The sequence below is a fragment of the Spirillospora sp. NPDC052242 genome (genome assembly GCF_040679555.1).
Lineage (GTDB): Bacteria > Actinomycetota > Actinomycetes > Streptosporangiales > Streptosporangiaceae > Spirillospora.
In genome coordinates, this window is the sequence record NZ_JBFAUZ010000046.1 from 1 (window position 1) to 57,671 (window position 57,671).

Sequence of the window (57,671 nt, forward strand, 5' to 3'; positions counted from 1 at the left end):
CGCGCAGGGTCGGCAGATCCCGTTGAAGGCACCAGGCCAGTCAGGCGTTGGGCCAGACCCCAGCGGGAGGCGCTCACCTACATCATCACTGTCAGACGTCGATGCGCTCGGCGTCCAACTGGGAGGCGCCCGCGGTGATGAACGCCCGCCGGGGCGCGACGTCGCTGCCCATCAGCAGGTCGAACGTCTGCGCGGCCTCCTCGGCGTTCTCGACGCGGATGCGGCGCAGGATGCGGTGCCGCGGGTCCATCGTCGTCTCCGCGAGCTGGTCGGCGTCCATCTCGCCGAGGCCCTTGTACCGCTGGACGGGCTCCTTCCAGCGGCGGCCCTTGCGCTCGAACTCGACGAGCTTCTGCCGCAGCTCCGCGTCGCTGTAGCAGTAGACGTACTTGTCCTGGCCCTTGCGCGGCTTGACCAGCTCGATGCGGTGCAGCGGCGGGACGGCCGCGTAGACGCGGCCCTCCTCCAGCATCGGCCGCATGTACCGGTAGAGCAGCGTCAGCAGCAGCGTCCGGATGTGGGAGCCGTCGACGTCGGCGTCCGCCATCAGGATGATCCGCCCGTACCGGGACGCGTCGATGTCGAACGTGCGGCCCGAGCCGGCGCCGATCACCTGGATGATCGCGGCGCACTCGGCGTTCTTCAGCATGTCGGCGACGGACGCCTTCTGCACGTTCAGGATCTTGCCGCGGATCGGCAGCAGCGCCTGGAACTCGGAGTTGCGGGCGAGCTTGGCGGTGCCGAGCGCGGAGTCGCCCTCGACGATGAACAGCTCGCTGCGGTCGTCCGTGGTGCGGCAGTCGACGAGCTTGGCCGGGAGCGCCGAGTTCTCCAGGGCGTTCTTGCGGCGCTGGTTGTCGCGCTGCGTGCGGGCGGCGATGCGGGTCTTGGCCGCGCCGACGATCTTCTCGAGGACGGCGCGGAGCGCCTGCTTCTGCGCGCGCGGCGGGTTCTCGAAGATCGCCCGCAGCTCGGTGTCGACGACCTTGGAGACGATGCGGGTCGCGGCGGAGGTGCCGAGGATCTCCTTGGTCTGCCCCTCGAACTGCGGCTCGGGCAGCCGGACCGTGACGACGGCCGTCAACCCCTCCTGGACGTCGTCGCGGATGACGTCTTCGTCGCCGTTCTTCAGCAGCCGGGCGGCCCGCAGCTGGTCGTTGATGACCTTGACCACGGCCTTCTCGAAGCCCCGGACGTGGGTGCCGCCCTTGGGGGTGGCGATCACGTTGACGAACGAGCGGGTGATGTTGTCGTAGCCGCTCCCCCAGCGCAGCGCGATGTCGACCTCCAGGTCGCGCTCCACGTCGGTCGGGGTGAGGTGGCCCTGGTCGTCCAGGACGGGGACGGTCTCGGTGAAGTGGCCGCGGCCCTGCAGGCGCAGGACGTCGATGAGCGGGGCGTCCTTCGACAGGTAGGTGCAGAACTCGCCGATGCCCCCGTCGAACCGGAACGTCTCCTCGACGACCTCGTCGCCGCGTTCGTCGCGGACGTCGATCGTCAGGCCGGGGATGAGGAACGCCGTCTGCCGCATCCGGTCCATGACCAGTTCGCGCTCGACGGTGGCGTCCTTCAGGAAGATCTGCAGATCTGGCCAGAACCGGACACGGGTGCCGGTGACCTTCTCGGCGACCTTGCGGATCTGCCGCATCCCGGACTTCTTCTTGAACCGCGCGTTCGGCCGTCCGTCGTCGGCGAACTCGCCGGGCAGCCCGCGGCGGAAGCTGATCGCGTGGGTGTGGCCGTAGCGGTCGACCTCGACGTCGAGCCGGGCGGACAGGGCGTTGACGACGGACGCGCCCACGCCGTGCAGGCCGCCGGACGCGGTGTAGGACACGCCGCCGAACTTGCCGCCGGCGTGCAGGCGGGTCATGACCAGCTCGACGCCCGGCAGGCCCGTCTTGGGCTCCAGGTCGACGGGGATGCCGCGGCCGTCGTCGGCCACCTCGAAGGAGCCGTCGGCGCGCATCGTCACGCTGATGTGGGTGCAGTACCCGGCCAGTGCCTCGTCCACGCAGTTGTCGACGATCTCCCACAGACAGTGGGCGAGGCCGCGGCTGTCGGTCGACCCGATGTACATGCCGGGTCGCTTGCGCACGGCCTCCAGCCCCTCCAGCACCGAGAGGTGCCGGGCGGAGTAGCCGTGCGGATCTTCGGTCGTCACTTCGGCGGTCGCGGCGGTCAACGTGCGTGTGCTCCTCGGGGGTAGGACATTCGGCACGAGGGTACCCCCGGCAGCCGACAATACGGCGAATGGCTCGCCGTCATAGGGGGTGGGGCGGCCGGGGCGGGGGTTCTCGAACCGTGGGTGGACATCGGGAATGTCCACCTTTGGTCGGGTGTGCGGATCGGGTCGGCTGCCTAGTGTCCTCGGCATGGCGCACACGATCGAGGTCTCCGGCCTCCGCAAACGCTACGGGGACGTCCATGCCGTGGACGGGGTCACGTTCGATGTCGGCGAGGGCGAGTTCTTCGGGATTCTCGGACCGAACGGGGCCGGGAAGACGACGACGCTCGAGATCATCGAGGGGCTGCGGGAGGCCGACGAGGGCGAGGTCTCGGTCCTCGGGGCGCGGCCGTGGCCCCGCAATCCCCGGCTGCTGCCGCGCATCGGCGTCCAGTTGCAGGCGTCGGCGTTCTTCGAGCGGCTGACCGCGCGCGAGCAGCTCCGCACGTTCGGCTCGCTCTACGGCGTCCCGGCGCGCCGGGCGGACGCGATGCTGGAGACGGTCGGGCTGGACGACAAGGCGGACGTGCGCGTCGAGAAGCTGTCGGGCGGGCAGGCGCAGCGGCTGTCGATCGCGTGCGCGCTCGTCCACGATCCGGAGCTGCTGTTCCTGGACGAGCCGACGGCGGCGCTCGACCCGCAGTCGCGCCGCAACCTGTGGGACCTGCTGCGCGAGATCAACACCGGTGGCCGCACGATCGTGCTGACCACGCACTACATGGACGAGGCGGAGATCCTCTGCGACCGGGTGGCGATCATGGACGCGGGGCGGATGCTGCGCCTCGGCCCGCCGGCGGTCCTGGTGCGCGGCCTGGACGCCCCGGCGCGGATCAGCGTGCCGAGCGGGGTGCTCCCTGTCGAGGACGCCCGGCGGCTGCCCGGCGCGGACGAGGCGGGCGACGACGGCGTGTCCCTGACGATCTCGACGCGGGAACCGTCCGCGGTGGTCGCCGCGATGGCCGCGAAAGACGCGCTGGACGGCGTCCAAATTCGCGGCGCCACCCTCGAGGACGTCTTCCTCGACGTCACCGGACGGGAGTACCGGGCATGAGCACGTACGCGAGTTTCCGAAGCCTGTCGCGCGCCATGCTCCTCGGGTTCCTGCGGGACCGGGGCGCGCTGGCCTTCACCGTCCTGTTCCCGCTGATGTTCCTGGTGGTCTTCGCGGGGATCTTCGGCAGCCAGTCGACCTCGAAGGTCGAGGTGCTGCGGGTCGGCTCGGTGCCCATCGTGGAGCGCGCCCTGGCGGAGGCGCCGGACGAACTGGGCGAGGTGCTCGAGGTGACCGCGGCGCCCGACCGGGCGGAGGCCCTGCGGGACGTCGAGAAGGGCGACGTCTCCGCGGTGGTGGAGCAGCGCGGGACCGAGCTGATCGTCCACTACTCCGCCGCCGACCAGGTACGGGCGGGGACGGTGCGCAGCGTGATGAACCAGATCGTGCAGTCGTCGAACGTCGCGGCCACGGGGCGCCCGCCCGCGTACTCGATGTCGGCGCAGCAGGTCGAGGACGACTCCCTGGAGGCGATCCAGTTCTTCACGCCGAGCCTGCTCGGGTGGGCGCTGGCGTCCGCGGGGGTGTTCGGGGCGTCGCAGACGCTCGTGACGTGGCGCACGAAGGGCATCCTGCGGCGCCTGCAGCTCTCGCCCGCCCCGATCCCGACGGTGTTCGCGGCGCGCGTCGCCGTCAGCCTCGGGGTCGCACTCCTCCAGTTCGCCCTGTTCGTCCTGGTGGCGCAGCTCCCGATGTTCGGGTTGCGGCTGAGCGGGGCGTGGTGGATGGCCGTCCCGATGGTCCTGTCGGGAGTCCTGGCGTTCCTGTCGATCGGGATGATGGTCGGCGCGTGGGCGAAGACGCAGGAGACCGCGCAGGCCGTCACCCAGCTGATCGTCCTGCCGATGGCGTTCCTCGGGGGGTCGTTCTTCCCGCTCGACGCGTCCCCGCAGTGGATGCGGACCCTCTCGTACGTCTTCCCGTTGCGATATCTGAACGAGGGGATGCTGAACGTGATGGGACGCGGTCTCGGACCGATGTCCGCACTGCCGCAAATCGGCGTTCTGCTGGGCGTCGCGGTCGTCGGCGCACTGGTCGCCGTCCGGCTGTTCCGATGGGACGATGCCTAATGTGATGTCGGTCACTAATGGGCCCATTCTGCTGTGGGCGTACGAACAAGCAGGTTGGGAACGTCCGCGTCGGGTTAGATGTTGTCCTAAGTACCGACCCCGAGCATGAGGAAGGTGCCGTGACTGGAGCCCTTGCCCCGACCAAGCCGCTGACCGTCGCCGACCGATGCGACCGCTGCGGCGCTCAGGCCTACGTCCGTGCAGTCCTTGTAGGCGGCGGCGACCTTCTGTTCTGCGCCCACCACGGACGCAAGTACGGTGAGGCTCTCCGCGCCAATGGGGCCGACATTCAGGACGAGACCGACAGGCTGAACGAGACCCCGGCTGCGGCTCGCGAAGACGAGCGGTAGGCCTGTCCATAGAAACGACCCGAGGACGGCGGTCACCGGAGACGGTGGCCGCCGTTCACCTTTCCCATCCGAACGCACAGCGTAATTGACTGATCACGATATGCGATTACGGCCTGTCCGATGTCGCGGGGAAGCGCCGGGATTCACGCGGAAGCGACGTTCCTCACCCGATAGTGATAACCGCCCTTTTCCGTGAACCCCTCGCCCGCGTAGAGGGCGCGCGCCGCCGCGTTGCCCTCGACGACCACCAGGTAGGCCCGTCGGCAGCCCTGCTCCCGCCCCCACGCCAGGAGGGCCCGCAGCACGCGCCGGCCGAGCCCCCGCCTGCGCGCGTCCGGCGCCACCGCCATCGCGTAGACGCCGAGCCACTCCCCCTGCGGGACGGCCCGGCCCACGGCGGCGTCGAGCGACGCGTAACCCGCCGGGACCCCGGTGAGGATCTTCTCGGCGACCTCGGGCCGCGCGGCGCCGTGCCGCCCGTCCACCGACCACCACAGGTCGAGCCACGCGTCGGACGGGACGTCCGCGACCCGCACCCCGTCGCGTCCCGGCGGGACGTCGCCGAGATCGCGGACCATGGCCAGGGTGGGATCGACGAGCGTGTAGCCCCGCTCGTCCAGGTACGCGTCGAGCCGCGCGGGACGTGACTGGGAGCTGATGGAGAACACCGTGGGGAGACCGAAACCGGTGTAGAACTCTTCCGCGCGCGCTACGGCCCGGTCCACGTCGTCCGGTTCCGCCAGCGCGAGGACGGAGTTGGCGCGCTTGGTGACGCCGTCGGCGTGGCGCAGGCGCCAGCCGTCAATATGGTGGACGGTCGGGGCCGGCCAGGCCGCCGCGACCAGCTCGTCCATCGGGAACATCACACCACGCCTTTCAGGAGGAACGTGCATATTCTGCTGCCGCCGTCGGAGAAGAAGGCCACCGTGGGGGACGGTCCGCCGCTCGACCTCGGGACGCTCAGCTTCCCCGGCCTCAACCCCGTGCGGGAACGCGTCCTGGCGGCGCTCGGCGAGGCCTGCGGGCGCGACGACGCCGCCGACGTCCTCGGCCTGCCCGCCGGGCAGCGGGACGAGGCCCTCGCCCGCAACCGGGCGCTCCGTGAGGCCCCCACGCTGCCCGTCGCCCGCCTCTACACCGGCGTCCTGTACGACAACCTGGACCTGCCGAGCCTGGACGAGCGCGCCGCGGCCGACCGGATCATCGTGTTCTCCGGCCTGTGGGGCGCGCTCCGCCTCACCGACCGCATCCCGCCCTACCGGCTCGCGATGGCGGTGTCGCTCCCGCCGCAGGGCCGCCTCGCCTCCCTGTGGCGTCCCGTCATGCGGGACGCCCTGCGCCTGCGCGACGGCCTCGTCGTCGACATGCGCTCCGGGCCGTACGCGTCGGTGTGGAAGGCCCCGCGGCCCGCCGTGGCCGTGCGGGTGTTCCGGGAGCGGATCATCGGCGGGGTGCCCAAGCGGTCGGTCGTCAGCCACATGGCCAAGGCGACCCGCGGGGAGATCGCCCACGACCTCCTCGCCGCCGGCGCCGACCCGCGGACCCCGGAGGAACTGCTCAAGGCCGTCGCCGACCTCGGGCACACGGCCGAACTCAACGACGGCAACCTGGACGTCGTCCTGCACGCCTGAACCGGACGGGCCGCCGGTCCGGTTTCGGGCATGCGAAGTGGCCCCGCCGGGTGGGCGGGGCCTTCGCGGGCCGTCGTCAGTCCAGGTAGTCGCGCAGGACCTGGGAACGGGACGGGTGACGCAGCTTCGACATCGTCTTGGACTCGATCTGGCGGATGCGCTCGCGGGTGACGCCGTACACCTTGCCGATCTCGTCGAGGGTCTTCGGCTGGCCGTCGGTGAGGCCGAACCGCATCGAGACGACGCCGGCCTCGCGCTCGCTGAGGGTGTCCAGCACCGAGTGGAGCTGCTCCTGCAGGAGGGTGAAGCTGACCGCGTCGGCCGGGACGATCGCCTCGGAGTCCTCGATGAGGTCGCCGAACTCGCTGTCGCCGTCCTCGCCCAGCGGGGTGTGCAGGGAGATCGGCTCGCGGCCGTACTTCTGCACCTCGACGACCTTCTCCGGGGTCATGTCGAGTTCCTTGGCGAGCTCCTCGGGGGTGGGCTCGCGGCCCAGGTCCTGGAGCATCTGCCGCTGGACGCGGGCGAGCTTGTTGATGACCTCGACCATGTGCACCGGGATGCGGATGGTGCGGGCCTGGTCGGCCATCGCGCGGGTGATCGCCTGCCGGATCCACCAGGTGGCGTACGTGGAGAACTTGTAGCCCTTGGTGTAGTCGAACTTCTCGACGGCGCGGATGAGACCGAGGTTGCCCTCCTGGATCAGGTCCAGGAAGAGCATGCCGCGGCCGGTGTAGCGCTTGGCCAGCGACACCACGAGCCGGAGGTTGGCCTCCAGCAGGTGGTTCTTGGCGCGGCGCCCGTCCTCGGCGATCCACTCGTAGTCTTCGAGGTCCTCCTCGGAGAGGGCGGGGCCGTCGGCGGCGAGCCGCTCCTCGGCGAAGAGCCCGGCCTCGATGCGCTTGGCGAGCTCCACCTCCTGCTCGGCGTTCAGCAGGGGGACCTTGCCGATCTGCTTGAGGTAGTCCTTGACGGGGTCGGCGGTCGCGCCGGCGGCGGCGATCTGCTGCGCGGGCGCGTCCTCCTCGTCGTCGCTGAGGGTGAAGCCCTCCTCGTCGGACGCGGGCGCGGCGCCGGCCTTGGCGGCGGGGGCCTTCGCGGGCTCCTCCTCCTCGACCTCCGGCGCCTCCTCGGCGTCGGCCGCGTCGTCGACGAGCTCGACGTCGAGGTCGTCGCCGATGTCCTCGAGCTCGACGTCGACGTCGTCGTCCTCGAGTTCGGCGTCCTCGCCGGCCTTCTTCGTCGGGGCCTTGGCGGCGGCCTTCTTCGGCGCCGCGGCCTTCTTGGGCTTGGCGGCGGCGGCCTTCTTCGGCTTCGCCTGCTTGGCGGCGGGCTTGGCGGGCGCCGGACGGGCCGGACGCTCGGCCTCGGGCGCCTCGCCCTCGGCGTCGCCGACGACGGCGGTCACCGTGTCGGGCTGCTCCTTGGCCGCGGCGGCCGTCCGGGGCCGGCGCGTCGCGGGCGCCGCGCGCTTGCGCGAACGCTTGGGCGCCGCGGAGTCGGCAGCGCTCACCATGACGATCACACCCTCCTTGCTGACGCTTCGCAGGATGTCACGGCCCGCCGACACCGGAATGTTGGCTTCCTCGAACGTGCGGCGGATGTCGTCGGCGTCGAGGCGATTTCCCTGGGACCGTCCACGCTCGATCAGTTGCGCGATGACGTGATCGTGCAGATCTGACGCTTTCGAGGTCGAGCTAGCAGGCGACACAAATACCTCTCGAACGAACGTGTGGCTTGGATATACCCAAGTGCCCTGACGGGCCCGGCCTCACACGGGGTGGGACCTCACACTGGGCGGGACCTCCGTGCGGACCGCAGCGTACCCGCTCTCACTGGGTCAAGCATTCCGGTACTGCTGCGCTTTCCGCCTCTGATGTCCTACCCGGTAACTCCCCACCTTAGAGGGCGCGGGACGGTCCTTCGTACGTACGGCTCCGTCTTCGTGACGTCTTCGCGTCGTGTCCGGACGATCTCACGCGGGCTTGGGCGGGACGTGCAGGGCGAGCACGGTCACATCGTCTACCTGCTCGTATCCGGCAAGCATCCGATCGACCAGGAAGTCGACGAGTCTCTCGGGATCTCCTACCACTTCGGGTGGGGCGTCCTCGGCCACGGCGACCAGCTCCTCCAGACCTGCGTGCACCCCACGTCTACGGTTCTCCACAAGTCCATCGGAATAGAAGACGACAGTGTTGCCGGTTTCGATGGAAAAACTTGTCTGCTCTCGCGGGCTGGGCCAGCCGAGCGGCGTCCCGGCCTCGTCCTCGCTGACCTTCGCGGGCGCGTCCGGGGAGATCAGGAGGGGCGGCGGGTGCCCGGCGTTGCTGAACGCGCCGCGCCCGGTCTCGGGGTCGATGACGGCGTACGCGACGGTCGTGAACTGCTCCTCGTCCTCGGTGGCGCTGAACAGCCGGTCGAGCCCGGCGAGGACGGCGGCCGGGCGCGGGTCGTTGAGCGCGAGGGCGCGCAGCGCGTTGCGGACGCGGCCCATGCCGGCCGCGGCGAGGACGCCCTTGCCCATGACGTCGCCGACCGCGACGGCGAGCCGGTCGTCGGGCAGCCGGAACACGTCGTACCAGTCGCCGCCGACCTGGACGTGGCGGGTCGCGGGGTTGTAGCGGGCGGCGAGCACCATGCCGGGCAGCTGCGGCAGGTCGCTCGGCAGCAGGCTGCGCTGGAGCTCCTCCGCGGTCTTGTGCTCGCGCTCGAACAGCAGCGCCCGCTCCACGGCGAGCGCGCACTGGCCGGCGAGGGCCTCCAGGAAGACCCGCTCCTCCTCGGTGATCTCGCGGGGGCGGGTGAAGGAGAACCGCAGCGCGCCGATCGGGGCGCCCGCGGCGAGCAGCGGCAGCCCCACCCAGGCGCGCTCCTCGGTGTGCCGGGCGAACAGGCCCTTCTCGTCGCGGCCGAGCTGGAGGCGGAGGCTGTCGGGGTGCTCGGCCAGGAACGGCCGCCCCTCCCGCACCGCGATCGACATGACCGTCTGGTCGCTGACCTTGATCTCGGCGGCGTCGTGCCCGGCGTCGTCCTCGGTGCCCGGCTGGGACGGCGTGACGATGCTGAGCCGCAGCTTGTCGTCGTCCAGCAGCGCGACGGCGGAGTAGTCGGCGCCGATCGCCGACCGCCCCACCTCGGTGATCACCTGGACGACCTGGGAGACGGTGAGCGCCTCGGCGAGCATCGAGGTGGCCTGCTGGAGCCGCGCGGTGCGCAGCGCGGCGGCCGACAGCTGCTCGGTCAGCCGGCCGCGCATCTCCTCGGCCTCGCGCTGCCCGGTGACGTCGGTGTTGGCGCCGACCCACTCGATGACGGCGCCGCCCTCCCAGATCGGCACGGCGCGGACGTCGAAGTGCCGGTAGGCGCCGCTCTTGGTGCGGATGCGGTAGTTGGTCTCGAAGACGCGATTCTCCTCGACGGCGCCGGCCCAGATCGTCTCGATGCGGGGACGGTCCTCGGGGTGGACGACCGACAGCCAGCCGCCCTCGGCGTACTCGTCGGGCGCCTGGCCGGTGATCGCGCGCCACTCGGGCGCGTCGTCGAGCACCCGGCCGTCCGCGGCGGCCACCCACACGACCTGCTCCCCGGCCTCGACGAGGGAGCGGTAGCGCTGCTCCTTGCGGCGGACGATCTCCTCGGCGCGGCGGCGCTCGGTGACGTCCAGGACGGCGAGGACGACGCCGGGCGGCTCGCCGCCGGGACGTTCGCCGCCGGGGCCGCGCGCGGGCAGCCAGGTGCAGGCGAGGACCCGTTCGCCGACGGCCGCGGCGGGCGGCGCGTCCACGGCGCCGGCGGCCGCCTCCGCGGCGGGCGCGGGGCCGTCGGCCTCGGGCGCCGGGACGACGAGCTCGTCGTCCAGCGGGCGGCCCTCGGCGAGGACGGTGCGCAGCGCGGTCTCGAACGCGGCGGCCAGCGGCTCGGGCAGGCACTCGGCGGGGCGGCGCTGCTGCAGGTCGCGGACGGGCCGGCCGAGCAGCTCGGCGAGCCCGTCGCTGGCCCGGCGGCAGCGCAGGTCGGCGTCGAAGAAGGCGAGGCCGCCGGGGGCCTCCTTCAGCAGGGTCGCGTAGAGCGCGGCGTCGGACGCATCCATGGGCTGCTCCTCCACCCCTGAAACGCGGGGATGCGGGACGGACGTCTCAGTGCTCACGGACACCACCTCCGCCCCGAAGATCCCGTACCGCGCGGCAAGTTTTCATCACTATGAGTGAATGGGAGCAGGTTAGCGCTCCCGCCTCCATCACAACACCGGTCGGAGTCAGGTACTCATCATCCCGATGGTTCGCCGCCTACGGAACCCCCGGCGACATCGTCGTCCTCCGGCCATGGGCGACCTCCTCGGGATGGTGCGCCGTCCCGCGGCGCGCCGGCGGCGCACCATCGGATCGGCGAGTAGGAGATGTTACGGCGCGCGGGCGCCGAACGAGGGCATCTCGGGTCCTTCGGCGAGTCCGCGCGGGCCCGCGGCCGGGCGTCCCGCCGGGCGCCCTATCCGGACGCCTTCGCGGCCTTGGCCGCGGCCTTCATCTGCTGCTTGAACGCGCGGACCTCGGCCAGCGAGTCGGGTCCGGTGATGTCGGCGACGGAGCGGCGCGACCCTTCCTCCCCGTAGTCGCCCGCGGCCTCCCGCCAGCCGTCCGGGCGGACCCCGTACTGCTTGCCGAGGAGCGCCACGAAGATCTGCGCCTTCTGCTTGCCGTAGCCCGGGAGGGCGTTCAGACGCTTGAACAGTTCTTTACCGTCGGCGACGTCCTTCCACAGCCGCTCGGCGTCCCCGTCGTAGTGCTCCACGAGGTACCGGCACAGCTGCTGGACGCGTTTGGCCATCGACCCCGGGTACCGGTGGACGGCGGGCTTCTCCGACAGCAGCGCGGTGAACCGCTCGGGATCGCAGGCGGCGATCTCGTGGGCGTCCAGGTCGTCCGCGCCGAGGCGCTCCATGATGGTGTAGGGCCCGGAGAACGCCCATTCCATCGGCACCTGCTGGTCGAGGAGCATACCGATGAGCGCGGCGAGCGGGCTGCGCCCCAGCAGTTCGTCGGCCTCGGGCCGCTGCGCGAGATGAACCTTCGTGGCCATGCCCCTCAGCTTAGATCTGTCGGAACCCTTACGGCGGCCGCACGGGCCTGTTCGCGGCCCGGCCGTCCTGTCTTAATGGGGACGTGGACGCGGAGGAATCGGCAGAAGGCGCACCGGTCGGGCGGCGGATCGTGCTGGGCATGCTCGGGCTGGGCGCGGCGGGGGTGGCGGTGGGCGCCTCCCTGCAGGACCGGGTGAGCCGGGCCCTCGCGCCCGTCGGGACGATCCAGGACGTCCTGCCCGCGGCGGGCGGGTTCCGTTACTACTCGGTGACACCGAGCGTCGACCGGCGCACCGCGGCGTCGTACCGGCTGCGCGTCGGCGGGCTGGTGCAGCGGCCCCGGACGTTCCGCACGGCGGATCTCGCGCGGCTGCGCCGGACCGCCCTCACCCGCGACTTCCAGTGCGTGACGGGATGGCGGGTCGCGGACGTGCGGTGGGCGGGCGTCGCACTGCCCGACCTGCTGGACGCGGTCGGGGTGTCGCCGCGGGCGCGCGCGGTGCGGTTCACGTCGTTCGACGGCGTCTACACCGAGTCGCTGACGCTGGAGCAGGCGCGCCGCCGGGACGTCCTGGTCGCGACGGAGATGGAGGGGGAGCCGGTCACGCACGACCACGGCGGCCCCGTACGCCTTTACGTGGCGCCCATGTACGGCTACAAGTCCCTCAAGTGGCTGGACGGCATCGAGCTGACCGACGAGGTCGAGCCGGGTTACTGGGAGAAACGCGGGTACGACATCGACGCCTGGGTGGGGCGGTCGAACGGGCGCGACGATGTCCCGACCTGACCCGACCGCACGTGAGCCGCGTGAGCCGGGAGCGGACGAGTCGTCCGGGCGGTGGCTCGTGCGGTTCACCAGGGCGGAACGGTCCGTTCATCACGCGACCGGGCTGCTGATGCTGGTGTGCCTGATGACGGCCGCGCTGCTCTACTTCCCTTTCCTCACGACGCTCGTGGGGCGTCGGGAGATGGTCAAGACCGTCCACGTGTGGTGCGGGTTCGCTCTGCCCGTGCCGATCGTGCTGGGTCTGCTGTCGCGGGCCTTCCGGGCGGACGTCCGGCGGCTGAACAGGTTCGCCCCGCACGACTGGGAGTGGCTGCGGCGCCGCGACCGCCGGGACGCGCGCGGCGGGCGCGGGGTCCTGCCGGTGGGGAAGTTCAACGCGGGCCAGAAGCTCAACGCGTCGTTCACCCTCGGCGCGATCCTGATCATGCTCGCGACCGGGGAGATCCTCACGTTCCCGGGGCCTTGGCCGGACGCGTGGCGGACGGGCGCGACGTTCGTCCACGACTGGCTGTTCCTGATCGTCCTCGTGGTCACGGCCGGGCACCTGTGGATGGCGTTCGGGGACCGGGAGGCGCTCACCGGGATGCGCACCGGGCGCGTCGGCCTCGGCTGGGCGCGCCGGCACCACGCGGGCTGGGCGGACGCCGCCGCGCAGGCGCAGGCCGGACGGGCGGGCGCCGAGCACGGGACGGAACCCGGGCGAGCCGGTCCAGAATTTGCGAAACGACCACCCGGCATGCCTTGACTCTCCCCGCAAAAAGGCTGGAATGGGACATCGAGGCAAGGTGCGTGCGGGCGGTCCGCGCGCCGGCGATCGGCGCGGGACGGCCGGTGCGCGCCGCGCCTCGCCCGGCCGGCCGACCCCGCCCGCCGGAACCCCGTGCGCGGAGGTGTGCGCAGATGCCTGCACAGTTGCCTGCACCGGCCGGTCACCGGAGCGACGACGCGCTCGCCCGCCGGCTCTCCAACGAGTTCGTGAACGTCTCCCCGGACGCCGTGCACCGCTGCGTGGCGGACGTCCAGGCCCGCATGTCCCACCTCGGTCTCGAGCCCACGCCACCGCGCGTCGAGCGGATGGCGCGCGAGCACCTGACGGGCCTGCTCAAATCCGAGCCGCCTTCGGGACGCTGCCCGGGCGGCGTCGACGGCTGACCGGCGGCCGGACCGGCGGCCGGACCGGCGGCCGGACCGCGTGCGCGTTCCGGAGACCGGCCGCCCGGAATCTGACAAGCTAGGAGCGTGACTCCCCGCAGCCGCCACCGCTCCCCCGGGGAACCGGCGCAGCACGCGCCCTCCGGCGAGGTCGCGGAGATCTTCGACGGCATGCTCCACCACGCCCGCGAACTGCTGGCCGTCCGCAGCCCGCTGGACGCCGAGCTGATCGTCAGCGAGATCCTCGGATCGTGGTGGGGGCACCGCGTGCCCGGCGGCGACGTCGAGGAGGTCATCGGCGAGGCCCTGATCGGGCACGCCGAACGGGCCGCGACGCCCGCCGCGCTCGCCCTGCTGACCGGCGTCGCCTACCTCGGCACGCCCCGGCAGGCCGCGCTGGCCGAGCGCGCCGCGCTGGGGCTGATGCGCCGCGGCGTCGCCCGTCCCGGATGGGCCGACCGGGTCGGGACGGTGACGCCCGAGCAGTGCTTCGCGTCCCGCGACGTCTACGGCGACCAGGACTCGATCGTCTGCGTCTACTCCTACGGCGACGCCGAACGGCACGCGCTCGTCGTCCTGGTCGACCGGACGAAGGCCGAGACCGTCCCGGACCCGGGCGAGCCGCCGGGCGCGCGGCGGGGCCGCCCGCCCGCGAGCGGGATGGTCCGGGACGCGTGGGTGTCGTCGCAGGTCGACAAGCTGCTCGACCACTGCCGCACCGAGGGCCGCGACAACCCGCTGATGCGGTTCGAGCAGCTCGACCCCCGCGACACCAAGGCGCTGCTGCAGAGCGCCCTGGAGCTCACCAACGACGTCGAGGACCCGCCCGTCAACGACAACTTCGGGTCGTACCACGCGTTCGTCCGCGCGCGCGCCGGGATCCTCCCGCCCGGCGGGCGGCTCCCGCAGCCCCCGGTGTACGGGCGGGACCGGCGCGCCACGCTCGCCGCACGGTTCCTGGCGTCCGACGAGGCCGAGGAGCTCTCGGACCGCTCCGCCGCGAGCCGCTGCGTCGACCGGATCATCGAGTACGGCTGCGCGCACGACTTCGGGCGCCCGCTGCGGGTCAGCCCCGTCAAGTGCGAGATGTTCCTGCTCGACTGGCTGCCCCGCAAGGTGCTGCTGTCCCCGAGCGAGCAGGAGGCCGCCCCGCACGTCCTGGCCGCGTGGGTGCGGTGGGCCGGGCGGCGCACGGGCCTGCCCGAGGAGGGCGTCCGCGCGACCCTGGACGCCGTCTGGGACGCCACCGCGACGTTCGCCGACGCCTACCGCGACCCGTCCGCGTTCGGCCTCGACCGCGAGATCGTCGACCGGCTGCTGCCCGACGGCGACCTCGAGGCGCTCCCCCGCCGCGCGTTCGCGCTGCCGTTCCTGACCGGCACCCACCGCAGCTCGGGACGGCACGGCGCGATCGACCTGTCGGCCCTCGACCCGTCCGACCCGGGCGACCGCCGCGTGATCCTCGAGTTCGAGCATCCCAGCGCGGGCGACGAGCACCTCGACGCCCACGAGCGCGTCACCGCCCGGCTGTGGGACGGCGACCCGCCCGAACTGTGGGAGACCGCCCAGGCGCTCCTGGACGACGGCTGGCCGCGGCACGAGATCCTGCACCGCCTCATCGACGTCCTGGACGACCACGACGGCGACCCGCGGGCCCTCCGCGACGCCCTGAGTGGGCTGCGTCACGAACCCCCGCCGGGGTGACCCGCCGGTTTGCGCGCGGCGGCCCCGGCGACAATCATCGGTTTCCGGGCACGGTCTCCAGGGGGCGAGAGACCGGCCCCCGGCCGTAGGGAGTGATCTTGTTGGAGTGGTCCGAGTTCGGCCGGCGGCTGGCGCGCGAGCTGGCGACGCTCGAATTGGACACGATCCTCATCGTGCGGGAGCGGGACGAGAGCCGGCACTACGTCCAGGCCATGCGCGAGCCCGACCGGCTCTACGCCGAGGCCGTCAGCAACAACTTCCTCGTCGGCCCGCTCCTGCTGACGCCCGCCGACGAGGAGGTCATGAGCGAGGCGGGCTGGCGGCCGCCCGCCGAACCGGCCCCCCGCAACTGGTGGACCGAGCTGCCCGGCGGCGGCCTGCCCGGCGACTTCGCGCGCCTCGCCGACGTGATGGTCACCGCGCTGCGGGACGTCCAGGGCGTGCGGCGCCCGTCCGAGCTGGTGTACGAGTCGTTCCACCGGCACGGCACCGGGCTGATCGAGCTGCCCGGCTTCGGCATCGACATCGCCGACCCGGCCCGGATCACCCGGCGCCGCGACGCGTACCCCGACACCGCGGTGGAGGCGTCCGCGTCCGCCGTCCCCCCGGCCGGGGGGCCGCACGGCGCCGACTCCGACGGGCTGGAGCCCCTCCTCGCCGACGCCAAGGAGCGCGGCGACCACGGCACGTACTTCGCCCTGCTGGGCCGCGCCGACCTCGTCCTGCCCGCCACCGGGCCCGCCGTGGAGGACCCCGACCGCGCCGAACTGCCCACGATCACCATCGGCACCGGCACCTACGTCACCGTGTTCACCTCCCCCGGCGCCCTCGCCCGCACCGGCGACCGCCACCCCGGCCTGTACCGGCGCACCTCGTTCGCGGCGCTGTCGGCCGGCTGGCCCGACCCGGCCTGGCAGCTCGCGATCAACGCGGGCCTGCCGAGCGAGGTCCTCCTCGACGTCACCGCGCTCGCCCGGCTCAGCGCCGAGCACGGCTCCCCGTCGGTGAACGGGGAGCAGGAGGTCCCGCAGACGACGATCGACGCCTACTCCGTCGAGGACCTGCAGAAGGCCCTCGACGCCGGGACCCCCTACTTCGACGCCGCCCCCGAGCCGGAGCCGCTCGGCGCGCCGCCCCGCGCCGCCGAACCCGCGGGCGTCCCGATCCGGCCGCCGCACGGCACCCGGCTCTGGCGGTGGAACGGCACCAGCGACCAGACCCCGGTCGCCGTCTACGACGCCATCGGCGGCGTCTGGGCGCCCGCCCGCGCCGACGCCGTCCCCGCGCCCCGCTCGGACTGACGGTCCGCACGGCGCGGCATTCCGCTAACGTCTTACTACCGCCGGGTACGGCGGCCCCCGCCCCCACGGACGTGAGAGTGGACCCGAGTTGGACTGGAACGACTTCGCCAAACGGCTGACCCTGGAACTCTCCCGTCTCCCCGTTGGGTCGTTCATCATCGTGCAGGCGCCGTCCGGCATGCCGTACGTCCAGGCGATGCGCGGCGACCAGGGCATGGACGCCGAGGCCGTCGGCAGCGCCTTCCTCCCGCGCCCCCTCGGCCACCTGCAGGAACGCCGCCTGCGGTCGCTCGGCTGGGAACCCCCGGACGACGCGCGCCGCCGCAACTGGTGGGACCACTTCGACGTCCGCGACCCGGGCCGCCGCGACCGCGACGGCCGCGCCGCCGCCGAGCGCCTCGAGTCGTGCGCGATGCTCGCGGGCCGCATGGTCGGCGCGTTCCGCGACGTCTACGGCATCGAGTCCCCGCTCGAACTCGTCTACCAGGCCGCCCGCATCGGCAAGGACGGCGGCCCCCTCGCCCTGCCGGGCCTCGGCATCCCCGTCGCGATCCCCGACGGCGGCGAGCGCCCCGCCGAACGCCCGTCCGGCTCCGCGCTCGAGACCGCCCTCGCCGACGCCCGCGAACGCGGCGACCAGCGCGGCTACCTCGAGCTGCTCGCCCGCGCCACCCTCTACCTGCCCGCCCCCGGCGACGCCGACGCCGCCGACCAGCAGTACGCGACCGCCCAGTTCGGCGACGGCACCTTCATCCTGGCGTTCACCTCCCCCCAGGCCATGGAGCGATCCCTGCAGGGCCAGGCCGTCCACCACCGGGAGGCGTCCCTCGCCCGCCTCGCCCGCCACTGGCCGAACCCGCGCTGGCAGCTCGCGGTCAACCCCGGCCTGCCCAGCGCCTCGTACCTGGACGCCAACGCCCTGTTCGAGCCCGAACACCCCGAACCGCCGCGCCCGTCCCGCCGTCCCCGCAAGACCGCCCGCCGCCGCGCCGCCCCCAGCGAGACCCCGACCGACCCGGTGCCCGCCCAGGCCCCGCCTCCCAACGGCCGCACCGCCCCCGGGACCGCCCCGGCTGCCCGTCCAGACACCCCCGAGGCCACGCCCCCCGAGTACCCGACCACCCCGACGAACGCCCCAGGCGCGCCCCACACGCCCGCAAGCGCGCGCGGCAGCGTCCCAGACGACCCGCTCGGCAGACAGACGGCCCCGGGAAGCGCTCCGGACCCGCTCACGACCGGCCCCACACACGCCCTCGGCACGCCCCACACCCCCGCCCGAGAGCCCGGCGCGCCCAGCGGGCCATCAACCCCCGAGGCGCTCCAAACCGGCCCGGCACCCGCCCCGGGCGCACCCAGCCCACCCGCAAGCGCGCGCGGGGGCGCCGGACGGGACGCGCCCGCCGGTCCATCCAGTGGGCTAACGGCTTCCGGACCGGCTCCCGACCCGCTCGCGACCGGCCCGACACACGCCCCCGCCGCGCCCCAGACGCCCGCAGGTGAGCCCGGCGCGTCCGGGAGGCCATCAACCCCGGATGCGCTCCAGACTGGCCCGGCACCCGGACCGACTCCCGACCCACTCCAGACCGGCCCGGCACCCGCCCCCGGCACGCCCCAAACGCCCGCAGGTGAGCCCGGCGCGTCCGGCGGGGCTTCGGCGCCGGGCCGCGTGCCGGACCCGCTCTCGGCCGGGTCGGTGCACGCTCCGGGCGAGGCGGGTGCGGGCGTTCCGTCCGGGCAGCCGCCGGAAGCGGTCGTGGTGATGCAGAAGGTCGTGCGGAGCGACCATGTGCGGCATTACCTGGAGGGCGGGTACGACCTGGTCGCCGGGTACGTGCACCGGTTCGAGGACGTGCGGGGGCTGGGCACGCCGGCGGCGGTCGTGCGGGCGCTGGGGCTCGTGTACGAGGGGTCGCCGTTCAGTCCGGCGGACGAGCAGGTGTTCGTGATCCGGTGGGCGGCGGTGAAGTCGGGGTTGTTCCGGCGGCCGCTGGGCGGGATCGACGAGTGGAGCATGGGGATCGTCCCGGGCGGCTGGGTGATCGAGAAGGCGCCGTTCCCGGGGTCGGGGTACGCGCCGGGCGAGGGGCCGTCGATCCCCGAGTTCAAGATCGACAGTCAGCGGCTGCCGCACGGGGCGGAGCTGTACCGGCTGGACGCGCAGGGGGCGGAGCGGCTCGTGGCCGTGTTCGACGCCGATCTGCGCAGGTGGCACGTGAAGCTGCCGGGAGGGCGGGCGTGATCAGGCACGGGTTCTACGCGGGGTGGCGCGGCGCCGAGTTCGAGGCGAGCCCGGACGGGGATCTCGTGCGGCTGTACGCGGAGCGGGAGGCCGAGGGGTTCCGGCAGATCACGCCCGACCGATACCTGCGGGTGGTCCCGGCGGCGGAGGTCGATCACCTGCATTACGTCACCACGCGGTGCGTCTGGCGCGGGGAGCCGTTCGTGGTGCTGGGCGAGCAGGACGGGTGGCTGCGGGTGGAGTACACGGGCGGGAAGGCGCCGGTGGCGGAGCGGCTCGGGCTGGAGACGTTCGACCGGGGCGTGTACCAGGCGTGGGCGTCGCGGCACGAGGTCGAGGACGTCCGCGAGGAGATCGTCTGAGAAGGTCGTGGCATGGCGGTCATCGACATCAACGCCGACCTCGGCGAGGGGTTCGGGATCTGGGAGCTGGGCGACGACCTGGCGCTGCTCGACGTGATCACCAGCGCGAACGTGGCGTGCGGGTTCCATGCGGGCGATCCGCTGATCATGCGGCGGGTGTGCGCGGCGGCGGTGGAGCGCGGGGTGACGATCGGCGCGCAGGTGTCCTACCGGGACCTGGCCGGGTTCGGCCGCCGGGAGATGGACGTGGCGGCGCCGGAGCTGACGGCGGAGGTGCTGTACCAGCTGGCGGCGCTGGACGGGATCGCCCGCGCGGAGGGCGGGCGGGTCGCGTACGTGAAGCCGCACGGGGCGCTGTACAACCGGGTGGCGCGCGACGAGGCGCAGGCGCGGGCGGTGGTCGAGGCGGTGCGGGCGTACGACGCGTCGCTGCCGCTGCTGACGCTGCCGGGGTCGGCGGTGCACGAGGTCGCCGGGGGGCTGACGGTCGTGGCGGAGTGCTTCGCCGACCGCGCCTACACCCCGGCGGGGCGGCTGGTGTCGCGGCGGGAGCCGGGCGCGGTCGTGCACGACGCCGGGGAGGTCGTGCGGCGGGCCGTGCGGATGGCGGTGGACGGCCGGGTGACGGCGGCCGACGGGAGCGATGTGGAGCTGCGGGCGCGGTCGATGTGCGTGCACGGTGACACGCCCGGCGCGGTGGAGCTGGCGCGGGCGGTGCGGGCGGCGCTGGCGGGCGCGGGCGTCGCGCTGGAGCCGTTCGCGTGAGGGTGCTGCGGGCGGGGGACGCGGCGCTGCTGGTGGAGGCGGACGATCTGGCGAGCGCGCACCGGCTGGACGCGGCGCTGCGGGACGCCCGTCCGGCGGGGGTGGTCGACGTGGTGCCGGGCGAGCGGACCGTGCTGGTGGTCGCGGAGCCGGGCACGGACATGGATCGGCTCGCCGGTGTGCTGCCGGAGCTGCCGGCCCCGGGCGGCGCGGCGGCGGGCGCGGAGCCGGTGGAGATCCCGGTCGTGTACGACGGGGCGGATCTCGCGGAGGTCGCGGAGCTCACCGGGCTGCCGGAGGAGGAGGTCGTGCGGCGCCACTCGGACGCCTGGTACACGGTCGCCTATCTGGGGTTCTCTCCCGGTTTCGGGTATCTGACGGGGCTGGATCCGGCGCTGCACGTGCCGCGGCGGGAGTCGCCGCGGACGGCCGTCCCGGCGGGGTCGGTGGCGATCGCGGGACGGTACGCGGCGGTGTACCCGTCGCGGTCGCCGGGCGGCTGGCGGCTGCTGGGGCGGACGGCGGCGGTGCTGTGGGACGTCGACCGCGATCCGCCGTCGCTGCTGCGGCCGGGGACGCGCGTCCGGTTCGTCCGTTGATCGAGGTCGTCCGGCCGGGGCCGCTGGCGACCGTGCAGGATCTCGGCAGGCCCGGCCTCGCGCATCTGGGGGTGCCCCGGTCGGGGGCGGCGGACGAGCGGGCGTTCCGGCTCGCCAACCGGCTCGTGGGCAATCCGGAGGGCGCGGCGGGTGTGGAACTCACGCTGGGCGGGGCGGTTTTACGTTTCCACCGTGCGGCGTGGATCGCGGTCACGGGTGCGGTGCTCCCCCTGAGCATCGGGGGCCGCCGGTACGGGACGAACGCGCCGTGCCATGTTCCCTCGGGTGCGACCGTCGAGTTCGGCACGCCCGCCTCCGGGCTGCGCAGTTATCTGGCCGTCCGGGGTGGGGTCGCGGCGGAGGCGGTTCTGGGGAGCCGGTCCACGGACCTGCTGTCAGGTCTCGGCCCGGCGCCGCTAAGGGCCGGTGACCGGATTCCCGTGGGGCCTGCCACAGGACTTGACCCCATCACCGTCGACGTGGCTCCCGTTCCGGCCGCACCGGAGACGCCGGTACTGCGCGTCTTGCCCGGCCCCAGGGACGACTGGTTCGCGCCGGACGCACTGCGTACGCTCACGTCCGCCGTGTACCGGGTGTCGCCGGACAGCAACCGCGTCGGGGTCCGCCTGGACGGCCCCGCGCTGCAACGCTCGCGCCAGGGGGAGCTGGGCAGCGAGGGCATGGTCACCGGGTCGGTGCAGGTGCCGCCGAGCGGGCTGCCCATCGTCTTCCTGGCGGACCACCCGACGACCGGGGGCTATCCCGTCATCGCGGTGCTGGCCGCCGCGTCCGTCCCGGACGCGGCGCAGCTGCGCCCGGGGCAGCGGGTGCGGTTCGCTGTCTAAGTGACGCTGTCTAGATAACGCGGTTTAGGTGACGCTGTCTAGGTGAGCGGGGCGGGCGCGGACCAGTCCAGGTGCGAGACGTCGTTGAACCCGCGGACCTGCGCGAGGTCGCCGATCCTGATCAGCCGGGAGATCGACCCGTTGTCGGGGGCGAGGAACGCGAACGGACGGGCGCCGGTCGCGGCGGCGAGGGCCTGCGCGATCACGCCGCCGTGGGTGAACACCGCGATGCGCCCGCCGGCGTGCTTGGCGGCGAGCCGGGTGAGGGCCTCCTCGACCCGCGCGGCGAACGCCTCGGACGCCTCGGCGCCGGGGATGACGTCCCAGCGCTCCTCGGCGAACATCCGCTGCGCGATCGCGTCGTTCTCGGCGACCTTGCGGCGGAACGCGCCGCCCTCCCACGCGCCGAGGTGGACCTCGCGCAGCCCCGGCTCCACGACGGGGTCCATGCCGAGCCGGCGGGCGAGCGGCGCGGCCGTCTCGTGCGTCCGGCGCAGCGTCGTCACGTAGAGGGCGTCGAAGGTCTCGCCGCCGAGCCGCTCGCCGACCTGCTCCGCCTGCTCCCGTCCCTCCGGCGCGAGCTCGGGGTCGCCCTGTCCGTCCACCAGCGGGAACGGGGCGTCGGCGCGGGCGGGGGCGGAGGCGCCGTGCCGGATGAGCAGCACCTCCGTCGCGCCGTCGGGGGCCTTGTACCGCGTCTGCCGGTATTCGACCGGCTCATCCCGCTCGTCCACGGAACGCACCCTAGACGACCCCGGTGAACCCCGCCCGCGCCGGGGCGCCCGCTACGCCAGGGCGCCCCCGTCGATGTCGAGGCAGCTCCCGGTGACGAACGACGCGCCGGGGCTCGCGAGGAACGCGACGCCCGCCGCGATCTCCTCGGGGCGGGCGTACCGGCCGAGCGCGTTGAGGCTGCGCTGGCGGTCGGCTGCGGGGCCGTCCGCGGGGTTCATGTCGGTGTCGGTCGACCCGGTCCGGACGACGTTCACGGTGATCCCGCGCGGGCCCAGGTCGCGGGCGGCGCCGCGGCTGTACCCGATGACGGCGGCCTTGGTCGCGGCGTAGTCGGCCACGCCGGGCGAACCGGTGCGGTGCGACAGGTTGGAGCCGATCGTGATGATCCGGCCGTCGTCGGCCAGCAGCGGCGCGGCGGCGCGGACGGCGGCGACCACCCCGCGCAGGTTCACGTCGTAGATGCGGTCGAACTCCGCGACGTCGTCGCCCTCCGCGCCGACCGGCCCGTAGGAGATCACGCCCGCGTTGTTGACCAGCACGTCCAGCCGCCCGAAGTCGGCCGCGACCGTCCGGACCAGCTCGGCGACCTGCGCGGGGTCGGCCATGTCGGCGCGGTAGGCGCCGCCGCGGCGGCCGGCCGCCTCGACGTCGCGGACGACCTCCTTCGCGCCGTCCGCGGACGCCACGTAGCCGACCGCGACGTCCGCGCCGCGCGCGGCGAGGGTGCGGGCGATCGCCGCGCCGATGCCCCGCGAGCCGCCCGTCACCAGCGCCACCTTGCCGTCGAGTTCCATCACGACCTCCAATTGTGTACCGATCGGTATTGAACGCGACCTTACTATACTGATCGATACACAACCGATCGACCCCCGAGGCGAGGGAGGAGACGCGGATGCCGACCGGACGGCCGCGCGAGTTCGACGTCGACGAGCGGCTGGACCGCGCCCTGGACGTCTTCTGGCGCCAGGGCTACGAGGGCACCGCCCTGTCCGACCTGACCGCGGCGATGGGCATCAACCGGCCGAGCCTCTACGCCGCGTACGGCAACAAGGAGGCCCTGTTCCGCAAGGTCCTCGACCGGTACGCCGAGGGACCCGCCGGGTACGTCCGCGACGCCGTGGCCGAGCCCACCGCGCGCGCCGTCGCCGCGGCGATCCTGCACGGCGCGATCGATGTCGTCACCGGCGGCCCCGGCGGCTGCCTGTTCGTCCAGGGCGCGCTCGTCACCGGACGGCAGAACGAGACCGCGCGCCGGGAGATCGAGGAGCGGCGGCGCTTCTCGGAGCGGATGCTGGCCGACCGGTTCGAGCGCGCGCGCGACGAAGGCGACCTTCCGCCTGATACGGACACCGCCGCCCTCGCCCGGTACGTCTGGTCCGTCTCGTACGGCCTGTCGGTGCAGGCGGCCGGCGGCGCCTCACGCGAGGACCTGCGGCGCGTGGCCGACACGGCCCTCAACGCCCTGCCCGGCGGCGCCCCCGCCGATCCCCCGCCGGACGCCTGACCGCCCGCCCCCGGCGACGCGTCAGGGCAGCAGCGCGCGCACCCTCGCCAGCTCGGCGCCGAGCAGGTCGGCCGGGACGTCCTCCCAGGTGGTGACGGAGATGTCACCGTCCTCGGGCTGCCACACGCCCGCGACGCGCCCCTCGTGCAGGACGACCGGGGAGATCCACCCGGCGGTGCGGCTCACCTCGCGCCGCCGCTCCGCCGGGATCAGGTACGCCGCGCCCGTACCGGCGCCCAGGACGTACTGGTCGAACGCGCCCAGCAGCCGGACGGGCTCCGGCGGCCCGGCGTCGAGAAGCTCGTCGCGGTGCTCGGCGAGCAGATGCATCGGGACGCCGTCCACGTCGACCGTGCACAGCTCGTCGCCCAGGGCGGCGAACCAGCCCTTGACGTCCTTCTTCCGGTTCGCCTTCCGCATGAGCCAGTTGTCGAACATGTCGGGCGTGGCGGGCCCGTGGGCGCCCAGATAGGCGCGGACGACCGTGCGCGCGGCCTCGTCGGCCAGCGGGAGGCCCTTCCACGCGGGCAGCCGCTCCGCCGGGGACGCGAACGTGACGCGGGTCCCCTGCGCGGGCCCGTGGCACAGCACGCCCCACCAGGCGAGGGGCTTGAGGAGGGTGCCCCAGCCGGACCCGAGGACCTCCCGCAGGTGCGCGGAACCGGTGTCCTCGACGACGGCCCGGGTCAGCTCCTCACGGGTGAGGACGGCGCTGCCCGCGAGCGCGCGGGCCGCCGCCTCGGCGATCGCCTCCAGGTCGGCGGGCGTGGCACCGAACGTCCGCTGCCAGCTCGGCTTCTCCCAGTGCCGCGCCGCACCGCACAGCACCAGGTACGCGGCGGCCTCGTCGGCGGGCAGCAGGTGCAGCGTGCCGCGCATCGCCCACGTCTTGACGAGCGTCCGCTCGTCCCGCAGGGCCCGCGCGGCCTCCCCCGCCTCCGGCGCCGCCCGCCGGACCGCCACGGCGAACTCCGCCGACGACGCCACCTGCGCCTGCACGCCGCCGAGCCGGCGCGCGACGTCCACCGCGGACGCCGCGTCCGGACGATCGACGAACTGCCGCCGCATCCGCCAGGCGAGGACACGCTCCCACGTCACCGAGACCATCCCCCGATTGAACCGCACGCCGCCGACACTTCAGGGCCGACACTTCAGGGCCGACACTTCAGGCGAGCCGGTGCGCCAGCTCCGCGAACGCGTCCCGGACGTCCTCGGCGGTGAGGACGGTCAGGTCCGCGGCGGTCGCGGCCGACCCCAGCTCCGCCGCCCGCAGCGCCCGGCACGCGCACGCCTTCTCGTACAGGGACCGGGCGAAACGGCCGTTGCCGAGCTCGTCGATGCGGCCCGTGCCGCACGCCCGCTGGAACACCAGCGCCAGATCGTCCAGGGCGCGGTCCTCCCACTGGTCGCCGCCCTGCTCGGCGATCAGCTGCGCGATCCGCAGCAGCTCGTCCGGCCCGTACGACGGGAAGTCCACCCGCACGTCGAACCGGGACGCCAGGCCCGGATTGGACGCCAGGAACCGGTCCATGTCGTCCTCGTAGCCGGCGAGGACCACGACGAGCCGGTCGCGGTCGTCCTCCGCGCGCTTCAGCAGCACCTGCACGGCCTCCTGCCCGAACGCGTCGCCGCCCGAGTAGCCCGGGTTGCTCAGCGCGTACGCCTCGTCCACGAACAGGACGCCGCCGAGCGCCGAGTCGACGACCTTGTTCGTCTTGAGGGCGGTCGCGCCGAGATGCTCGCCGACCAGGTCGGCGCGCTGCGCCTCGACCACCTCAGGCCGCGCGAGCAGCCCGAACGCCGCGAAGATCCGGCCGAGGACGCGCGCCACCGTCGTCTTGCCCGTCCCCGGCGGCCCGGTGAACACGAAGTGCCGGGTCGGCGGGCGGGTGACCAGGCCCTGCTCCTGCCGCATCCGGGCCACCTGCAGCTGCGCGGCGATCTCGCGGACCTGCCGCTTCACCGGCCCCAGCCCGATCATCGCGTCCAGCGAGCCCAGCGCCTCCTCCAGCGTCGGCGTCTCGGCGTACCCGCGGAACCGCTCGGTGACCTCGGCGAACGCCGCCTCCACGTCCTCTGCGCGGATCGTCGTCAGGTCGTCCGCGCTGGGCCCCGGCCCCTCCCCGGACGACGCCGCCGCGTCCACCACGCGGACGTCGCGGGCCCGCGCCGCCGCCTCCATCAGCGACCGCACGAACCGCCCGTTGCCGAGGTCGTCGACGATGCCGCGCCGCTCGACCTCCTCGAACCGCGCGGCGAGCCGGCGGCGGGCGTCCGCGTCCAGCCGGTCCTCGCGCCGCGACGTGTGCAGTTCGGCGATCCGCAGCAGCTCCTCCGGCCGGTAGGACGGGAACCGCACGCGCGTGCCGAACCGCGACGCCAGACCCGGGTTGGAGTCGAGGAACTCGGCCATCTGCGCGTCGTACCCGGCGAGGATGATCACCAGGTTGTCGCGGTCGTCCTCCGCGCGCTTCAGCAGCGTCTGCACGGCCTCGTCGCCGAACCGGTCCGGCTGCCCCTCCCCCGAGTTGACCAGCGCGTACGCCTCGTCGATGAACAGCAGCCCGCCGAGCGCGGAGTCGATCAGCCGGTTCGTCTTGATCGCGGTCGCGCCGAGGTACTCGCCCACGAGGTCGGCGCGGTGCGCCTCGACGACCGTCGCCTCGGGCAGCAGCCCGAACGCGTAAAAAATCTTCGCGAGGACGCGGGCGACGGTCGTCTTGCCGGTGCCGGGCGGACCGACGAACACGAAGTGCCGCATCGGCTTCTCGGTGGGCACCCCGGCGGCGGCGCGCAGGTGCGCGGCCTCGATCGACGCGGCGATCGAGCGGACCTGCCGCTTGACCGGCTCCAGCCCGACCATGGCCTCGAGTTCGGCGAGCGCCTCCTCGACCGAGATGTCCGGACGGTCGTCCGCGCGGCGCCCGCCCGGTGCCTCGGGCTCGGGCGGGTGCGCCGGGTCGGCGGCCCGCGCCGCCGCGCGCTGCTCGTAGGCGGCCCGCGTCGCCGCGGGCACCCCGGCCGGCTGCCCCGGGCCGTCCCCGCCGGGCGCCCCGTCGTCGTCCCGCCGGTCCCGCCGATCCCGCCGCTCCGGACGGTCGGGACGCGGGCCGCCGGACGATCCCCCGGCGGGCGGCACGTCGTCCTTCGGCGGCTTGGATCCCGCCTGCTCCTGCACCCACCCGGTCTCGTACTCGTCCGCGGGCACGCTGCGGCGCGCCTGGTCCCAGCGGTAGGCGAGGACGGCCAGCGCCGCGAGCCACCCCGGGGCCGCGCTCGCCTGCGGCAGCGGCTGCGCCACGGCGGCCGTGAGCACGCCCGCGGCGCCCAGCGCGAGCACCGCCGTCCGCCACGGCGCGTACCCGCGCAGCCGGAACGCCACCCCCGCGACCGGGACAGCCAGCAGCGCCAGCAGGAACTCGGACGCCAGATAGGGCGGGCGGCCGTCGTCCGGGTACAGGCGCCCCAGCGGGATCGACAGCGCGAGCCAGCACGCGACCACCGCGACGACCGCCATCCCCGTGGGCGACCGCAACGTCAGGTGCACCACGACGAGCAGGATCACGGCGAACGCGGCCGTGCCCAGCACCGGCCCGTCCAGCACCACCATGGCCGACAGCACCAGGCCCACGAGAAGCAGCCCGCCCAGGAAGCGGAGCCCGGGCGGGACCTGGAAGTAGCGCCAGCGCAGGCGCTCGAAAAGATCCCGTGCCGCGACGCCGGTCGCCGGGCGGGAGCGGGACCTGTCGAACGAATCCATCAAAAGCGAGTAAAGCGCAGTGGCGCGCCGAACGGGACTCCCCTGGCGCGGTTCGTCGTCTCTTACAAAGACACTTGCATCACCTTCCGGCAACCGAATGGAGCGTGCCCGGCCGACCGGACCAGGACATTCGTCGCCCGCGACGTGCCCGGACGCGCGCGGCCGCATCGCGCCCTAGGATCTGGACGCCGGGCCGCACCGCCGCGGACCGCCGACCGCGCGCCGAACCAGGGGGACCTCCGTGACCGACCCGACCGGTGCCCTGCCGGGCCTGGACGACTCCGACGCCGACGCCGCCGGGCCCGCACGCGTCCCGCGCGCCGCCGGGTACGAGATCGAGAACGAACTGTGCGCGGCGCTCGGCGGCGGCGGACGTCCCGTCCGGATCGCCGGGGTGGACGAGGTCGGCCGCGGCGCGTGGGCGGGACCGGTCGTCGTGTGCGCGGCGATGACCGACCTGAGCGCCCCGCCCGTCCTGCCCGGCCGCGGCGGCCGCACCGTCGCGCTGACCGACTCCAAGCTGCTCGCCCGCGCGCACCGCGAGGCGTTCGCCGAGGTCCTGCCGGGCTGGCTCGCCGGGCACGCCGTCGGCGCGTCCGCCCCCGAGGAGATCGACGAGGTCGGGATGACCGAGGCGCTGCGGCGCGCCGCCGTCCGCGCGCTGGAGGCGCTGCCCGTCCCGCCCGACGTGGTGATCCTGGACGGCAAGCAGGACTTCCTGCGGCCGCCGTGGCGGGTCCGCTGCGAGATCAAGGCGGACCAGCGGTCGGTGACGGTCGCGGCGGCGTCCGTCCTGGCGAAAGTCCACCGCGACCGGCTCATGGCCGATCTGGACGCCGCGTTCCCTGGATACGGGTTCGCCGACAGCGCCGGGTACCCGTCGCCCGTCCACCAGCGGACGCTGGAGGAGGCGGGGCCCACGCCGCACCACCGGCTCTCGTGGTCGTACCTGGACGATCTCCCGCGCTGGCGTCACCTCAAGAAGCACCGCGACCCGCTCGCCGGGGAGGGGCAGCTCAGCCTCCTCTGACCCGCCCGTATCGGCCCTTTCCACACGGAATGCGTCATCTCCCCCGGTCCGGGTAGGGCCGACCGGACGGGAGGTGGACCCATGGACGCTGTCGTGAAGAAGCTGCTGCGCGAGTCCGGGGAGACGTTCGCCGAAGAGGCCGGGTTCGAGCTCAAGGACGCGCCCGCCGCGCTGTTCAAGCTGCTCGTCCTCGCCAATCTGCTCAGCGCCCGCATCTCGTCCGGGATCGCGCTGTCGGCGGCCCGCGAGCTGTTCGCGGCCGGCGGCGGGACCGCGCGGGGCATGGCCCGGCTGACCTGGCAGGAACGCGTGGACGCGCTGGGCCGCGGCCACTACGTCCGCTACGACGAGAGCACCGCGTCCCGGCTGGGCGACACGGCCGAGATCGTCCAGGACCGGTACAGGGGCGACCTGCGGCGCCTCGCCATCGAGGCGGAACGCGACCGGCGGCGGGCCGGCGAGCTGCTCCGGGAGTTCCCCGGGATCGGGCCGACCGGCGTGGACATCTTCTGCCGCGAGGCCCAGGCCGTGTGGCCGTGGCTGCGCCCCTACGTCGACGACCAGGTGAAGAAGGGCGCCGAGCGGCTCGGCCTGCCCACCGACCCGGACGACCTGGCCGGCCGGGTCGCCGACAAGGACCTCGCCCGGCTCACCGCCGCGCTCGTCCGCGTCGGCCGCGACAAGAAGCTCGCCGACTCCTTCAAGGAAGCGGTCACCGCCGGACGATGACCTCGTCCACCCGTTCATTGCGGCGCCGAGGGCGCCGCCATGAACACGTCACCCCTTGCCGCGGGAGGCGACCCACTCCAGGTTCCAGCCGTACGCCTGGTCGACCGACATCTTGCCCCAGCGGGGGCGGCCGGGCGGCGGCGGGACGAACCGGCCCTCGCGGTGCACGACCAGCTCGCCGTCCACGTTCTCGATGAGCGCGAGGACCGCGTCCCGGGAGCGGTCCACGCAGTCGTCCATCCGCATCTCGATCGGCGCGGAGCCGACCGGGTAGAGGGTGGCGATGGCGTCCAGGCCGCGGAAGTCGTCGGCGCCGTCGTAGATCTCGGCGAACACGAGGATGCGCTTGAAGTCGGCCGTCCGGTCGAGGTTGATGTGGAGGTTCTCGCCGGACGCGACGGCGCCCGTCCGGTCGTCCTTGTCGAGCCGGATGTACGGCGGGCGGTCGAGGGCGCCCATGTCGCCGAGCGCGTGGATGATGCCCTTGCGGCCGTCCCGCAGCTCCCACAGGCAGCACAGGTCGAGGTCGAGGTCGACGCCGCGGCGGCGCTTGCCGAACAGGCCCGTGGCGACGCCCTCGCGCGCCGTCCAGTTCAGGTTCACGCGCATGTGCCCGGACGTCGCGCCGTGCTTGGTCAGCGACACCGACGGGGCGCTCTTGGTGAGCGAGATCTTCCCGCCCTCCACCTGCGGCTCGGGCGCGGACGCGGCGGGCGCGGGCGGTGCGGCGGGCGCGGCAGCGGGTTCGGGGGCGGGCACCGGGGCGGGGTCGTCGTCGACCGAGATCCCGAAGTCGGTCGCCAGCCCGGCCAGGCCCGAGTCGTAGCCCTGGCCGACCGCGCGGAACTTCCACGCGCCCTGCCGCCGGTACAGCTCGCCGAGCACGAACGCCGTCTCCGTCGTCGCGCCATGGCTGTCGAACCGCGCGACCTCCGCGCCGCCCGAGGCGTCCACGAGCCGGACGTACAGCCCGTCGATCTCGCCGAAGGTCCCGCCGTCGGCGGACGCCGCGACGACGATCCGCTCGACGGCCGGCTCGACCCGGTCCAGGTCGACCGACAGGACGTCCAGGACGGTCGCGCCGCGCTGCTTGCCCTCGTGCTTCACCGCGCCGGACCCGTGCACCGGCTGGTTGTAGAAGACGAAGTCGTCGTCGGACCGGACCCGGCCCGTGCCGGCCAGGAGGAGGGCCGACGCGTCCGCGTCGGGCGTGCCCACCCCGCCCCGCCACCCGAGCTCGATCCGCACCGCCGACGCCCCCACCGGGGTGTTGGCGCCCTTCTGCATCGACATGACACGTCCTCCTCCGCCGCTGCCCCGAACCCTACGGCCGGACGCGCGGGCCCGCGACCTGCCCCGACTCCTTGACGCACGGCGGCGGGCGGGAGTTCCGCCGGTCAGGGCACCCGGGCCGTCCACGCGGGCGTCGTGAACTTGTCGGCGGCGTACTTGTCGGCCAGCCGCAGCTCGTCCTCGGTGGGCCGGTCCGGGACGAGGCCGTACCTGGCGCGGAAGTGCCCGATCATCCGCTCGATGATCTCCTCGCGGGGCAGGCCGGTCTGCCGCCGCAGCGGGTCGACCCGCTTGTTCGCGCTCGCGATCCCCTTGTCGGAGATCTTCTCCCGCCCGATCCGCAGCACCCGCGTCATCTTCGCCGCGTCGATGTCGTACGCCATCGTGACGTGGTGCAGGACCGCCCCGGCGGCCAGCCGCTTCTGCGCCGCGCCCGCGATCTTCCCCTGGTCGGACGCGATGTCGTTCAGCGGCCGGTACCAGGCGCGCACGCCCAGCTCCCCGAGGGCGCCCAGCACCCAGTCGTCCAGGAACGCGTAGCTCTCCGCGAACGACATGCCCGCGACCAGCGACTCCGGCGCGTACAGCGAGTACGTGATCGTGTTGCCCGGCTCGACGAACATCGCGCCGCCCCCGCTGATCCGCCGGACGACGTCCACCCCGGCGCGGGCCGCCTCCGCGGCGTCCACCTCGTTGCGCAGCGACTGGAAGCTGCCGATGATCACCGCGGGGGACGCCCACTCCCACACCCGCAGCGTCGGCGGCCGCCGTCCCGCGGCGACCTCCTCGGCCAGCACCTGGTCCAGCGCCATGTGGACGGCCGGTTCCTGCGGCCCCTCGTGGATCAGCCGCCACTCGTGGTCGCGCCAGTCCGACGCGCGCGCCACCGCCCGGCGCACCGCGATGCCGACGGCCTCCGCGGTCAGCCCGAGCAGCACCGTGCCGGGCGGGAGCCCCGCCTGCACCCGGGCGCCGATCTCGCGCGCGTCCAGCCCCGCCGGGAGTCCGTCCAGCGCCGCGTCGATCGCGGCGAGCGCCTCGTCCGGTTCGAGGAAGAAGTCGCCGCTGATCCGCGGGCCGCGCAGCAGCCCGTCCACGACGTCGACGTCGGCGACCACCAGCTTGCCGCCGGGAACCTTGTACTCACCGTGCATCACATAGGGATCAACCCCGCCCCCGCCGCCCCGATTCCGCCGCGGCGACCGCCCGCACGATCGCGGCGAGCAGCAGCGCGCCGGCGGCGGCGCCGGCCCCGTGCTGGACGGCGGCCACGGCCGGATGCTCGACGGGCGCGTAGTCGCCGGGGCGCAGGAAGGCGAGCGGGAGCTTCCACGCGCTCCACGCGAACAGCGATCCCGACGCCGTGAAGCCGACGGCCGTCGGCAGCCACGTCGGCGTCCCCGGACGGCGCGCCGCGGCGGCCCACGCGCCGAGCGCGGCCCACAGCGCCGAACCGCCGAGGAGCAGGCGGGCGTCGGCGTCCAGCCGGTCGCGCTGCGCGGGGTCGAGGCCGAGCGTCCCGCCCGCCGCCCAGTACGTCCAGGTCGCGGCCAGGGAGAGGCACACCGCGGTCACGGTCCACGTGCGGGCGCGCCCCGCCGCCCGCGCCGCACCGCCGGCGCCGTCCGCGCCGAGCCGGCCGGCGAACGCGGCGGGCCACCGTTCCCGCAGGTGGAGGGGGACGGCGACGGCCAGGCCCACGGCCATGCCGAGGAAGCCGATGCCGAGAAACGCGGCCTCCCACGCGGGCATCGCCGCCCCGCCGCCCTCATCGGCACCGGAATCGCCGCCGCCGGAACCGCCGCCGACGAGGGGGCTCAGCACCATGAACGGGATCATCGGGACGAGGAACCCGGCGCCGGTCCACGCGACGAGGAGCAGCGGCACGGCCGGCACCCGGCGGCCGGGGTCCCGCGCCAGGACGACGCCGAGCGCGATCCCGGCGGCGGCCATCCCGGCCGTCACCGCGTTCAGCACGATCCAGTCCGCGCCGCCCACGTCCGCGGGGAGGGCGCCGGCCAGGCCCGCCGCCACCCAGATGACCTTTACGACCAGGTACAGGGACAGGGACGCCGCCGCGCCGTACCCCGCGACGCGCCGCGCCGCCGTCCACCGGCGGCCCGCCGGGCCCGCCGTCGCCTCCATCGCCATGATCGCGAGTCTGCGGGGCGCCGGACCGCGCCGCCTCCCCCGCGCGGGCGGGCCGCCTCCCCCGGACGGGCGAGGCGGCGGGGCTCAGACGGTCACGGGGTCGTGGCGCACGGGGAAGTTCACCGAGTTCGCGATGAAGCACAGCTCGTGGGCCCGCGCGTGCAGCCCCTCCGCCTCGTCCGCCCGCGCGGGGTCGTCCAGCGTCACGCGGGGGCGCAGCACGACCTCCTCGAACCGGCCGCCGCCGTCCGCCGTCTCCACCATGGTGCCCAGCGGCTCGTCGGTGTAGGCGGTGACGACGATGCCCGCGCCCGCGCACAGATGCAGGTACCACAGCATGTGGCACTCCGACAGGGAAGCCACCAGCAGTTCCTCCGGGTTCCAGCGGGCCGGGTCGCCGCGGAACGCCGGGTCGGAGCTGCCCTCGATCGGCGGCTTGCCCTCCGCCCGGATCTCGTGGGCCCGCTCGAAGGCCCGGTACGAGCCGGTGCCCGTCCCCGTGTTGCCCGTCCAGGTCACGGACACCTCGTAACGGTGCGTCTTCGGCATGCGTCTCCTCCTCCGCCTGGGCCGCCGGTCACTGCACGACCGCGCCGGTCGCGCGGGCGTGGGCGCCCGCGATCCGGCCCGCCGCCGCCCGGTCGCCCTCCCTGATCGCCCGCAGCAGCCGCCGGTGCTCGTCCGCGACCTCGTCCGGACGTTCCGGCGGGACGAGCGACGCGCGCGTCGACACGACGATCCGGTCCCACAGCCGGTCGAGGGTCTCCAGCGCGACCGGGTTCCCGGCCAGTTCGGCGACGCCCCGGTGGAACCGGCGGTTCAGCTCGACCGCCCGGTCCAGGTCGCGGCCTGCGGTCACCAGCTCCAGCGCGTCGGCGTCCCGGTCGAGGGCCGCGAGGGCGGCGGGCGCGATGTGCCCGCTCCGCTGCCGGTCCGCCGCGAGTTCCGCGGTGAGCGTTTCGAGGGCCGCACGGACCGCGTAGGCGTGGGCGAGCTCGTCCGTCCCGAATCCGCGCACCACCACGCCGCGCCCGACGCCGCGCACCAGGCCGTCGCTCTCCAGCCTGCGCAGCGCCTCGCGGATCGGGGTCCGCCCGGCCGCCAGCGCCGCGCCCACCGACGCCTCGGTCAGCCGCTCGCCCGGCGGGTACTCCCCCGCGACGATCAGCTCCCGCAACCGCCGGTACACCGCTTCCGCCTGCATGACCCTCCTTTGCATGCAAAGCATACATTGCACGCGAACGGCGTAACGACCGGGAAACGCCCGTCCCGCGACACTCCCCGCCATGCCCAACGAGATCGTCCCGCCGGACCGCGCATGAGGCGCCGGTGGCCTATCGTCGCGCTCGTGATCGCGTGCGCCGCCGTCCTCGCCGTCCTCGCCGCGGGCGCGCCCGTCCCGCCGCGCCCGCGGCCCCCGTCCGCCGTGCTCGCCGCCGTCCCGCCGCCCGCGCCCCGCCCGTCCCCGGTCCCCGGCGCGGCCGAGCGCGCCGACCTCACCCGCGCCCTCGACGCCTACCTGCGGGAACGTCCGGGCTCGGTGTCGCTCGCGGTGCGCGACGCGACCGGCGAGGTCTCCTACTCCTACGGGGACGCGCTGCACCCGGCGACGGCCAGCATCGTCAAGGTGAACATCGTCATGGCCCTGCTCCTGCGGGCCCAGCGCGAGGGCCGCGCGCCGACGGCCGCCGAGGAGGCGCTCGCCGAGCGCGCCGTCACCGTCAGCGACAACGACGCCGCCACGGCGCTCTGGCAGGCCATCGGCGGCGCCGAGGGCCTCACGGCCGCGAACGAGGACTTCGGCCTGCGCGGCACGGACCCGGGGCCCGGCGGCTTCTGGGGCTCCACGACGACCACGGCCGCCGACCAGGTCGCGCTCCTCACCGCGCTGGTCTCCCCCGCGAGCCCGCTGTCGGCGGCGAACCGCCGCCGCGTCCGGGACCTCATGGCGGACGTGGTCCCGGCGCAGTCCTGGGGCGTGAGCGCGGCGGCCGGCGGGGACGCGGCCCTGAAGAACGGCTGGCTGCCCCGCGACGCCCACGGCGGCCGCTGGACGATCAACAGCATCGGCCTCGTCCGCGTCTCGGGCCGCCTCCTGCTGATCGCCGCGCTGTCCGAGCGGAACGCGACGATGGCGGCCGGGATCGAGACCCTCGAGCACGCCGTCCGGACCGTCGCGTCCGCCCTGGACCGTCCGCACGAGCACCGGTGACCGCGCCTACCTGGGGTATTCGCGCGATTCGTCCGGATGCCGTCATACTCTCCGACGACCCGGGCCCACCCCCGTGCTGAAGGAGTCGACGGCATGCGCTCTCGGTCACTGGTGTACGACGTCGCGGCCCTTCTCGCGCGGATCGGCGTGGGCGTCGTCTTCATGGCGCACGGCTGGCAGAAGATCGAGGCCGGCGTCACCGCGACGGGCGAGTCCTTCGACGCCCTCGGGGTCCCGCTCCCGACCGCCGCGGCCGTCTACGCGGCGTTCGTCGAGCTGCTCGGCGGCGCCGCGCTGATCGCCGGGCTGGCTCTGCCGGTCACCGGCGCCCTCCTGTTCGTCGACATGGTCGGCGCGTTCCTGTTCGTGCACGCCGACCGGGGCCTGTTCATGGTGGACGGCGACCGCGCGCAGAACGGCTACGAGCTCGTCGTCGCGCTCGGCATGGCCGCCCTGCTGTTCGCCGCGGGCGCCGGCGGGCGGCTGACGCTCGACGCCTGGATCGTCCGGCGGCGCGCCGCGGGCCCGGACGAACCGCGGGACGAGGACGACGAGGAGGACGCCGAGAGCTTCGTGGAGTCGCTCCGGGAGGCCGAGACGAGGCCCGTCGAGCCCCCGCCGAAGAAGGCCCCGCCCCGCCGGTCCGCCCCGAAGCCCGCCCCCGCGCCGCCCGAGCCCGCCGCGCCCCCGGCCCCGCCCGCCGGGACCGAGGACGACAAGCCCGTGGCGGGCCGCCGCAAGGCGGCGCACCGCCGCCGCACCGGCGACACCCAGCCCGTCAAGCCGCCGGCGGACGCCGCGGACGCCGCGGGGGACGCGCCGTCCTGACGCGGGTCACCCGGAGTGGGCGCGCAGCGCCGCGATGAACCACTCGAAGGCCGGGACGGCCGCCGGGGCCGGCTCCCGCCCGTCGATGATCGCCAGCAGGTTCCAGTAGCGCTCCACGCGGGCGTCGGTGAACGCCGCCATCTCGTCGGCGACCGCCGCGCGCTCCGCGACCGGGACGTCCGGGTCGGCGATCCGCTCGACCACGGCGCGGCCCTCCGGCGACTCGGGCGCGACCCCGTCCGCCAGGGCGCGCCCCGCGTGCTCCATGATCGCGCCCGGGTCGATGGCGTACCGCGGCTCCCCGGCGGGCCGCCCGCCGACCGCCATGTCGCGGACGCGCCGCCGGAAGTCCTCGTCGGCGACCAGCTCGCCGAGCTCGATCCACGCGTCCACCTGCGCGGGCGCGGGGTCGTCCGGCAGTTCGGCGGGCAGCCGCATGTTCTCCGCGATGCCGATCGCGGGCGAGTCGGCGTCGACCCCCTCCACCACGTACCGGACGAACTCGTCGATGATCTCCTGCCGCTCCCGGGCGGACATCCGTGCCAGCTTGTGCATCAGCAGCGTCTCCTCCGTCGTGGTCGCGCGTTTCGCGACCGTGGCGAGCACCGCGCGGCGGGTCCGCAGCATGCGGATCTCCGCGTCGAGCGCCGCGACGTGCGCCGCCGCGACCTCCGCGACCGTGGCGGCGTCCGTCAGGACCGCCTCGACCTGGTCCAGGCCCAGCCCCAGCTCGCGGAGCGTCCGGACGAGGTCCAGGCGCGCCACCGCCTCCGCGTCGTACAGGCGGTACCCGCCCGCCGACCGCGCGGCGACCGGGACCAGCCCGGCGTCGGACCAGAACCGGACCGTCCGCGTCGACAGCCCGCACCGCTCGGCGAGCCGTCCGATCGTGAACAGCTCCGCGCTCGTGCTCATGGCTCGACTGTGCACCTTCCACCCGCTGGAAACTCAAGTTCGCCGAGCACCGGGACGCCGGCCCGACGCCGGCCGGGGACGCCGAACGGGATGTTCCGAGCCGCCCCCACAACAGGCGAAGCGGGTGCCGGTGGGACCGGCACCCGCTTCACTTCACGCGAACGGTCAGCTGCAGCCGCTGGTGGAGCCGCAGCCCTCGCAGACGTAGCAGCTTCCGGCGGGCCGCATCTTCGTGCCGCAGGTCAGGCACAGCGGCGCGTCCTGCGTACGGCCCTGGCGGCTCTCGATGGCCTCGACGGACGAGTGCGCGCCGTTCGCCGTCGCGGGGGCCGCCTGCGGCGCCGCGGGACGCGCGATCTCCGCGGTCTGGGCGAGGTCGTCGTGCTGCACCTCGTCCTCGTGCAGGGACGCCGGGTCCTCGCCGTTGGCCTGCATCGCGCGCTCCTCGGCGGTGAAGATGCCGAGGCCCGCGCGCTCCTCGTAGGGGAGGTGGTCGAGCGCCAGGCGGCGGAAGATGTAGTCCATCACCGACGTCGCCATGCGGATGTCCGGGTCGTCGGTCATGCCGGCCGGCTCGAACCGCATGTTCGTGAACTTCTCGACCCAGGTCTCCAGCGGCACCCCGTACTGGAGGCTGATGGAGATCGCCATGGAGAAGGCGTCCATCACGCCGGCGAGGGTCGAGCCCTGCTTGCCGAGCTTGAGGAACACCTCGCCGAGGCCGTCGTCCGGGTAGGACGAGGCGGTCATGTAGCCCTCGGCGCCGGCGACGGAGAAGCGGGTGACGGTCGCGGGGCGCTGCTTCGGCAGCCGCTTGCGGACCGGCCGGACCTCGGCGGGCGCCGCGGGCGCCGCGACGGCCTCGGTCTTGTCCTTCTTCCCGGCGGCCGACAGCGGCTGCCCGACCTTGCAGTTGTCGCGGTAGATCGCCAGGGCCTTCAGGCCGAGCCGCCAGCCCTCGAAGTACACCTTCTCGATGTCCTCGACGGTCGCCTGCTCCGGCATGTTGACCGTCTTGGAGATCGCGCCGGACAGGAACGGCTGGACGGCCGCCATCATCCGCACGTGCCCCATCGGGCTGATCGCGCGCTCGCCCATCGCGCAGTCGAACACCTCGTAGTGCTCGGGCCGCAGGCCCGGGGCGTCCACGACGTGGCCGTGCTCGGCGATGTACTCGACGATGGCCTCGACCCGCTCCTGCTGGTAGCCGAGCTGCTCCAGGGCGCGCGGCACCGTGTGGTTGACGATCTGCATGGACCCGCCGCCGACGAGCTTCTTGAACTTCATCAGCGCGAGGTCCGGCTCGATGCCGGTGGTGTCGCAGTCCATCATCAGGCCGATGGTGCCGGTCGGGGCCAGCAGCGACGCCTGCGCGTTGCGGTAGCCGTGCTTCTCGCCGAGCTTCAGGCACTCCTGCCACTGCTTGGCGGCGGCGGCGAGGATCGTCTTGTCCATCTCGTGGAGCGTGCGGACCTCGTCGTTGGCGGCGGCGTGCTTGCGCATCACCCGCTTGTGGCCCTCGGCGTTGCGCGCGTACCCGGCGTACGGGCCGACGACGCCCGCGATCTCGGCCGAGCGGCGGTAGGCGACGCCCGTCATCAGCGACGTGATCGCGGCGGCGAGGGAGCGGCCGCCCTCGGAGTCGTAGGCGTGGCCGGTCGCCATCAGCAGCGCGCCCAGGTTGGCGTAGCCGATGCCGAGCTGCCGGTAGTCCCGGGTCGTCTCGGCGATCTTCTCGGTCGGGAAGTCGGCGAACGTGATGGACACGTCCATCGCCGTGATGACCAGCTCGGTCAGCTTCACGAACCGCGCGACGTCGAACGTGCCGTCCGCGCCGAGGAACTTCAGCAGGTTGATGCTCGCCAGGTTGCAGGACGAGTTGTCCAGCGACATGTACTCCGAGCAGGGGTTCGACGCGGTGATGCGGCCCGTCTCGGGGTTGGTGTGCCAGTCGTTGATCGTGTCGTCGTACTGGATGCCGGGGTCGGCGCACTCCCACGCGGCCTGCGCCATCTGCCGGAACAGGTCCTTGGCCTTGATCGTCTCGACGACCTCGCCGGTCATCCGGGCGCGCAGCCCGAACTCGCCGTTCGACTCGACGGCGTGCATGAACTCGTCCGACACGCGGACCGAGTTGTTGGCGTTCTGGTACTGGACGCTGCCGATGTCCTTGCCGCCGAGGTCCATGTCGAACCCGGCGTCCCGCAGCGCGCGGATCTTGTCCTCCTCGCGCGCCTTGGTCTCGATGAACTCCTCGATGTCGGGGTGGTCGACGTCCAGCACGACCATCTTCGCCGCGCGCCGCGTGGCCCCGCCGGACTTGATCGTCCCGGCGGACGCGTCCGCGCCGCGCATGAACGAGACCGGGCCGCTGGCGGTGCCGCCGGACGACAGCAGCTCGCGGCTGGACCGGATGCGGGAGAGGTTCAGGCCGGCGCCGGAGCCGCCCTTGAAGATGACGCCCTCTTCCTTGTACCAGTCGAGGATCGACTCCATCGTGTCGTCCACCGACAGGATGAAGCACGCCGAGACCTGCTGCGGGGACTTGGTGCCGACGTTGAACCAGACCGGCGAGTTGAAGCTGAACATCTGGTGCACCAGCGCGTACTTCAGCTCGTGGTCGAAGATCTCGGCGTCCTCGTCCGACGCGAAGTAGCCGTTCTCCAGGCCCGTCTTCGTGTACATGCTGACGACGCGGTCGACGAGCTGCTTGAGGCTCCACTCGCGGGCCGGGGTGCCCACGGCGCCGCGGAAGTACTTGGAGGTGACGATGTTGACCGCGTTCAGCGACCAGAAGTCCGGGAACTCGACGCCGCGCTGCTCGAAGTTGACCGAACCGTCCCGCCAGTTGGTCATGACGACGTCACGGCGTTCCCAGGTCAGCTCGTCGTACGGATGCACGCCGGGCTTGGTGAAGATCCGCTCGACCTTCAGGCCCTTGCGCGCCCCCTTGCCGCGCCGCGCCGTCGAGCCGCTCACCGTCTCCGTCATGACCTTCCCCCTCTCGGGCCCTCCCGCCGGGCCCTGTCCAGGAACAACTCCGCCGCCGCGCGGGGCATGCCCGGCGCGGTGGCGCTTCACGTTCGATGCTTTGTGTTTCCGCCGTCCCTAACGGGACGGGCCGGGCTCCCCCGAGGAACCGGCATTCCGCAGTGTTTCGATCTCCCGCGCGAAGTCGTCGAGCGATTCGAAGCTCCGGTACACGGAGGCGAACCGCAGATACGCGACCTCGTCGAGTTCACCGAGCGGCCCCAGGATCGCGAGGCCGATCTCGTGCGAGGGGATCTCCGCGGATCCCGACGACCGGATGGCCTCCTCGACCCGCTGGCCGAGCTTCGCGAGCGCGTCCTCGTCGACCGGGCGGCCCTGGCAGGCCCTGCGCACCCCAGCGATGATCTTGTCGCGGGAGAACGGCTCGGTGACGCCGCTTCGCTTGGCGACCATCACGAGGACATTCTCCTGCGTGGTGAATCGCCGACCGCATTCGGCGCACGAGCGGCGCCGCCTAATGGCGCCCCCGTCGTCGGTGGAACGGCTGTCGATCACTTTGGTGTCGGGGTTGCGGCAGAACGGGCAGTGCACGGTTCTCCCCTCCCCGGACCGAATGGAGCATCATCGCGAGAACAGCGCCACAATCACAAGTTGTGGTTAATCCCATCGATGTAACTACTAGATGTTGTGGTCAACCGTACGGGTCCGCAGACGCCAACGCAACCTGATCGACTGCCTCCCGAGTCACATCCGCCACGGACGTGCTGGTGGCGCGCGGCCCCGCCCGACCACATCGGATCCGCGTTCCGGCGTGTCGCGCCCGGCGGCCTGCGCGACGGCCGGCGGGCCGAGATCGTCCGCCTCTCCGGCCCTCTCGCGGCACCCCGCCGCCCGTCGTGCGGTCGGAGCACGGCCGGGCCGGAGGTCCCGTCCGGCCCGGCCGGGATGCGCGGCTGATCGAACCCGGCGGCATCCGTCCCGAGCGCCGATCCGGGCCGGACTTCCGGCCGGCCCGCGGCCGCGAGTCGCGGCTTCGATCGTTTCCGGACCGCGGGGCGAGCCGGGCCGGACCCGGATCCGGCGCGCGTCGATGTCCGGTGCCTGTTCGCTCGCCTTGCGGGTCCGTGTCCGGGGGACGTCCGGCGCAATGGGAATCGCCGTCGAACCCCGTCACTCTGGCGTCCGATGCAATCCGGCCGTATGCCGGCGGGCACCGACAATCCGGGTGCCGTCGAGGCGCTCCGAAACCCGCTTCAGCCGGTTGCGGGACGCCGACACCGCGCCTCTTGCCATTGGCCGACCTCAGCACCCCGGGACGGCCGTACGCTGCGGCTTCGGGTCGGGCGCGCCCCGATTCGCCGCTCCGCCGATTGCGGGTCGGGGGCCGACTCGGGGCGCCGTCCGCTCGTCCGGCATAGCGGATATCTCGCCCGGCTCACGGCCGCTCATTTCCCGGTCGCATGGCGGTCTCGCGCGGACCTTCATCGCTCTCCGTTCGCCGTAACCCGCACGGGCGGGGGCGATTCGAGAACGCACCCGAGACGCCCTCCGGGAGGGACGCCTTGCGCATTGGGTTCGGACGGGCAAACCGTGCGGTGCGTATCGGTTGAAGCGGCCATCTCGGACCCCGGCGCGAGAAAACCGGATCGAACGCCTGTACGATGTTCTGTGGACGTCCTCAGAAAACACCTGAGCACTTCGAACAATTGTTTGATCGAGGCGCCGAAGCGCGATAACGTGCATGACCAGGAGTGATTGAGATCGAGGCGCCCGGGAGGCGAGCGATGAGCAAGGTCCGGGAGCTGCCCGACGGGCCGATGGACGAGTCGGGGCTGACGCAGCGGCAGCGCATGGTGCTGGAGGTGATCCGCGATTCGGTGCAGCGCCGCGGTTATCCGCCGTCCATGCGGGAGATCGGCGAGGCGGTCGGCCTGACCAGCACGTCGAGCGTGTCGCACCAGCTCCGGACGCTGCAGCGCAAGGGGTTCCTGCGGCGCGACCCGAACCGGCCGCGCGCGGTCGAGGTGCGGGTGCCGGGGGCGACGCCGGTGCGCACCGAGCCCGAGACCCCGGACGGGACGACGTCCGCCCAGGCGCCCGCGTACGTGCCGCTCGTCGGCCGGATCGCCGCCGGTGGCCCGATCCTCGCCGAGGAGGCCGTCGAGGACGTCTTCACGCTGCCCAAGCAGCTCGTCGGCGAGGGCACGCACTTCCTGCTGAAGGTCACCGGCGACTCGATGATCGACGCGGCGATCGCCGACGGCGACTGGGTCGTCGTCCGCCAGCAGCCCGTCGCCGAGCAGGGCGACATCGTCGCCGCGATGATCGACGGCGAGGCCACGGTGAAGACGTTCAAGCGGCGGGACGGGCACATCTGGCTGATGCCGCAGAACCCCGCCTACGAGCCGATCCCCGGCGACGAGGCGTCCGTCCTCGGCCGGGTGGTGGCGGTCCTGCGCAAGATGTGAGACGACGCGCGAACGGCCGCCGGGGGCGTCCCCGGCGGCCGTTCCCGTGTCAGCGCTTCGGCACGATGTTCACGATCTTCGGCGCGCGGACGATCACCTTCGCGATGTCCGCGCCGCCCAGCGCGTCCCGCACCTTCGGCGACGCCAGCGCCAGCTTCTCCAGCTCGTCGCCCGCGATGCCCGGGGCCACCTTCAGCCGGTCGCGGACCTTGCCGGCGACCTGGACGACGCAGGTGACCGACTCCTCGACCAGCAGCGCCGGGTCGGCGGACGGCCAGCCCGCGCGGACCACCGGGGCGGTGCGGCCCAGCAGCGACCACGCCTCCTCGGCGGTGTAGGGCGCGAACAGCGACAGCAGCACGGCGATCGTCTCGGCGGCCTCCCGGACGGCCGGGTCGGCGGCGCCGGGACCCGAGTCGATCGCCTTGCGGGCCGCGGTGACCAGCTCCATGATCCGCGCGATCGCGACGTTGAACCGCTGCGACTCGACCAGGGTCGTGACCTCGTCGACGGTGCGGGCGGTGGCGCGGCGCAGCGCGACGTCCCCGGACGCCGGGTCCGCGCCGGGGGCGGCCCCGACCTCGCTCGCGATGCGGTGCACGCGGGACAGGAACTTCGACATGCCGTGCGGGGACACGTCGGCCCAGTCGATGTCGTCCTCGGGCGGCCCGGAGAACAGGATCGCCAGCCGGACGACGTCCACCCCGAACTCGCGGATCTGCTCGCCCAGGTCGACGCCGTTGCCCAGCGACTTCGACATCGCCTTGCCCTGGTTGATCACCTGGCCCTGGTTCAGCAGCCGCGTGAACGGCTCGGTGAAGTCGACCATGCCCATGTCGTGCAGGACCTTGGTGAAGAACCGGCTGTACAGCAGGTGCAGGATGGCGTGCTCGACGCCGCCGGTGTATTGGTCGACCGGCATCCACTTGCGGACCTGCTCGACGTCGAACGGGCCGCCCTCGTACCCCGGCGAGCAGTACCGGAAGTAGTACCAGGACGAGTCGACGAACGTGTCCATCGTGTCGGTGTCGCGCTTCGCGGCGCCGCCGCACTTGGGGCACTCGGTGTTCACCCAGTCGGCCGCGGCGGCCAGCGGCGACGTGCCCTTGGGCGCCAGGTCGGCGCCGCGCAGGCCGTCGGGCAGCCGCACCGGCAGCTGCTCGTCCGGCACCGGGACCTCGCCGCACGCGTCGCAGTGCACGATCGGGATGGGGCAGCCCCAGAACCGCTGCCGCGACACCAGCCAGTCGCGCAGCCGGAAGTTCACCGACGCCCGGCCGGTGCCGCGCTCCTGCATGATCTCGATGATGCGGGCGATGCCGTCCGCCTTGGCCAGCCCGTCGATCGGGCCGGAGTTGACCAGCCGCCCCTCGCCGGGGGTCGCGACGCCCGTGGCCGCCGGGTCGGCCTGGCCGGTCTCGACGACGACGCGGACCGGCAGCCCGAACTTCAGCGCGAAGTCCAGGTCGCGCTGGTCGTGCGCGGGGACCGCCATGATCGCGCCGTGCCCGTACTCGGCCAGCACGTAGTCGGACGCCCAGATCGGCAGCCGCTCGCCGTTCACCGGGTTGATCGCGTAGCGGCCCAGGAAGACGCCGGTCTTCTCCCGCTCGGTGGACAGCCGCTCGATCTCGCTCTCCCGGGAGACCTCCTCCCGGTAGGCCTCGAACGCGGCGCGCTGGTCGGGCGCGCAGATCTCCTCGGCCAGCGCGGCGTCCGCGGCGACGACCATGAACGTGGCGCCGTACAGGGTGTCGGGACGGGTGGTGTAGACGGTGACGGGCTCGTCGCGGCCCTCGATGACGAAGTCGACGTCGGCGCCGGTGGAGCGGCCGATCCAGTTGCGCTGCATCAGCAGGACCCGCTCGGGCCACTTGCCCTCCAGCTGCTCCATGTCGTCCAGCAGCCGGTCCGCGTACTCGGTGATCTTGAAGTACCACTGGGTCAGCACGCGCTTTTCGACCAGCGTGCCGCAGCGCTCGCAGTGCCCGCCGACGACCTGCTCGTTCGCCAGGACGGTCTGGTCCTTCGGGCACCAGTTGACGTGGCCGCCCTTGCGGTAGGCCAGGCCCCGCTCGTAGAAGCGCAGGAACAGCCACTGCGTCCACTTGTAGTACTCGGGGTCGGAGGTGTGCAGCCGCCGCGACCAGTCGAAGGACGGCGCGTACCGCTGGAACGACGCCGCCTGGGTGTCGATGTTGGCGTACGTCCACTCGGCCGGGTGCGAGTCGCGCTTGATCGCGGCGTTCTCGGCGGGCAGGCCGAAGGAGTCCCAGCCGATGGGGTGCAGCACGTTGAAGCCGCGCTGGGTCCAGTAGCGGGCGGGGACGTCGCCGATCGCGAACGCCTCCGCGTGACCCATGTGCAGGTCACCGCTCGGGTAGGGGAACATGTCCAGCGCGTAGCGCCGCTCGCGGCCGTCGTCGCCTTCGGCGGCCTTGAACGGGTCGAGCTCCGCCCATCGGGCCTGCCACCTGTCCTGAACCGCCCGCGGGTCGTACTGCTCGTCGCTGCTCACGCTTTCTCTCTCTTCCGTCCCTAGCGAGTCCCGGGAAAAGGGGCCAGGCCGTCCGCCGAAATGAAACGGCCCCTCGCTCAGGAGGGGCCGCCACGCTGACTTTCTCGCGTCAGCGTGGCCGTTCGAGGAGCAGCCTGGCATGCATACAACAAGCGTAGCGCAACCGCAACCCCGGTCGCCCGGGGATATCTCGGACGCCGCCCGGGACGGCGGGGGTCAGTGGCCGGACGCCTGGCGGGCGAGGGAGACGACGCCGGTGATCTGGACGCGGGTCAGCTCGAGGTCGGCGCCGACCGCGCTCAGGGTCTCCTGCTCGGAGACGCTGAGCGGCCCGTCCATGAGGGCGATCTCGGCGGCGGCGCGCAGGATGCTCTCCCGCGCCTCGGGGGCCAGCGCGGACGAGGCGCGCCCCATCTCCCGGCGGACCTCGTCGAACGGGCGGCCGAGGTCGGCGTTCAGCGCGCTCTCGTCGTAGCCGGTCTCGCCGGCCTGGCGGACGACGGCGACGGCGCGGGAGCGGGCGGGCGCGTGGGTGTAGTCGCCGGAGCGCAGGACCTGGGCGATCGCCATCCGCAGCAGCATCGCGGGCATGTGCGCGAGCTGCGCGGTCGTCGGGACCTCGAGGACGCCGGGCGTCCAGCGGCCGCGGCAGGTGCCGCACTCGACGATCTCGCCGCCGGTCTTGTTCAGCGGCAGGACCGGGATGAAGAACAGGGTGAAGAAGTTGCGGCCCTGGCGGCGGCGGTACTCGCGGTCGCCGCCGCACTGCGGGCAGTGGAAGACACCCTTGCCCAAGGTGAAGAACACCACGCGCCAGCCGAAAATGATCACGACAATGCCCCCTTTTCCCGGAACGGTCATCGTAACCGGGCCGGGGGACGGACGCGCGGCGGCGCACCGCCCGCGCACGATCGGGCCCCGGATCCGGACACGACCGGCATGCCCGGGACACTCCGTGTCGCCGCCGTCACGCCCGTCCCCGCAACGGGGCGCTTGGCACAAAACGGCACGTCAAAAAGGGCGCCGCACCATGGCGCGGACCCGCGCGGATACAGCAGGATGAGCGGAACGATTCGTAGACTCGTCGGTAACAACCGGCCGGTCATCCGTTCCGCGCGAGGAGTGCCATGCTCAACCTGTCCGTGCTGCTGGAGGACGCCGCCCGCGAGACGCCGGACCGCGACGCCGTCGTGTTCGGCGACCTGCGGCTGTCGTACTCCTTCATCGACTCGGTCGCGAACCAGGTCGCGAACCTCCTGCGGTCGCGCGGCATCGGACCGGGCGACAAGGTGGCGCTGTCCAGCCCCAACCTGCCGTACTTCCCGATGGTCTACTTCGGGGCGCTCAAGGCGGGCGCGGTCGTCGTCCCGCTGAACGTCCTGCTCAAGCCGCGCGAGATCGCCTACCACCTGGGCGACTCCGACGCCAAGGCGTTCTTCTGCTTCGAGGGGACGCCGGAGCTGCCGCTCGGCGAGATGGGCAAGGCCGGGTTCGACCAGGCCGAGGGGTGCGAGCACTTCTTCCTGCTGCCGGCGAACCCGGCGGCGGCCGAGTCGCCGATCGAGGGGGCGGAGCTGTTCTGGGCGGCGCTGGGCGGGCAGCCCGGCACGTTCGAGCCGCACCTGAGCGAGGCCACCGACACCGCGGTGATCATCTACACGAGCGGGACGACCGGGCAGCCGAAGGGCGCCGAGCTGTCGCACGGCAACCTGCTGATGAACGCGATGGTGGACGACACGCTGTTCGCCAAGACGCTGCACGACGTGTCGCTGGTGACGCTGCCGCTGTTCCACATCTTCGGCCAGACGTGCGTGATGAACGTCGGGTTCTACCGGCGCGGGACGCTGGTGATGCAGCCGCGGTTCGACGCCAAGGAGGCCGTCGCGCTGATGGTCCGCGAGAAGGTGAACATCTTCGCGGGCGTCCCGACGATGTACTGGGGGCTGCTGACCGACGACACGTCCGCGGAGGACGTCGCGACGATCCGGGAGAACCTGCGGGTCGCGGTGTCGGGCGGCGCGGCGCTGCCGATGGAGGTCCTCAAGGGGATCAAGGAGAAGTTCGGCGCGGACGTGCTGGAGGGCTACGGGCTGTCGGAGACGTCGCCGGTCGCGTCGTTCAACCGCCCGGACCGTCCGACCAAGCCCGGCTCGATCGGGCTGCCGGTGTGGGGCGTCGAGATGAAGCTGATCGACGACGACTGGAAGGACGTCGAGGGCGAGGGCCCCGGCGAGATCGCGATCCGCGGCCACAACATCATGAAGGGCTACTACAAGCGGCCCGAGGCGACCGACGCCGCGATCCGCGACGGCTGGTTCCGCACCGGGGACGTGGCCCGCCGCGACGAGGACGGCTACTACTACATCATCGACCGCTCCAAGGACATGATCATCCGGGGCGGCTACAACGTGTACCCGCGGGAGCTCGAAGAGGTCCTGATGACCCACCCGCAGGTGTCGCTGGCCGCCGTGGTGGGCGTCCCGCACGACAGCCACGGCGAGGAGATCAAGGCGTACGTGATCCGCACGCCGGACGCCACGGTCACCGAGGACGAGCTGGTCGCGTGGGGCAAGGAGCAGTTCGCGAACTACAAGTACCCGCGGATCGTCGAGTTCCGTGACGAGCTGCCGATGACCGCGACGGGCAAGATCCTCAAGCGCGAGCTGCGCTGACCCCGTCCGCGAACGGCCCTGCGGAGCGGGCCCCGGCCGGTCGGCCAGGGCCCGTTCGCGCGTTCAGAACGTGTACGGCAGGCGCTTGATGCCGTTGATGAAGTTCGACTCGAGCCGCTCGGGCTCCCCGGCCCGGATGTCGGGGACGCGGCGCAGCAACTCGCGGAACATCACGGTGATCTCGCGGCGGGCGAGGTGGGCGCCCAGGCAGAAGTGCGGTCCGGGGCCGCCGAACCCGACGTGCGGGTTGGGGTCGCGGAGAATGTCGAACTTCTCCGGGTCGGTGAAGACCGTCTCGTCCCGGTTCGCGGACCAGTAGTACAGGACGAGCTTGTCGCCCTCCTTGATCTCGTGCTCGTTCAGCGTCGTGTCGCGGGTCGCGGTGCGGCGCATCCAGATCACCGGGGACACGTAGCGGACGATCTCCTCGACGGCGCCCGCGATCCGGCCGTCGAAGTCCGCGGTGAGCAGGGCCCGCTGCTCGGGGTGCCGGGTGAACAGGTCGAGGCCGTGCGCGATCGCGTTGCGGGTCGTCTCGTTGCCCGCGACGACGAGCAGGATGAAGAAGGAGCCGAGCTCCTGGTCGGTCAGCGACTCCCCGTCGATGTTGGCGTTGACCAGCGCGGACGTCAGGTCGTCGGTGGGCTCGGCGCGGCGGCGGCGCCCGAGGTCCTCCACGAGGCCCTTGAGGCTCTCGCCGGCGCCGAGCAGCGCCATCGCCATCTCCTCGGCGCTGCCGGTGGGGAGGAACTCCGCGTCGTTGCCGGCGAGGATGACGTTCGTGGCGTCCAGGACGGCGCCGTAGTGCTCCTCGCCGATCCCCATCATGTCGCAGATGATCTTCAAGGGGAGGCGGGCGGCGACGTCCTGCACGAAGTCGCCCGTCCCGTGGCCGGCGGCGATGCCGTCCACCAGTTCGGCGGCGACCGCCTCGACCTTGTCCTCGAACCGCTGGATCATCCGCGGGGAGAACGCGCGGGAGACGATGCGGCGGATCTTGGCGTGCCGCGGGTCGTCCATGTTGATCATGGAGCCGAAGTACTCGTGCAGGTCGCCGGGCATGTCGGGGATGCTGATCGTGCCGCGTCCCGAGCAGAAGTCCTGGGGACGGCGGGACGCCTCGACGACGTCGGCGTGCCGGGTCAGCGCGTAGTAGCCGGGGCCCTGCTCGACGATGACGACCTCGGGCTCGTCGTAGCGGATCAGCTCGCCGTGCCACCGCAGCGCCTTGAACGCCTCATGGCGGTAGTCGTGCGGACGGCGCCAGAAGTCCCAGTCCGTCAGGTTGATGTCCTCGGCCTTGAGCACTGTCGTCACCTCATCCTTCCGAACCTGATTCGGTTTACATGCACCCTCTCAAAGTAAAGTCCGGTGCGGGAGTCCGATCACCAAGAGGTGACCCGGGTCACATCGCCGCCGCCCCCGTGATGAGAGGGTGGCGGCGCGACGAGGAGGCGAGCATATGGGCGACTTCACCGACATCTCCGACGGGACGATCGACGCGAACGGGCTGACGTTCGGCTACCTGGAGGCCGGCCCGCCGGACGGGCCGCTGGCGCTGTGCCTGCACGGCTTCCCCGACTCCCCCCACACGTGGCGTCCCCTCCTGGCCGACCTGGCCGCCGCCGGATACCGCGCCGTGGCCCCGTTCATGCGCGGCTACGCGCCCACGTCCGTCCCGGCGGACGGCGCCTACCAGACGGGCGCGCTGGCCGCCGACGCCGTTGCGCTCCACGAGGCCCTCGGCGGCGGCCCGGACGCGGTGATCATCGGTCACGACTGGGGCGCGGCCGCGACCTACGGGGCCGCGAGCATGGCGCCGGACCGCTGGCGCAGGGCCGTCGCGATGGCCGTCCCGCCCATCGAGGTGCTGGTCAGCTCGTTCTTCGCGTACGGGCAGCTCAAGCGTTCGTTCTACGTGTTCGTGTTCCAGACCGCGCTCGCCGAGACGATCCTCAACCGCGAGTTCGTCGAGGGCCTGTGGCGCGACTGGTCGCCGTCCGGCGCAGCCGACCCCTCCGAGGAGGTCGACCGCGTCATGGAATGCCTCGCCACTCCCGCGAACATCACCGCCGCGCTCGGCTACTACCGCGCGATGCTCGACCCCGGACGGCACATCGAACGGTACGCGACCGCACAGGAGGCGACGGACGCGCGCGGCACCCGTCCCGTCCTCTACCTGCACGGCGAGGAGGACGGCTGCATGGGCGCGGACGTCGTCGCGCCCGGCGGGGACCTCGCGCCGATCGTCGCCGCGCTGCCGCCGGGCTCCCGCGCGGGGCTCGTCCCCGGCGCCGGGCACTTCCTGCAGCGCGACCGGCCCGCCGAGGTCAACCGGCTGATCCTCGACTGGCTCGCCGGCTGACGCGGGACGGTCAGTACGGGTCGGTCAGTACGGGTCGGTCAGTACGGGTTGCCGAACGGCGGCACGTCCGACGGGTCCAGTTCCGCCCGCATCCGGACGTACCGGACGGCGTGCCGCCAGCGCCCGTTCTCCACGGCCGCGTCCGCGCTGAACTCCACCACCGTCTCCGGCTCGGTGCGGACGTACCGGATCGGCGGGTGCGACCCGTACGGGCCGCCCGCGAACCCCGACGGCAGCTCGGCCGGCCACGGATGGTCGGGCGACCCCGGGTGCAGCACCGCCGCCAGCTCGGTGCGCGCGGCGGGCGGCAGCGGCGTCGTCCGCGCGACCACCCGCAGCCGGCCGTCCGCGTCGAACCGGCCCAGGATCAGCGACTCCGGCGCCTGCCGCGTGCCGGTGACCCCGCCGACGATCCCCTCCGCCGTCGTCCGCCGCTTCACCTTCTGCCAGCGCCGCCGGCCCTCCAGGTACGCGCCGTCCGCGTCCTTGACGACCAGGCCCTCGATGCCCTGCTCGGCGAGCGCCTCGAACCACAGGCGCGCCTCCGCGACGTCCGCCGTCTGCGGCGACGCCACCACCCGCGCGGCGGGCGGGACGTCCCCGAGCAGCCGCTCCAGGACCGCGCGGCGCTCCCGCAGCGGGCGCGGCCGCAGGTCCGCGCCGCCGGTCTCCAGCACGTCGAACGCCACGTAGTGGCACGGCTCGGTCCGCGCCAGGTCCGGGCGGCGGCGCCCGGCGACGTGCCGGCGCTGCAGCGCGCCGAAGTCCAGCCGCCCGTCCGGACCCCACCGGACGATCTCGCCGTCCAGCACCGTCGCGGGCGGCACCAGCGCCGCCACGGCCGCCACCACCTCGGGGAACGCCTCGTTGAACCGCGTGCGGCGGCGGGACGCCAGCAGCACCGAGCCCGCCTCGTCCACGATCGCGATCGCGCGGAACCCGTCGAACTTCGGCTCGTACCGGCACCCGCCCGGGCACGCCTGCGGCTCCGGCACGCGGTCGACCGTCGCCGCCAGCATCGGCTTCACCGGGGACCGGATGTGCATGGCCACGCGTCCCCCCGAGCTCGACGGTCCTGCTCCCCGCCTACCCCGTTCGACCTGCGGGGATATCGGCGCGGGTGGAATGTTGACCGGGTTTAGACGCGCTTGAGCAGATCGTTGTCCAGGACCGATTCGACGAGCAGCTCGCGGTAGCCGACGTCGTCGAACAGGACGGTGACGCGGTCGCCCGCGCCCTCCACGACCCGCCCGCGCCCCCACTCGCGGTGCTCCACCCGCGCGCCCGTCGGGAACGCGCGATTGTCCGCGCGCGCCTCGGCACGGCCCGCCTCGCAGTTGTCGCAGTGCCCGCACGGCCGGTCGTAGGTCTCGCCGAAGTAGCGCAGCAGGAAGCGGCGGCGGCAGTCGGTCAGCTCGCAGTACCGCCGCATCATCTCGATGCGGGTCCGCTCCACGTCCCGCCGGTTCTCCGCGCGGCGCACCGCCTCCGCGACCGCCGCGTCCCGGGACGGCGGATTAGGGGCGGGACGCACGCGCCGCCGCGGGCGCACCGCCCCGGCCTCCGCGAGCAGGTCCAGCAGCACCGCCAGCCTGCGGGCCGACACCCCGGTGCGCGCCGCCAGCTCCCGGCGCGTCGCGGTCCCGTCGCGCACCGCCGCGTAGACGGCGCCGAGCGCCTCCTCGTCCGGGAGGCCGCCGGTGAAGAAGCGCGGCAGCCCGAGATCCTCGGAACGGTAGAAGCAGACGGCCTCGGCGGGTTCGCCGTCCCGTCCCGCGCGGCCGATCTCCTGGTAGTACTCGTCCGGCGAACCGGGGACGCGCGCATGCAGCACGAACCTGATGTCCGGCTTGTCGATCCCCATGCCGAACGCGCTCGTCGCGACGACGATGCGCGTGCGTCCGTCCATGAAGTCCGCTTGGACCGCGTCCCGCTCCTTCTTGCGCAGGCCCGCATGGTAGGCGCGCGCGCCTTGCAGTCGCTCCGCGTACCTGGTCGTGTCCTTGCGCGTCGCCGCGTAGACGATGCCCGAGCCGTCCAGTTCATCCGCGGTCCGCACGACGGCGTCGGCCTGCTCGTCCGGATCCCCGAACCGGCGCACCGACAGCCGGATCCCCGGCCGGTCGAACCCCCGGACGATCACCGCCGGATCCCGCATGCCGAGCCGCTCGACGATCTCCGCGCGGACCGGCGGCGCGGCCGTCGCCGTCAGCGCCGCCACCACCGGACGGTCCCGCAGCGCCGCGACGACCGCGCCGAGCCGCAGGTAGTCCGGGCGGAAGTCGTGCCCCCACGCGGAGATGCAGTGCGCCTCGTCCACGACCAGCAACCGCGGCGGCGACTCCCCCAGCCGCGCCCGCACGTCCTCGCGGAGCAGCTGCTCGGGCGCCATGAACACGAACGCCGGACGGTCCGCGGCGAGGGCCGCATGCGCCCGCTCGCGCCGCGCCCGTCCCGCCGTCGCGTTCAGGACGTGCGTCTCCAGGCCCGCCTCCCGCAGCCCCAGCGCCTGGTCGCGCTGCAGCGACACGAGCGGCGACACCACCACGACCGGCCCGCCCAGCAGCACCCCCGCCACCTCGTACACCGCCGACTTCCCCGACCCCGTCGGCAGCACCGCCAGCGCGTCCCGTCCGCCGGCGAGCGCCTCCATCGCCTCCCGCTGGCCCGGACGCAACCCCCGGACGCCCAGCAGATCCTCGGCGACCTCCGCGACCCCTCTGCGACGCTCCACGCCACGCCCGTCCCCCGACAGATGCCGTGTACACGCGCGCGCCGGACGTCTTGCGCGATCCCGGAAAACGCGACGAGCCGGCCGGTCACCCGGTCGGCTCGTCAATCCTGCGGGAGCGTCGCCGCCGTCACACGCCCCAGTCGGGACGCAGCGGCATGTGGGAGTTGCCCTTCTCGTCCAGCTTCACCCCGAGCGTCTGGTGCAGCTGGATCCAGTTCTGATTGAAGCCGAGCACGCACCCGGCCATGTAGACGCGCCACACGCGGGCCGTGCCCTCACCGACGTCGGCGACGGCCTCGTCCCAGTGCTCGTCCAGGTTGCGGCACCAGCCGGTGAGCGTGCGGGCGTAGTGCTCCCGCAGGTTCTCCTGGTGCCGGATCTCGAACCCGGCGTCGTTCATCTGCATCTGGACGTACCCCGGACCCTCGAGCTCGCCGTCCGGGAACACGTACCGGTTGATGAACCCGTTCTCCTTCCGCGGCGGAGCCAGGTTGTCGGGACGCGTGATGGTGTGGTTCAGCATCCGCCCGCCCGGCTTCAGCTTCCCGTACAGGAACGAGAAGTACGACGGCAGGTTCGCCTTGCCGATGTGCTCGGTGAGCCCGATCGAGCTGACCGCGTCGAACCCGGTCTCGGCCACGTCCCGGTAGTCCAGGTGCCGGACCTCCGCGAGCTCCGACAGGCCGCGGTCGGCGATCGCCTTCTGCGCCCACTCCGCCTGCTGCTTCGACAGCGTCACGCCCAGCGCCTTCACGCCGTACTCCTGCGCGGCGTGCATCACCATGCCGCCCCAGCCGCAGCCCACGTCCAGCAGCCGCATCCCGGGCTTCAGCCCGATCTTCTTGGCCACCAGGTCGTGCTTGTGGAACTGCGCCTCCTCCAGCGTCGCGTCCTCCCTCGGGAAGCACGCGCACGTGTACGCCATCGACGGGCCCAGCACCCACTCGTAGAACGTGTTCGACACGTCGTAGTGATGGGAGATCGCCCGCGCGTCGCGCCGCTTGGAGTGCCGCAGCCACGACGGGATCCGGCTGAACGGCGCCTCCTGCGGCGGCGGGTCCAGCCGGCGCGACACCGCGCCGCGCAGCAGCGGGTCGCGCATCACCTCGGCGAGGATCCCCGCCTTCTGCCGCCCCGTCACCTCGCCGAACAGCGCCTGCATCGTGGACAGCGCCGTGATCATGTCCCCGTGGACGTCGATCATCCCGGTCACGTAGGCGCGCGCGAGACCGAGCGCCCCCGGCGAATGCACCAGATAGGACACCGCGTACGGCGAACGCACGTGCACCCGGATGTCGGCGCCGGGCGCCCCCGCCCGCGATCCGTCGTACGCCGTGAACTCCACTGGCGCCTGCGGCCCGGCGAGCTGCTCGAAGACCTTGGCCAGCGTCATCTTGTTCCCTCCTGTCTCTCCACCCGGACGGGCGAGTCCACCGGCCGCCGACGCGGTCGGCCGCCGCTCGCCACCGGGCCCCCCGAAAACGGCGGGCGCCAGGTCAGCGCCCGCGCACGCACTTGTCGTAGAGGTCCAGCAGCCGCCCGTCCGGGTCGTAGGACCCCTTGAGCCGCCGGTAGGTCTCCCCGTCGTAGTAGCGCCAGAACTCGTCCCGGCCGTAGAACGCCGTCGAGTACAGCGACTTGTGCCCGTCCAGGGCGGCGACCCTGCGCTCGATCAGCCGGTTGTGGTATTCGGGGATCTGCCCCGGAGGGATCCGCACCGTCCCCCAGAACCCCGCGTTCACGTACGTCCGGCCCTGCTCCAGCGGGTACAGCGGCCACTGCTCCTTCACCCGCAGCGGGCACAGCCAGATCGGGCTCATCCCGATCTTCTCGTGAAAGAACTCCAGGAACTCCGGCAGCCGCTCCACCGGGACCTCGATGTCCTGGATGACGTCCTCGCGCGGCCGCAGCCCCCGCCACCGCTCCACGCGCGCGACGATGTGGTACCGCCGGTCGTACGCGACCAGCTTCCGGTACACGTCCGACCGCTTGGCCTTGTCCGGCCACACCCGCCGCACGAGCGGGTTCTGCACCCCGAACGCGCCCGAGCACCAGAACCAGTCGGTGTCCCAGCGCCAGATGTAGTCGCGGATCGTCAGGAAGTCGACCGACCGCCGCTGGATCGACCGGTAGTAGATCTCCTGACCGGTGTAGTCGGACGTGTACGGCGCCTCGTCGGTGAAGAACCCCAGCGTGATGTACTGCTCCGACCCGCTGAACACCGTGCCGTCCATGAAGTCGACGGCCTCGCCCTCGTACGTCCGCGACTCGGTGATCTCCGCCATCGCCTTCGCGAGCGACGCCGCGTCGCCGAACCGCAGGTGCCGCAGCCGGACGTACGGCCGCACCGGCCGCAGCTCGATCTTCAGCCGCAGCGAGTAGCCGAGCGTCCCGTAGGAATTCGGGAACCCGTAGAACAGGTCCGCGTGCTCGTTGTCGCGCGTCGCCGTGACGATCTGCCCGTCCCCGGTCAGGACCTCCATCTCCAGCACCGACTCGTGCGGGAGACCGTCGCGGAACGACGTCGACTCGATGCCCAGCCCGGTGACCGCCCCGCCCAGCGTGATCGTCTTCAGCTGCGGGACGACCGTCGGCATCAGCCCGTGCGGGAGCGTCGCGTCGACCAGGTCCTCGTACGTCGTCATGCCCTGGACCTGCGCGGTCCGCTCGTCCGGGTCCACGCTCAGCACCCGGTCGAACCCCGACACGTCCAAGCCGGGGGCCTCCGAGGGGTCGCGCCACCGGAAAAGGTTCGAGGTCTTCTTCGCCAGCCGCACCGGCGTGCCCGCCGGGATCGCCGCGTAGGACCGCCTGAGCGCCTCCACCGCCCGCTGGTGATCGCCCTTGATCGCAAGCTCCGTCATGTACCCCTCCCGAACATAGTTAATCGATCATCCCATGTACGGTCCACATAACCCGGACGTTGTAGTCATCACAGGCAGGGAGGGGAATAAAGGCATGGGCATGCCGATCCATCTCCCTACGAGGCGGTCGGTCAACCTTTCCCCGTAGGGACACGCCCACAAACCCGTGCGCTACTTCACCGGGCGAAAGATCCACGGGTACCGGAACGGTTCCCCGGCCAGCGCGTAGATCGCCGCGACGATCGACGCGATCCACGCCACGGCGTACACCATGCCGCCGACCCCGAACGTCACGATCGTGATCAGCAGGAGCGTCAGCTGCAGGTTCACGGCCTCCGCGGCCTGCCGGCGCACGTACTCCGACCGGCGGCCCCGCGTCAGCATCACCACCAGCGGCCCGACGAACAGCGTCCACGCCCCCAGCCCGTGCGCCACCGCCGCCGCCACCCGGTCGCCGCCCTCCGGCGCCGCCACCGGGCCCGCCGCCGCCGGCGCGGGCGCCAGGTCCCCCGTCGCCGCGGCGAGATCGTCCCGCGTCTTCGCCGTCAGCACCAGATGCGTGCGCATGTCGAACTCGTCGTGATCGATCCGCCCCTCGGCGAACGCGTCCTTCAGCCGTCCGAGGGCGGGTTCCCGCTCGGCGTCCGACACCCGCAGGTGGCCATGAGTGCTCATGCCCCCATACTCCGCGACCACCGCCCGCCGGGCCATCAGGGAAGTCCCTGAGGCTGCCCTGATTCCCGTTCGACGAACTCCTCCCCGGGGCTGAGCCGGCCGCCGAACAACTCCGACACGGTGACGAACACGTACCCGTCGTCCCGCAGCCGGTCGATGATCTCCGGCACCGCGTCCACCGTCGAACCGTGGATGTCGTGCATCAGCACGACCGCCCCCGGCCGCGTCCCCTCGACGACCCGCTCCTCGACCGACCCGGTGTCGCGTTCGCTCCAGTCCTGCGGGTCCACCGACCACAGCACCTGCGAGAGCCCCATCTTCCGCGCCTCCCGCGTCAGCGTCTTCGACATCGAACCGTACGGCGGCCGCAGCAGCACGGGCGTGAACCCGGTGGCGTCCCGGATGACGTCCTGCGTCCTCCGCAGCTCCGACAGCACCCGCTCCTTCGAGGCCGCCCCCAGGTCCGCGTGCGTGTAACTGTGGTTCCCGAGTTCGTGCCCCGCCAGGTGTTCGCGCCGCACCAGTTCCGGGTGCTCCGCGGCCTTCTCCCCCACGAGGAAGAACGTCGCCCGGACGCCCCGCGCCTCGAGCATGTCGAGCAGCTCCGCCGTCCCGGGCACCGGCCCGTCGTCGAACGTCAGCGCCACGCACTTCGCCCGCGCGCAGTCGACGTCCCGCACCGGCGGCGGCTTCGGCGGCTCCGGCTCTTCCCGCACCGCCTGCACGACCACGAGCTCCACCCGCCCGGCGGGCGGCGCCAGCGTGCTGAGCCACCCGCACAACGCGGCCGCGAGCACGGCCGCGGCCCCCCGCCGGACCAGGCCAGGCCCGTCCATCTGCTCCCCCCGATCTTCGAGCCCCGCCAGTCTAGATCGCGAAGCCCCGCCCGTCCGGGACGCGACCGCCGTGTCGGGAACCGCCGCGAGCAAGCGATCGTTTATCGTCAGACCAGCCCCGGGAACGGGGGCGCCACCCAGCCGACAGGGCAGACCATGAGGTTCCGGGACCGGTTCGGGATCCGCAAGCACCGCGGGTCCTCGGTGACAAAGCTCGACCGCGAGGCCACCGACGCCGACATCGAGGCGCTGATCGCCTTCGCGCGCTCCCGCCGCGGCGTCGAGTTCTTCGTCGAACCGGAGACCTTCGCCACCGACACCACCGCGGTCGCGGTCGCCCACGACGGCGAGTGGACCCGCCGCCGCGTCGGCGCCCCCGAGGTCATCGGCAAGGTCGCCCGCGACCTCGGCGCCCCCGTCTACGACGTCCAGATCGTCGGCTACCCCCCGCGGATGCGCGCTTGGAACGCCCGCAACCGCGACCGCCGCATCGACCCCGGCAAGCCCGGCGAGGCCGTCTCCTCCTGACGAAAACCCCGTTGCACCCCCCGCCCCCGCGGGTTACCGTCCCCCCGCATCTCCACCCAGGAGAGGGGACCCGCATGCACACCGAATCCCACAACCCCACCCACAACTGAACACCAGCGCCACACGCCGGCGGCAGCCCCAGGCAGGCAACCCGCCGCGTACCTGACCGTTCACGGCCAACACGGGGCCGACGGGCAGGCCACGCCCGGCCAATGATCCGTCGGCCGGCGGACGGACTGCCGGCAACACGGTGTCCCGTGGACGCTTGCACCTGCGAGCACCACCCGGCGCGTCCGAGCACGTCGACCAACACACGCCCGCACCGCCAACATCCGCCGGCACACCACCCCGGTGACCGTCCCCCACCGGCCGCAAACATCGGCCATCGCCCCGACGCGACGCGGGGCCAGGACGCCGTCGGCCCGGCCAGGCGGGAGCAACACCCCGGCACGGCACCGCGCGGCCGGCATCGGCCGGAGTGAACCGGGACCCTAGCCGGTGAGGCGCCCGCGACCGGCCCGCCGAATGACACGCCCGGTCGCACTCCTGACCAACTGCGGCACCCCCGTGTTGCGTGCGTCCAACCGGCACGACGGCCAGCGCAGCGGCGGCCAGAGCGGCGACCGTCCGGCACGGCGGCGGCCAGGACGGCCCCGGCACCACCCCGGCACCGCGCCAGCAACGTCGGCCGGGGCGGCTCGAGCCA

At 73.2% G+C, this 57,671-nt stretch carries 49 protein-coding genes; 23 read left to right on the forward strand and 26 right to left on the reverse strand.

Annotation, left to right across the window (positions count from 1 at the left end; genetic code table 11):
• Positions 1–91: 91 nt before the first annotated feature.
• A complete protein-coding gene (locus AB0L25_RS31025; protein WP_500176279.1) occupies positions 92–2,182 on the reverse strand; it encodes a DNA gyrase/topoisomerase IV subunit B in 2,091 nt (696 codons plus the stop codon).
• Between the two features lie 190 nt (positions 2,183–2,372).
• On the opposite strand from AB0L25_RS31025, the gene AB0L25_RS31030 reads away from it, so the two are divergent.
• From AB0L25_RS31030 to AB0L25_RS31040, 3 genes are all read left to right on the forward strand, one after another.
• A complete protein-coding gene (locus AB0L25_RS31030) occupies positions 2,373–3,275 on the forward strand; it encodes an ABC transporter ATP-binding protein (RefSeq protein WP_500176280.1) in 903 nt (300 codons plus the stop codon).
• Positions 3,272–4,345 carry an ABC transporter permease gene (locus AB0L25_RS31035; RefSeq protein ID WP_500176281.1) on the forward strand — a complete coding sequence of 358 codons (1,074 nt, stop codon included), beginning with the start codon at positions 3,272–3,274 and terminating at the stop codon, positions 4,343–4,345. The genes AB0L25_RS31030 and AB0L25_RS31035 overlap by 4 nt, the downstream gene beginning before the upstream one ends.
• A 119-nt stretch (positions 4,346–4,464) precedes the next feature.
• Positions 4,465–4,695, forward strand: coding sequence for a DUF7455 domain-containing protein (locus tag AB0L25_RS31040; protein WP_378301356.1), 231 nt, complete (start codon positions 4,465–4,467; stop codon positions 4,693–4,695).
• Positions 4,696–4,838: 143 nt separating this feature from the next.
• Here AB0L25_RS31040 and AB0L25_RS31045 read toward each other — a convergent pair whose 3' ends face one another.
• A complete protein-coding gene (locus AB0L25_RS31045) occupies positions 4,839–5,549 on the reverse strand; it encodes a GNAT family N-acetyltransferase (protein ID WP_500176282.1) in 711 nt (236 codons plus the stop codon).
• A gap of 33 nt (positions 5,550–5,582) precedes the next feature.
• On the opposite strand from AB0L25_RS31045, the gene AB0L25_RS31050 reads away from it, so the two are divergent.
• Positions 5,583–6,326 carry a YaaA family protein gene (locus AB0L25_RS31050; protein WP_500176283.1) on the forward strand — a complete coding sequence of 248 codons (744 nt, stop codon included), beginning with the start codon at positions 5,583–5,585 and terminating at the stop codon, positions 6,324–6,326.
• Between the two features lie 76 nt (positions 6,327–6,402).
• On the opposite strand, the gene AB0L25_RS31055 is transcribed toward AB0L25_RS31050, so the two are convergent.
• From AB0L25_RS31055 to AB0L25_RS31065, 3 genes are all read right to left on the reverse strand, one after another.
• Positions 6,403–7,929 (reverse strand): RNA polymerase sigma factor, encoded by a 1,527-nt coding sequence (locus AB0L25_RS31055; protein ID WP_500176339.1) that lies wholly within the window; start codon positions 7,927–7,929, stop codon positions 6,403–6,405.
• Positions 7,930–8,301: 372 nt separating this feature from the next.
• Complete coding sequence (locus AB0L25_RS31060) at positions 8,302–10,416, reverse strand: SpoIIE family protein phosphatase (RefSeq protein ID WP_500176284.1); 2,115 nt, start codon at positions 10,414–10,416, stop codon at positions 8,302–8,304.
• Between the two features lie 395 nt (positions 10,417–10,811).
• Positions 10,812–11,402 (reverse strand): HhH-GPD-type base excision DNA repair protein, encoded by a 591-nt coding sequence (locus tag AB0L25_RS31065; protein WP_500176285.1) that lies wholly within the window; start codon positions 11,400–11,402, stop codon positions 10,812–10,814.
• 83 nt (positions 11,403–11,485) lie between these two features.
• Here AB0L25_RS31065 and AB0L25_RS31070 point away from each other — a divergent pair, with 83 nt between their 5' ends.
• The 10 genes from AB0L25_RS31070 (at position 11,486) to AB0L25_RS31115 (ending at position 21,157) form a co-directional block, all read left to right on the forward strand.
• Positions 11,486–12,190, forward strand: a complete 705-nt coding sequence (locus AB0L25_RS31070; RefSeq protein ID WP_500176286.1) for a molybdopterin-dependent oxidoreductase — start codon at positions 11,486–11,488, stop codon at positions 12,188–12,190.
• A gap of 58 nt (positions 12,191–12,248) precedes the next feature.
• On the forward strand, positions 12,249–12,935 hold the full coding sequence (locus AB0L25_RS31075) for a cytochrome b/b6 domain-containing protein (protein ID WP_500176287.1): 687 nt from the start codon (positions 12,249–12,251) through the stop codon (positions 12,933–12,935).
• A gap of 155 nt (positions 12,936–13,090) precedes the next feature.
• A complete protein-coding gene (locus AB0L25_RS31080; RefSeq protein WP_500176288.1) occupies positions 13,091–13,342 on the forward strand; it encodes a hypothetical protein in 252 nt (83 codons plus the stop codon).
• Between the two features lie 171 nt (positions 13,343–13,513).
• On the forward strand, positions 13,514–15,046 hold the full coding sequence (locus AB0L25_RS31085; RefSeq protein ID WP_500176340.1) for a hypothetical protein: 1,533 nt from the start codon (positions 13,514–13,516) through the stop codon (positions 15,044–15,046).
• 98 nt (positions 15,047–15,144) lie between these two features.
• Positions 15,145–16,347: an SseB family protein gene (locus tag AB0L25_RS31090; protein WP_500176289.1), complete on the forward strand. Its 1,203-nt coding sequence runs from the start codon at positions 15,145–15,147 to the stop codon at positions 16,345–16,347.
• A gap of 88 nt (positions 16,348–16,435) precedes the next feature.
• Positions 16,436–18,586, forward strand: coding sequence for an SseB family protein (locus tag AB0L25_RS31095; protein ID WP_500176290.1), 2,151 nt, complete (start codon positions 16,436–16,438; stop codon positions 18,584–18,586).
• Entirely contained in the window at positions 18,583–18,948 is a 366-nt protein-coding gene (locus tag AB0L25_RS31100; protein ID WP_500176291.1) for a UCP033725 family protein, read from the forward strand. The genes AB0L25_RS31095 and AB0L25_RS31100 overlap by 4 nt, the downstream gene beginning before the upstream one ends.
• A gap of 12 nt (positions 18,949–18,960) precedes the next feature.
• The gene (locus AB0L25_RS31105) at positions 18,961–19,713 is read left to right on the forward strand and encodes a LamB/YcsF family protein (protein ID WP_500176292.1); all 753 of its coding nucleotides are present in this window, start codon (positions 18,961–18,963) and stop codon (positions 19,711–19,713) included.
• Complete coding sequence (pxpB, locus tag AB0L25_RS31110; RefSeq protein WP_500176293.1) at positions 19,710–20,312, forward strand: 5-oxoprolinase subunit PxpB; 603 nt, start codon at positions 19,710–19,712, stop codon at positions 20,310–20,312. Before AB0L25_RS31105 ends, pxpB begins: the two co-directional genes overlap by 4 nt.
• Positions 20,309–21,157: a 5-oxoprolinase subunit C family protein gene (locus tag AB0L25_RS31115; protein WP_500176294.1), complete on the forward strand. Its 849-nt coding sequence runs from the start codon at positions 20,309–20,311 to the stop codon at positions 21,155–21,157. The genes pxpB and AB0L25_RS31115 overlap by 4 nt, the downstream gene beginning before the upstream one ends.
• A 38-nt stretch (positions 21,158–21,195) precedes the next feature.
• On the opposite strand, the gene AB0L25_RS31120 is transcribed toward AB0L25_RS31115, so the two are convergent.
• Together AB0L25_RS31120 and AB0L25_RS31125 are read right to left on the reverse strand one after the other, a co-directional pair.
• A complete protein-coding gene (locus AB0L25_RS31120) occupies positions 21,196–21,891 on the reverse strand; it encodes a histidine phosphatase family protein (RefSeq protein WP_500176295.1) in 696 nt (231 codons plus the stop codon).
• A gap of 51 nt (positions 21,892–21,942) precedes the next feature.
• Complete coding sequence (locus tag AB0L25_RS31125; RefSeq protein WP_500176342.1) at positions 21,943–22,686, reverse strand: SDR family NAD(P)-dependent oxidoreductase; 744 nt, start codon at positions 22,684–22,686, stop codon at positions 21,943–21,945.
• A gap of 98 nt (positions 22,687–22,784) precedes the next feature.
• Between AB0L25_RS31125 and AB0L25_RS31130 the strand changes: the two genes are divergently transcribed.
• A complete protein-coding gene (locus tag AB0L25_RS31130; RefSeq protein WP_500176296.1) occupies positions 22,785–23,396 on the forward strand; it encodes a TetR/AcrR family transcriptional regulator in 612 nt (203 codons plus the stop codon).
• A gap of 21 nt (positions 23,397–23,417) precedes the next feature.
• Here the strand turns inward: AB0L25_RS31130 and AB0L25_RS31135 are convergent, their stop codons facing one another.
• Both AB0L25_RS31135 and AB0L25_RS31140 read right to left on the reverse strand, forming a co-directional pair.
• Entirely contained in the window at positions 23,418–24,503 is a 1,086-nt protein-coding gene (locus AB0L25_RS31135; protein WP_500176343.1) for a winged helix DNA-binding domain-containing protein, read from the reverse strand.
• A 58-nt stretch (positions 24,504–24,561) separates the two neighbouring features.
• Positions 24,562–27,156 carry an AAA family ATPase gene (locus AB0L25_RS31140; RefSeq protein ID WP_500176297.1) on the reverse strand — a complete coding sequence of 865 codons (2,595 nt, stop codon included), beginning with the start codon at positions 27,154–27,156 and terminating at the stop codon, positions 24,562–24,564.
• 271 nt (positions 27,157–27,427) lie between these two features.
• Between AB0L25_RS31140 and rnhB the strand changes: the two genes are divergently transcribed.
• Complete coding sequence (rnhB, locus tag AB0L25_RS31145; protein WP_500176344.1) at positions 27,428–28,186, forward strand: ribonuclease HII; 759 nt, start codon at positions 27,428–27,430, stop codon at positions 28,184–28,186.
• 81 nt (positions 28,187–28,267) lie between these two features.
• Entirely contained in the window at positions 28,268–28,915 is a 648-nt protein-coding gene (locus AB0L25_RS31150; protein ID WP_500176298.1) for an HhH-GDP family DNA glycosylase, read from the forward strand.
• 48 nt (positions 28,916–28,963) lie between these two features.
• On the opposite strand, the gene AB0L25_RS31155 is transcribed toward AB0L25_RS31150, so the two are convergent.
• The 5 genes from AB0L25_RS31155 to AB0L25_RS31175 form a co-directional block, all read right to left on the reverse strand.
• A complete protein-coding gene (locus AB0L25_RS31155) occupies positions 28,964–30,208 on the reverse strand; it encodes a TerD family protein (RefSeq protein WP_500176299.1) in 1,245 nt (414 codons plus the stop codon).
• A gap of 104 nt (positions 30,209–30,312) precedes the next feature.
• The gene (gene lplAB, locus AB0L25_RS31160; protein WP_500176300.1) at positions 30,313–31,362 is read right to left on the reverse strand and encodes a lipoate-protein ligase LplAB; all 1,050 of its coding nucleotides are present in this window, start codon (positions 31,360–31,362) and stop codon (positions 30,313–30,315) included.
• A 10-nt stretch (positions 31,363–31,372) separates the two neighbouring features.
• On the reverse strand, positions 31,373–32,359 hold the full coding sequence (locus tag AB0L25_RS31165) for a hypothetical protein (RefSeq protein ID WP_500176301.1): 987 nt from the start codon (positions 32,357–32,359) through the stop codon (positions 31,373–31,375).
• Between the two features lie 84 nt (positions 32,360–32,443).
• Complete coding sequence (locus AB0L25_RS31170; protein WP_500176302.1) at positions 32,444–32,908, reverse strand: OsmC family protein; 465 nt, start codon at positions 32,906–32,908, stop codon at positions 32,444–32,446.
• Positions 32,909–32,936: 28 nt separating this feature from the next.
• Complete coding sequence (locus AB0L25_RS31175; RefSeq protein ID WP_500176303.1) at positions 32,937–33,563, reverse strand: GntR family transcriptional regulator; 627 nt, start codon at positions 33,561–33,563, stop codon at positions 32,937–32,939.
• A gap of 144 nt (positions 33,564–33,707) precedes the next feature.
• Here AB0L25_RS31175 and AB0L25_RS31180 point away from each other — a divergent pair, with 144 nt between their 5' ends.
• Together AB0L25_RS31180 and AB0L25_RS31185 are read left to right on the forward strand one after the other, a co-directional pair.
• Entirely contained in the window at positions 33,708–34,571 is an 864-nt protein-coding gene (locus tag AB0L25_RS31180) for a serine hydrolase (protein ID WP_500176304.1), read from the forward strand.
• A gap of 93 nt (positions 34,572–34,664) precedes the next feature.
• The gene (locus tag AB0L25_RS31185; protein WP_500176305.1) at positions 34,665–35,399 is read left to right on the forward strand and encodes a DoxX family protein; all 735 of its coding nucleotides are present in this window, start codon (positions 34,665–34,667) and stop codon (positions 35,397–35,399) included.
• A 6-nt stretch (positions 35,400–35,405) separates the two neighbouring features.
• Here the strand turns inward: AB0L25_RS31185 and AB0L25_RS31190 are convergent, their stop codons facing one another.
• The 3 genes from AB0L25_RS31190 to nrdR all read right to left on the reverse strand — a co-directional run bounded on the left by AB0L25_RS31190 (position 35,406) and on the right by nrdR (position 39,896).
• Positions 35,406–36,314 carry a helix-turn-helix domain-containing protein gene (locus AB0L25_RS31190; protein ID WP_500176306.1) on the reverse strand — a complete coding sequence of 303 codons (909 nt, stop codon included), beginning with the start codon at positions 36,312–36,314 and terminating at the stop codon, positions 35,406–35,408.
• A gap of 165 nt (positions 36,315–36,479) precedes the next feature.
• Positions 36,480–39,305, reverse strand: a complete 2,826-nt coding sequence (locus tag AB0L25_RS31195) for a vitamin B12-dependent ribonucleotide reductase (RefSeq protein ID WP_500176307.1) — start codon at positions 39,303–39,305, stop codon at positions 36,480–36,482.
• A 117-nt stretch (positions 39,306–39,422) separates the two neighbouring features.
• Positions 39,423–39,896: a transcriptional regulator NrdR gene (nrdR, locus tag AB0L25_RS31200; protein ID WP_500176308.1), complete on the reverse strand. Its 474-nt coding sequence runs from the start codon at positions 39,894–39,896 to the stop codon at positions 39,423–39,425.
• A 1,193-nt stretch (positions 39,897–41,089) separates the two neighbouring features.
• On the opposite strand from nrdR, the gene lexA reads away from it, so the two are divergent.
• A complete protein-coding gene (lexA, locus tag AB0L25_RS31205; protein ID WP_500176309.1) occupies positions 41,090–41,773 on the forward strand; it encodes a transcriptional repressor LexA in 684 nt (227 codons plus the stop codon).
• Positions 41,774–41,822: 49 nt separating this feature from the next.
• Here the strand turns inward: lexA and leuS are convergent, their stop codons facing one another.
• Positions 41,823–44,291 (reverse strand): leucine--tRNA ligase, encoded by a 2,469-nt coding sequence (gene leuS / locus AB0L25_RS31210; protein WP_500176310.1) that lies wholly within the window; start codon positions 44,289–44,291, stop codon positions 41,823–41,825.
• A 216-nt stretch (positions 44,292–44,507) separates the two neighbouring features.
• Positions 44,508–45,122, reverse strand: a complete 615-nt coding sequence (locus AB0L25_RS31215; RefSeq protein WP_500176311.1) for a hypothetical protein — start codon at positions 45,120–45,122, stop codon at positions 44,508–44,510.
• A gap of 296 nt (positions 45,123–45,418) precedes the next feature.
• Between AB0L25_RS31215 and AB0L25_RS31220 the strand changes: the two genes are divergently transcribed.
• Positions 45,419–46,963 (forward strand): long-chain-fatty-acid--CoA ligase, encoded by a 1,545-nt coding sequence (locus tag AB0L25_RS31220; RefSeq protein ID WP_500176312.1) that lies wholly within the window; start codon positions 45,419–45,421, stop codon positions 46,961–46,963.
• Between the two features lie 63 nt (positions 46,964–47,026).
• Here AB0L25_RS31220 and AB0L25_RS31225 read toward each other — a convergent pair whose 3' ends face one another.
• Positions 47,027–48,280 (reverse strand): cytochrome P450, encoded by a 1,254-nt coding sequence (locus AB0L25_RS31225; protein ID WP_500176313.1) that lies wholly within the window; start codon positions 48,278–48,280, stop codon positions 47,027–47,029.
• Between the two features lie 145 nt (positions 48,281–48,425).
• Between AB0L25_RS31225 and AB0L25_RS31230 the strand changes: the two genes are divergently transcribed.
• The gene (locus AB0L25_RS31230) at positions 48,426–49,328 is read left to right on the forward strand and encodes an alpha/beta fold hydrolase (RefSeq protein ID WP_500176314.1); all 903 of its coding nucleotides are present in this window, start codon (positions 48,426–48,428) and stop codon (positions 49,326–49,328) included.
• 38 nt (positions 49,329–49,366) lie between these two features.
• Here the strand turns inward: AB0L25_RS31230 and AB0L25_RS31235 are convergent, their stop codons facing one another.
• The 6 genes from AB0L25_RS31235 to AB0L25_RS31260 form a co-directional block, all read right to left on the reverse strand.
• Positions 49,367–50,374 carry an ATP-dependent DNA ligase gene (locus tag AB0L25_RS31235; protein ID WP_500176345.1) on the reverse strand — a complete coding sequence of 336 codons (1,008 nt, stop codon included), beginning with the start codon at positions 50,372–50,374 and terminating at the stop codon, positions 49,367–49,369.
• Positions 50,375–50,466: 92 nt separating this feature from the next.
• On the reverse strand, positions 50,467–52,062 hold the full coding sequence (locus AB0L25_RS31240; protein ID WP_500176315.1) for a RecQ family ATP-dependent DNA helicase: 1,596 nt from the start codon (positions 52,060–52,062) through the stop codon (positions 50,467–50,469).
• A gap of 127 nt (positions 52,063–52,189) precedes the next feature.
• The gene (locus AB0L25_RS31245; protein ID WP_500176316.1) at positions 52,190–53,455 is read right to left on the reverse strand and encodes a class I SAM-dependent methyltransferase; all 1,266 of its coding nucleotides are present in this window, start codon (positions 53,453–53,455) and stop codon (positions 52,190–52,192) included.
• 103 nt (positions 53,456–53,558) lie between these two features.
• Complete coding sequence (locus tag AB0L25_RS31250) at positions 53,559–54,926, reverse strand: FAD-binding oxidoreductase (RefSeq protein ID WP_500176317.1); 1,368 nt, start codon at positions 54,924–54,926, stop codon at positions 53,559–53,561.
• 171 nt (positions 54,927–55,097) lie between these two features.
• Positions 55,098–55,601 (reverse strand): DUF1707 and DUF4870 domain-containing protein, encoded by a 504-nt coding sequence (locus AB0L25_RS31255; protein WP_500176318.1) that lies wholly within the window; start codon positions 55,599–55,601, stop codon positions 55,098–55,100.
• Between the two features lie 35 nt (positions 55,602–55,636).
• Entirely contained in the window at positions 55,637–56,437 is an 801-nt protein-coding gene (locus AB0L25_RS31260) for a polysaccharide deacetylase family protein (protein WP_500176319.1), read from the reverse strand.
• 156 nt (positions 56,438–56,593) lie between these two features.
• Here AB0L25_RS31260 and AB0L25_RS31265 point away from each other — a divergent pair, with 156 nt between their 5' ends.
• Entirely contained in the window at positions 56,594–56,965 is a 372-nt protein-coding gene (locus AB0L25_RS31265; RefSeq protein WP_500176320.1) for a hypothetical protein, read from the forward strand.
• Positions 56,966–57,671 lie beyond the last annotated feature (706 nt).

Coding starts and splice junctions, on each gene's coding strand:
- AB0L25_RS31030 (WP_500176280.1), top strand. CDS start 2,373: ATGGCGCACACGATCGAGGTCTCCGGCCTCCGCAAACGCTACGGGGAC.
- AB0L25_RS31035 (WP_500176281.1), top strand. CDS start 3,272: ATGAGCACGTACGCGAGTTTCCGAAGCCTGTCGCGCGCCATGCTCCTC.
- AB0L25_RS31045 (WP_500176282.1), bottom strand. CDS start 5,549: ATGGACGAGCTGGTCGCGGCGGCCTGGCCGGCCCCGACCGTCCACCAT.
- AB0L25_RS31060 (WP_500176284.1), bottom strand. CDS start 10,416: ATGGATGCGTCCGACGCCGCGCTCTACGCGACCCTGCTGAAGGAGGCC.
- AB0L25_RS31065 (WP_500176285.1), bottom strand. CDS start 11,402: ATGGCCACGAAGGTTCATCTCGCGCAGCGGCCCGAGGCCGACGAACTG.
- AB0L25_RS31080 (WP_500176288.1), top strand. CDS start 13,091: ATGCCTGCACAGTTGCCTGCACCGGCCGGTCACCGGAGCGACGACGCG.
- AB0L25_RS31085 (WP_500176340.1), top strand. CDS start 13,514: ATGCTCCACCACGCCCGCGAACTGCTGGCCGTCCGCAGCCCGCTGGAC.
- AB0L25_RS31105 (WP_500176292.1), top strand. CDS start 18,961: ATGGCGGTCATCGACATCAACGCCGACCTCGGCGAGGGGTTCGGGATC.
- AB0L25_RS31125 (WP_500176342.1), bottom strand. CDS start 22,686: ATGGAACTCGACGGCAAGGTGGCGCTGGTGACGGGCGGCTCGCGGGGC.
- AB0L25_RS31130 (WP_500176296.1), top strand. CDS start 22,785: ATGCCGACCGGACGGCCGCGCGAGTTCGACGTCGACGAGCGGCTGGAC.
- AB0L25_RS31135 (WP_500176343.1), bottom strand. CDS start 24,503: ATGGTCTCGGTGACGTGGGAGCGTGTCCTCGCCTGGCGGATGCGGCGG.
- AB0L25_RS31140 (WP_500176297.1), bottom strand. CDS start 27,156: ATGGATTCGTTCGACAGGTCCCGCTCCCGCCCGGCGACCGGCGTCGCG.
- AB0L25_RS31150 (WP_500176298.1), top strand. CDS start 28,268: ATGGACGCTGTCGTGAAGAAGCTGCTGCGCGAGTCCGGGGAGACGTTC.
- AB0L25_RS31155 (WP_500176299.1), bottom strand. CDS start 30,208: ATGTCGATGCAGAAGGGCGCCAACACCCCGGTGGGGGCGTCGGCGGTG.
- lplAB (WP_500176300.1), bottom strand. CDS start 31,362: ATGCACGGTGAGTACAAGGTTCCCGGCGGCAAGCTGGTGGTCGCCGAC.
- AB0L25_RS31165 (WP_500176301.1), bottom strand. CDS start 32,359: ATGGCGATGGAGGCGACGGCGGGCCCGGCGGGCCGCCGGTGGACGGCG.
- AB0L25_RS31170 (WP_500176302.1), bottom strand. CDS start 32,908: ATGCCGAAGACGCACCGTTACGAGGTGTCCGTGACCTGGACGGGCAAC.
- AB0L25_RS31175 (WP_500176303.1), bottom strand. CDS start 33,563: ATGCAGGCGGAAGCGGTGTACCGGCGGTTGCGGGAGCTGATCGTCGCG.
- AB0L25_RS31185 (WP_500176305.1), top strand. CDS start 34,665: ATGCGCTCTCGGTCACTGGTGTACGACGTCGCGGCCCTTCTCGCGCGG.
- AB0L25_RS31190 (WP_500176306.1), bottom strand. CDS start 36,314: ATGAGCACGAGCGCGGAGCTGTTCACGATCGGACGGCTCGCCGAGCGG.
- AB0L25_RS31195 (WP_500176307.1), bottom strand. CDS start 39,305: ATGACGGAGACGGTGAGCGGCTCGACGGCGCGGCGCGGCAAGGGGGCG.
- lexA (WP_500176309.1), top strand. CDS start 41,090: ATGAGCAAGGTCCGGGAGCTGCCCGACGGGCCGATGGACGAGTCGGGG.
- AB0L25_RS31220 (WP_500176312.1), top strand. CDS start 45,419: ATGCTCAACCTGTCCGTGCTGCTGGAGGACGCCGCCCGCGAGACGCCG.
- AB0L25_RS31230 (WP_500176314.1), top strand. CDS start 48,426: ATGGGCGACTTCACCGACATCTCCGACGGGACGATCGACGCGAACGGG.
- AB0L25_RS31235 (WP_500176345.1), bottom strand. CDS start 50,374: ATGCACATCCGGTCCCCGGTGAAGCCGATGCTGGCGGCGACGGTCGAC.
- AB0L25_RS31245 (WP_500176316.1), bottom strand. CDS start 53,455: ATGACGCTGGCCAAGGTCTTCGAGCAGCTCGCCGGGCCGCAGGCGCCA.
- AB0L25_RS31250 (WP_500176317.1), bottom strand. CDS start 54,926: ATGACGGAGCTTGCGATCAAGGGCGATCACCAGCGGGCGGTGGAGGCG.
- AB0L25_RS31255 (WP_500176318.1), bottom strand. CDS start 55,601: ATGAGCACTCATGGCCACCTGCGGGTGTCGGACGCCGAGCGGGAACCC.
- AB0L25_RS31260 (WP_500176319.1), bottom strand. CDS start 56,437: ATGGACGGGCCTGGCCTGGTCCGGCGGGGGGCCGCGGCCGTGCTCGCG.
- AB0L25_RS31265 (WP_500176320.1), top strand. CDS start 56,594: ATGAGGTTCCGGGACCGGTTCGGGATCCGCAAGCACCGCGGGTCCTCG.